The sequence below is a fragment of the Pseudomonas sp. GLN_2 genome (assembly GCF_043106005.1).
Taxonomy (GTDB): domain Bacteria; phylum Pseudomonadota; class Gammaproteobacteria; order Pseudomonadales; family Pseudomonadaceae; genus Aquipseudomonas; species Aquipseudomonas alloputida.
Window position 1 is genome coordinate 168,430 of record NZ_JBICMC010000077.1, and the last position, 57,671, is coordinate 226,100.

Below are 57,671 nucleotides of genomic sequence, written 5' to 3' on the forward strand. Positions count from 1 at the left end.
TTCATCAGCTGGTCGAGCATGGCTTCACCGGGCTCCCTGAGCTGGCAGAGGAAGCGGAAATGCCGCGATTCGGGCGACAGCCGTTCGATGAAGGCTTTTTCGCGTCCTCGGTCCTGGGCTTGCAAGGGCCTGATCAATACGTGAACGCCGTTTTCAAGGGCTTCGATCCAGTATTCACCCGAAGGTTTTGGGAACGAAGGCGTTTTATGCTCACGGGAAGTCTCGGCGGGCGCCATGGCAATGTCCTCTGTGTCGAATGAACAAGGAAGTTCAGTTTCGGCAGCGGGCCCAGCGCTGACTTGACAGTTGTCAATTGCTTCCCACATGACGTGTCAAACCGATAGAAAAAAGCGGGTATAGCCGGGGGTAGCGTCCAACCCTTGGTCGGACAGACCGCTAACGTTTAGTGGAACCGCTAACTTCAATAGATACACGCCTGCAAAAAAGCAGAGGCATCGTCATGTCAGGCCCTGCGCAAATGGGAGCAAAGCTCCAGGTCAAGTGCCTTGCGTGCTCGTTGAGCCGGCTTTGCCTGGCAGCCAGCCTCAGTGCCGACGAAGTGGCCAAGCTGGAGCGAATTGTCCGCCGTAACCGGCCGTTGAAGCGGGGCGAGTACCTGTTCAAGGCCAATGAACCCATGGAGCACGTGTATGCCTTGCGCTCCGGGGCGATCAAGAATTTTCTGCTCGATGCCGAGGGCACCGAGCGGGTCACCGGCTTTCTCCTACCGGGGGAAATGCTCGGGCTGGACGCTATTGGTGCCAGTCATTACCGAAGCTTTGCCGTTGCCCTGGAAATCTCGCTGGTATGCGCCATCAGGCTGGACCAATTGGTGGACCTGTCCGGCCAGATTTCAGGGCTGCGCTATCAGTTGCTGCACATGCTCAGCCTGGGAATCCAGGGCAAGGACGAGCACCTGCGCTGCTGCCATGGGCGTGCCGAACAGCGGTTGGCGATCTTCCTGCTGGGTATGTCCGCGCGTTACCAGGCGCGAGGCTTGCAGGCTGATGTGTTCAACCTGCCCATGTCCCGTGGTGATATCGCCAACTACCTGGACCTGACGCAGGAAACGGTCAGCCGACTGTTCAGCCGCTTCGTCCATGCAGGTTTCATGCTGTGCGCCGGGCGTGAGGTCAGGCTCATCGACATGCAAGGCCTGGTCAACCTGACCCGCCTGGAGGAGCCCACTTGAGCGCGGCAAGCACCCGGTCATAGCGTTGCACAGGCCAACTTTCGGGGGAGTACCCCACCCAGATCGGGCGTGACACATGATCTGTGCGTATCCAGATACGCTGCGCGGCTACGCCAGTTTGCCAGCACAACCGTGCCACTTGGCGCGCCACCTGTGGCGGCGCGCAACAGTACACCGTGTCCGGGCGGAAAGTGGTCAGCAAGTGCCTGGTCTGCCACCAGCCACTGCTGTAGTCACGCGGCAATGGCGACAGTGCCGACAGCCAGGGTCGACACTCGCCTGGCAGCAGTTCGGCCGCAATGCCGTCATGTGACAGCTGCAACTCTACCCCAGGCAGCCAGCAACGAATTTCATCCAGCGCACCCAGCAAGGGCAGCAGGCCTTCGGCGCGACTGATGGCCAGCAACCTTGTACTTTGCAGGGGCAACGGCCAAGCGCTGCCAAGCGGCCCGGAATAGTCGAGCTGCTCCCCCGCACGGCCCAAGGGCTGCGCGCTCTGGGTGCTGACGATAAATTGCCCAGCCCCGCCAGGTAGGGTCACGTAACTGCACGGCCAGCACTCGGTACGACCACTGAGCACGCAGTACTGGCCAGCCATTGCCTCGCCGCCTGGCTGGCTGCAAAGGGCCAGGCGCACGAATTGCTGGATGCCCAGGCCGGGCAATGTCTGGAGCAAGCGAACGCTGGCACCCTCGCGGTCCATGACTGCCTCGCACTGTAAGGATGACTTGCTGTAATCAGCCTAGACCGTGGGCAATCCGGCACTTTGATCAGGATCAAACCAGCGGGCGGCAGGGACTTCACGTTGTTGATAAAGGTCAAATGGGCTGCTGCCCCACGGCGCATGATCGAAGCGTCTCCCTGGGAGGCATTACTCATTCGAGGAGGTCGCCATGTCAGAAGTTGCCAAGAAAGTGCCTGTTACCCCCGCCGCCCCCCAGCCAACCAAAGCTTCGCCGCCCAGCGTCGAACCTTCGGAGCTGTGGCGGCCCTGCCAGCAATTGCGCCATCAGATCGACAGCCTGTTCGAGGATTTCGGCCGGCGGCCGATGCGCATGCCGTTCAGCCACACACCGTTCGATGTCGAACCTTTCTGGCGGCGTGACCTGTTCACCCACGGCCTGCCGGCCATGGACATCAGCGAGCTGGCCGAGGAGTACCGCATCAGCGCCGAGTTGCCTGGCGTGGACGACAAGGATATCGAGATCAAGCTCGTCAATGGCAACCTGTTGATCCGCGGCGAGAAACAGGAAGAAGTGGACGAAAAACGCAAGGCATATCACCTGTCCGAGCGCCATTACGGCAGCTTCGAGCGGGTTTTCCAACTGCCCCGTGAAGTCGACGCCGAGAAGATCAACGCTCAGTTCAACAAGGGCGTGCTGCTGGTGCACCTGCCCAAACGCGCCGAAGCCATCCATCCGGAAAAGGTGATTCCGATCAAGAGCGGTAAATGATCACCCATCCTCACCGCATCGAGGAGCAAGGAGGCTCCGCCTGTGGAGGTAGCACATGATGTCCATTGGCAAATACTGCAACCGGGACGTGGTCATCGCACCACCCGGTATCTCCATCTATGCCGCGGCGCGCCACTGTCCGACGCATTCCGGTCGTCGATGATCTCGGTCTGCTGGTCGGAATCGCCACGGCGGACGACCTGATGGGCCTGCTGTCGGACCACCTGTACGAACTGTGACTGCTGATCCGTCAACAGAGCCGGCGGGAGGTAGATCTTCGCGGCGAAGACCTTTGAGCGCCCCGTGCGCAATGACGAAAGGAGGCTGGCATGAGTGATTTCCCCGGTACTGAAGAGCTCGAAAGCCTGGATGCCTATTGGCGGGCGGCGAACTACCTCACCGTTGGCCAGATCTATCTGCAGGGCAATGCCTTGTTGACCAGGCCCTTGACCTTGGCCGATGTCAAACCTCGGCTGCTGGGCCACTGGGGGACTTCCCCGGGGCTCAACCTCGTCTATACCCATCTGAACCGGTTGATTCGCCAGTACAGCCTCAATGTGCTGTTCGTCACGGGGCCTGGCCACGGCGGTCCTGCCCTGGTCGCTCAGGCATACCTCGACGGTACCTACACCGAGCTCAACCCATCGGTCGAGCGCAACGCACTTGGAATGGCCCGGCTCTTTCGGCAGTTTTCCTGGCCTTATGGCATTGGCAGCCATGTCGGCCCCCATGTGCCTGGCTCCATTCACGAAGGGGGCGAACTGGGCTATTCGCTGGCCCATGCCTATGGTGCCGCCCTGGACAATCCGCAACTGATCGTGGCGTGCGTCATTGGTGATGGTGAGGCCGAAACCGGGCCACTGGCTGCCAGCTGGCACTGCAACAAGTTCCTCAACCCCGCCCGCGACGGCGCGGTGCTGCCCATCTTGCATCTGAACGGTTACAAGATCGCCAACCCCAGCGTGCTGTCGATGATCAGCGAGGAGGAGCTGACCAGCCTCATGTATGGCTATGGTTATGATCCGTATTTTGTCGAGGGTGACGAGCCTATGGAGGTCCATCGCGCGTTGGCCAGGACGCTGGATGTCATCTACGAGAAGATCAGCCAGATCCAGCGCCTCGCGCGGCATGCCGAAGACCCGAAGGTGGTCGACAGGCCATTGTGGCCGGTGCTGATTCTTCGTACCCCCAAAGGGTGGACGGGGCCCAGGTACGTGGATGGGCAACGCGTAGAGGGCACCTGGCGGTCCCATCAGTTGCCGTTGGCGGACCTTGACAAACCGCCGCACCTGATGCAGCTGCAACAATGGCTGGAAAGTTACCGCCCCCATGAGCTTTTTGACGCACAGGGTACGTTGTTGCCTGAGCTGGCCGCGCTGACCCCAACTGGCCGGCGACGCATGAGCGCGAACCCCCATGCCAACGGCGGTCTCTTATTGCGGGCCCTGGATTTGCCGCACTACGCCGATTACTGCGTGCCGATGCCGGGCCCTGGTCAGGTGCGGGCCGAGGCGACCAGAGTGCTGGGTGGTTATGTACGCGATGTCATGAAGAACAGCCTTGCGTCGCAGAGTTTCCGCCTGTTCGGCCCTGACGAAACGGCGTCCAACCGTCTGGATGCGGTATTTGAGGTGACCGACAAGGTGTGGCTGGATGCTCGGGCCAGCGATGATAGACACCTTTCAGCACAGGGGCGGGTCATGGACATCCTCAGTGAGCACATCTGCGAGGGCTGGCTTGAGGGGTACCTGCTGACGGGCCGCCATGGCCTGTTTTCCTGTTACGAAGCTTTCATCCATATCGTCGATTCGATGATCAACCAACATGCCAAATGGCTCAAGACAGCTGCCGAGGTGCCTTGGCGCAAGCCGATCGCCTCATTGAATATCCTCCTGACTTCGCATGTCTGGCGGCAGGACCATAATGGTTTCTCGCACCAGGACCCGGGCTTGCTCGACCTGCTGGCAAACAAGAAGGCCAACCTTGCGCGGATCTATCTGCCACCTGACGCCAACTGCCTGTTGTCGGTGGCTGAGCATTGCCTGCGCAGCCGTGGGTACATCAATGTGATCGTTGCCGGTAAGCAGATGGAGTGGCAATGGCTCGATTGCGAAGCGGCCGCCGTGCACTGCCAATCAGGTATCGGGCGCTGGGGCTGGGCCTGCCATGATGACGAGATGCCCGAGGTGGTGCTTGCCTGCGCGGGCGATGTGCCGACACTGGAGGTACTGGCGGCGGTTACACTGCTGCAAGAGCAGGCTCCAGACGTGCGTGTGAGGGTGGTGAATGTCGTTGACCTCATGGCGCTGCAACTGTCGCAACAGCACCCTCACGGGCTGTCCGACAGCGATTTCAACGGGCTGTTTACCGAAGATCGACCGGTCATCTTTGCCTTCCACGGCTATCCGGCGCTCATCCACCGCCTCATCTACAAACGCGCCAATCCGCAACGGTTTCATGTCCGGGGATTTCGCGAAGAGGGCGCAACGACCACGCCGTTCGACATGGCAGTCATCAACAATCTGGACCGCTACCAGCTGCTGCTCGATGTGTTCGAGCGCGTGCCACGTTTGCAGCCCCAGCTCGAACAGGCCCGCGCCCGCTATTGGGCCACGATGGAGAAGCACAAGCTCTACCTCATCGAACATGGCGAAGACATGCCTGAAGTTGCGCAATGGCGCTGGACTTCAGCGTCGCGAGCCTGAGCCCGCCTTACTTGGCCTTCCAGTACTTCTGCATTTCCAGGAACAGGAACGAGGCGGTCCAGGTGATCAGCACCAGGCCCGTCAGCGCCTGCAGGCCGGTGAGGTACTTGAGGTGGCCAGTGGGGGCGATATCGCCGAAGCCTATGGTGGTGTAGGTGGTGAAGGAAAAATACACGCAGTCCAGGAAACTGCCGTCGAAATTGCCGCTGAGCGTGCCCCAGCCTGGGGCATGAGCCATCAGGTAATAGGCCAAGGCAAAGCACCACACCTCCAGGGCATGGGCCAGCAGTGCGCCGAACACGCCTGCGACGATGCGAAAGCGGCTCCAGAGCTTGAGCCGAGGTAGCCAGTCATTCAGGCGCAGCAGGCATTCGTAATGAATGATCACTACCAGGATCACCACCAGCATATTGATCAGCGTGACAAAGAGCATCGCAGGTACCCTGGCCAGGATCGGCGGTTCATTTCGTGGCATCGACCAACACATAGGTGGCGGGCTCATTGGCTTGCGGTTGCAACGCCGGGAATTCCTCGGGGGTGATGGTCTCCTTGGCCAGCAACAGACGCGCGCCTGCATCCAGGTCGTTGCGGCGCTGCTTCAGCAAAGCCCGGGCGCGGCCATAGGCTTCTTCGAGCAAGCCGCGGACAGCGAGGTCGATCTCGCGCGCAGTTTGCTCCGAGTAGTCCTTGCGCTCCTGACGCAACAGCGAGTCACCCAGATAGCCGGCTTGCTGGCGCTCAAGGACCGCCTGGCCCAGCACCGGGCTCATGCCGAAGCGGGTGACCAGCTGGCGGGCGATATCGGTGGCGCGCCCGAGGTCGTCGGCGGCACCCGTGGAGACCTGGCCGAACACAAGGTGCTCGGCGGCGCGCCCGGCCATCAGCACGACAAGGCGGTCACGCAGCATCTGCGTGCTGATCAGGTAGCGGTCATCGGTCGGCCGTTGCAGGGTGTAGCCCAGTGAACCCGCGGCGCGGGGAATGATCGACACCTTGTGCACCGGGTCCATCGCCGGCAGGCTACTGGCGGCCAGGGCATGGCCCATTTCGTGGTACGCCACCACTTGGCGCTCGTCGCTGCGCAATACGCTGCCTTTGCGCTCGATGCCCGCCACCAGTCGCTCGACCGCAGCGGTGAAGTCCTGCAACTCGACCCACTGGCTGGACCGCCGGGTGGCAACGATGGCAGCCTCGTTGACCAGGTTGGCCAGGTCGGCGCCCGTCAGGCCCGGGGTGATCTCGGCAATCCGCTCGCAGTCCAGGTCGTCCTTGTAGATAATCTTGTGCAGGTGGACTTTCAGGATCGCCAGGCGGCCCTTGCGGTCGGGCCGGTCGATGAGAATCTGCCGGTCGAAGCGCCCGGCACGCAGCAGCGCCGGGTCCAGCACTTCAGGGCGATTGGTCGCCGCCAACAGCACCACGCCTTCCCGTGGGTCGAAGCCGTCAAGCTCGGCGAGCAACTGATTGAGGGTTTGCTCTTTCTCGTCATTGCCACCAAAGCTGCCGACGCCGCGCATCTTGCCCAGGGCATCCAGCTCATCGATGAAGATGATGCAAGGCGCCGCTTGGCGGGCCTGGTCGAACAGGTCACGCACCCGGGCGGCACCCACGCCCACGAACATCTCCACGAACTCCGAGCCGGAGATCGAGAAAAATGGCACCGCCGCTTCCCCGGCGATGGCCTTGGCGACCAGGGTCTTGCCGGTGCCGGGTGGGCCTACCAGCAGCGTGCCCTTGGGCACATGGGCGCCAAGGCGCGCATACCACGCCTTGTTTTTCAGGAAGGACACGATCTCTGTCAGCTCGCCCTTGACGTCGTCGATACCGGCCACGTCGGCGAAAGTCACCTGGGTGTCGTGTTCGACGTAGACCCGCGCACGCGACTTGCCCACCCCCATCAACCCGCCCAACCCCTGTTTCTGCCCCAGGCCATGAAACAGGACGTACCACAGCACCAGCATCATCAACAGCGGCATCAACGCGCCCATCACGGTCGCTACCGTGTTGTCCTCGACGACGCCAGAGAACGCGACTCCAGAGCGTCCCAGCTGCTCGCTCAGAGCCGGGTCGACGCGAACGGTGGAGAATACCGAGTGGCCATCGATCGGCTCCTGCAGCCTGCCGAGGATCCGCTCGTGCTCGATATGCAGGTCGCTGACCTTCTGCTGATCGAGTAATTGCAGGAAGGGCTGGCTGAACAGGCCGAACTGCACGGCAGCGAGCACTGCCAGGCCAACTGCCAGGAGGTAGAGCGTCCAGGGCTTATCCTTGTTCATGGCCATCGGTCCTCGGCGCGGCGGCGCTAGGCGATCAACAGATAATCTTCGACCTTACTGACGCCCGGCACCGACCAGGCCGCACGCTCGACCACTTCTCGCTCGCGCAGCAAGTGCACCTTGCCTTCCAGCTTGACCACGCCACCGTCGACCGTGACGCGGATGCCTCCGGCCTCGATTTCGGCGCTGCGCTTGAGTGCGTCCTCGATGTGGCGCTTGATATCGACCACGTCGGCCCGGGCTTTGAGGGTGATGCGGTTGTGTACGCCAACCACACCCGACAAGCGCCAGATTGCCTGTTCGATCACTTCCTTCTGGTATTGCCAATCGAGCTGGCCTTCCAGGGTCACCGTCCCTTTTTGCACGGTGACCTGGATGCCCTCCACGTTGGCGTCCGAGCTCCAGGCGATGATGTTCAGGGCACGGCTGGCAATCGTGTCGTCAGCGGTACCTTCGAGCTTGTTCAGGCGTACCTCTATCTCCTCGGCCAGGCCGCGCACGCCTTTCATGGCCTTGACCGTGCGCTCGGCACTGACTTTCTGGGCGTAGCTGTTGACGTGCCCGGAGAGGGTCACCACGCCGTTCTGCACCGTCACACCGATGCTGGCTGCATTGATATCGGGTTTGAATTCCAGCTCTTCGAGCACAAGGTCTCGCAGGTCAAGGTCGTTCATGATCGGCTCCGGTAGCAGATAGGGTAGGGGTGCGGTGCCCTGAGTCTTTGTTTCTACCCTTGTGCCCACCAGCGCGATTGATAAAGGTCAAACCGGGTGAACAGGCCGCTCGCGGTTGACAAATGTCAGGCGTGCGGCGCACGCCGCCATCGATACTTAGCGTGTCCTGGCCATGCACGAGGGTACCGACATGCGACGTTATGTGCTTTGCGGGTGGGCAAGCCTGTTGCTGGTTACCGCGTCCGGCTGCACGGCGTGGCGCGCCGAGGAATACGATGCGCGCCTGGAATCAGCAGAGAACAACGCCGCCACCGCAAGGTTGCGCGCCGATCAAGTGTGTTACCGCATCGATCTGGTCGAGCAGACCGCCAACGAGGCCCTAAGGCGGGCAACCCAGGCTCAGGACGAGGTGCGGCAACTGCGCCAGCAGGCCAGACGCAAGTAGCCCGCCATGCCACGTCGATGGCTCGACCCCGCACTGCTGGTGGTCTGCACGCTGGCCCTGCTGACTGGCGGCGTGGCCTATGCGGCGCAGCGGCCTGCCTGGGCCGGGCTGGTCTGGGCAACTGGCGGCCTGGTCATGGCCGGGGTCCTGGCGGTGGAAATGTTCAGGCGCCTAGCCCGGGGTGAGGCGGGTATCGACCTGATTGCCTTGCTGTCGATCACCGCCGCCCTGGCCCTGGAGAACATGCTGGTGGCTGCGGTGGTCGCGCTGATGCTGGCCACCGGCCGAGCACTTGAAGCGTTCAGCGTGCGTCATGCCGAGCGCGAATTGCGGGCGCTGATCGACCGAGCGCCGCAACGTGCCTGGATCCAGGAGCAAGACGGGCTGCGCGAAGTTGCGGTGGATCAGGTCAGGCCAGGGCAGGCCGTGCTGGTGCGCCTGGGTGAAATCGTACCCGTGGACGGGCGCCTGCAGAGTCCCCAGGCCACCCTGGACGAGGCGGCGCTGACCGGGGAGTCGTTACCCGTCACTCGTCATTGCGGCGAGCCGGTGGCCAGCGGGGTGTGCAACGCCGGCGCGCCGATGGTGCTGGTGGCCACGCAGACTGCGGCACAAAGCACCTATGCCGGCATCGTGCGCCTGGCCGAGGCGGCACGCCAGTCACGGGCGCCCTTCGTGCGCCTGGCTGACCGCTACGCGCTGGCGTTCATCCCGCTGACGTTGCTGATCGCCGCGCTCGCCTGGTGGGCCAGTGGCGACCCGCAACGCGTGCTGGCGGTGCTGGTGGTCGCCACACCTTGCCCCCTGATATTAGCGGTGCCGATTGCCGTGCTGTCGGGCATCTCGCGAGCGGCGCGGCGTAGCATTCTGGTGCGCGATGGTGCGGTACTGGAGGCGCTCGCCGGGATCCGCCAGGTTTTTCTCGACAAGACCGGTACCTTGACCAGCGGCCATGCGCGGCTGCAATCGATCGAGCTTAACGGGGAGGGCGCGCCGCTGCAGATCTTGCAGTGGGCCGCGTCATTGGCCCAGGCATCCACCCATCCGATCGCTCGGGCTATTGTCGATGCGGCCCTCGCGCGGGGCCTGAGCCTGGCGGCGCCGCAACAGGTGCAGGAGGCGCCAGGCCAAGGGTTGGCCGGCCAGGTACAAGGCAAAGCCGTGCGCTTGGGGCTGCTGGCTTACGTGCAGCAGGGCAGGGATGCGGGCCCTTGGGCACAGGTGTGCTTGCAACAGCTGGACTATCTGGCCAGCAGTGGCAGTTTCGTAGCCGTGGACGGTGAATTGAAAGCGATGCTACGGCTGGCCGACGATGTGCGTCGGGAAACCCCTCAGACCCTGCGCCGGCTTCGAGCCCGCGGCATCGACCAGATTGTCATGCTGACTGGCGACCGCCCCCAGACGGCGCAAATGATCGCGCTGACAGCGGGTATCGATGCGCTTCACTCTGGCCTCTCACCGCAGGACAAGGTCCGCCTGGTGCAGGAAGGTTGCCGAAAAGGTCCCACGCTGATGGTCGGGGATGGCATCAATGATGCGCCAGCACTGGCTGCCGCCGATGTCGGGGTTGCCATGGGCGCGTCCGGCGTGACTGCTTCGGCACAGTCAGCCGGCGTGGTGTTGCTGGTCGACAGGCTGGATCGTCTGATCGAAGCGCTCGACATCGCCCGACACACCGTGCACATCGCCCGGCAAGGCGTATGGGTGGGCATGAGCCTCTCGCTGCTGGCCATGCTGTTCGCTGCGGCCGGCTACCTGCCTGCGGTGATGGGGGCGGTACTGCAGGAAGGCATCGACCTGTTGATCATCCTCAACGCCCTTCGCGCCCTCGGCCCGGTTGCGGGCGATGGCCACAACGGGTTGCCGACCGAGAGCCTGCAGCGCATGCAGGACGAGCATCGACAACTGGACGGGGTGTTGACCGACCTGAGCCAGATGGCACGGGACTTTGCCAGCCGTCCTGCGGAGCAGGCGCGGGCCGACCTCGGGCGCCTGGTCGCCGCCCTGCATGGCTCGCTGGAGCGTCATGAGCGGGACGACGAGCAGCAGCTGTACCCCCTGTTGAGCCGCTACATGGGAGGCGAGGATCCGCTCTCGCCGCTCAGCCATACCCACCGGGAAATGTTCAGGCTGATCCATTTGCTGACGCGCATGAACGAGGATTTCGCCCAAGCCGCCGCCAACCCGAGCGCCGACGAAATCCAGCACGAGCTCATACGCCTGGATACCTTGGCAAAACTGCATTTCGACCAGGAGGAGGCCTTGTACCGTTACCTTGACCAACATTGAACACCGCTGCAGGCATTTGCACGCTTGATAAAAATCAAGCGCCAAGGGCGGCGTTGACCGGATGCTGGCAGCAGCGGTCAATCACTGCCGGCCGAAAAGCCCCGTCTCGATGCAACCCGAGCGACCTGAGTGATCAGGCCGGCCCACCGTTGGAGGCCATCATGAGTCACTATCAACGGCTGTTGCTGATCATGCGTCCAATGCTGCACCAGGCGGTCGCCCTGGAGCAGGCTGTTGCACTGGCCAGATCGGCATCGGCCAGCCTGCACATCGTCGCCTTGCTCGAGTCATTGGACAAACTCTGGCTGCTGGAGTCCGGTAAGCATCAAGCGGAGCGGGAGGCTTATCGGCTTGCTCAGCATGAACAGCTGGAAGCCCAGGCAAACGCACTGCGCGCCTCCGGCGTGCAGGTGACGACCGAGGTGGCCTGGAGTAACGACCTTGCAGGGTGACATTCTGCAGCACGTGCTGGAGATGCAACCGGACCTGCTGCTCAAGCAGGTCGAGCATGAGCCTGCGCTCAAGCGCGCCTTCTTCACGCCGCTTGACTGGCAACTGTTGCGCCACTGCCCGGTCCCGGTCTACTTGCTCGGTGCCAGCCAGCCGGCGTTGCCGCGCCAGATCGTGGCGGCGGTGGACGTGGCCGACACCTCGCCAGAGGGGCAAGCCCGAAATGACAGCATCGTCCAGCAGGCCGGTGCTTTGGCCTTGCAGACAGGGGCGCAACTGGACCTGCTGCACGCCTGCGATCTGTCGATGGCCTACATGGGCGATATGGGGTATGCCGCCTGGGCCATCGGTGACATTGCCGAGCCCATGCGCCAAGCGCTGGAGGATGATTTCAGGAAACTGGCCGAACGCTTCGGCGCACCACCGCAACGTTGCCATTTCGTGCTGGGGCGCCCGGTCGCGGTGCTCAGCGCATACGTCGAATCACAGCCGGTGGAGGTACTGGTCCTGGGGCGGCCCATCGCACGGGGACTGGACCGTCTGTTCGGCAGTACCACCGAACATGTGTTGTACCAGGTACCTTGCAACATCCTGGTGGTGTAGGAACGTGCGGATGACTACGCCATGGGCGTGAGGCGCTCGGCGACCAGGGCGCTGGTGCCGACGATGCCCAGCCGGGCCTGGCAAGGGGCGGGCAAGGGGCGGGCAGGCGAAAGGGCTTGATGCTGTCAGCGACCAGGATGCGTTCGAACATCCCGTTTTGGAACAGCGCCCCGCGCTGCTGAAGCTGCGGCGGCGTAGGCTATCCTGCAGCCGCACCGGGAGGTGCCCGATGAGCCCGTATCGCCGGATTTTGCTGATCATGACCAAGGCTCAAGCCAATGCCGCGCTGGACCGGGCCATGGCCCTGGCTGCGGCGTCTGGTGCTTCCCTGCACGTGCTGGGTATTCATGAACCCGGCGAACTGCGCCTGCGCCACGAGTTGCTGACAACCCCGCGGCCTTGCGTTTCATTCGTGCATTTCAGCACAGCGCTCAAGGCGCTGCTCGATGAGCTGCCGGCAAGGGGGGCACGCCCAGGTTTCGAAGCCGTGGAAACCTCCGATTCCCGAGACCTGGTGCCGGCCTGCATTGCCCGCTCTGCGCCTGACCTGGTGATCAAGGACTGCTCAGGCTGTTCCCTGATCGATCAGAGGGCCCGGACTTCACTTGACCAGGTACTGTTGCATGGGAGCGAGGTGCCGTTGATGTTCGTACCGGCGAATGCCCCAGCCATGCCAGCTAGCGTGCTGGTCGCGGTGGATGTATCTCACGCCTCGCCGCTCAATGACGCACTGGTGATGGCCGGTCAGCAACTGGCAACGCAATGTCAGGGCCAGCTGAACCTGCTGTCGGCTTACGACCTGCCAATCGCCATGCTGGCAAATCCTGACCTCGCCGGCCCTTGGGCGGATGAGCTGCGCGAATCGCTGCAGTTGCCGTTCGATGCGTTGGCCGATGCCCACGGCATCGCCCACAACCATCGATTCTTCAGCGAAGGTGCGCCTTTGCGTGTCATCAAGTCCCATGTCGCTGCGCTGGGAGCCGATGTGGTGGTGGTCGGCGCCGTGCAGGCCAGGCGTTGGGCCAAGCTGATCGGCGATACCACCGAGCGGCTTGTCAGCCATGCGCCGTGCAGCATCCTGACGATCAGGCCTGCACCTGGCAGTTGAATCAGGCGGTATCGCCTGTTCGGCCATGGCGCACCGCCTCCACGCAGAATTGACCTTCGTAGGGGGGCACATGGCATTCGACGATATCCTGCGCCGCGACCTGCAGATGAATGCCGACGATATCGGCATGCACCGGTTGGCGGCAGACGTGGCGGTCGACGAGCACCGCGCTGATGATGTGGCGCGCACCCAGTTCGGCGAGGTAGGCGCAGGTGCGTAGCAGGGAGTGCCCTTCGTAGAGCACGTCATCGACCACCAGCAAGGTGGTTGCGGCAAGGTCGAGCTTGGCGAGTTCAGGGTTTTCGGTGAGTTGAGTATGGGCATGCAGGAGGCTCAGGTCGTCTGCATAGCGCTTGACCTTGATCGGGTAGAGCGGCAAGGGCGCAGCACCGGTGAGTGCCTGCAGGTGCAGTTGCAAGCGCTGCGCCAGCGGCTCACCACGCCGCTGAATGCCTACCAGTGCCACTTCGGACACAGGCAGGCAGGCCATGGCCTGGCGGGCCATCGAGCGCAGCACGCTGTCCAGATCGTCTTCGTCATACAGGCGGACCCTCGATGGAGCGGGGCGATTCATGGTGTTTCTCCTTTATTGGATATCACTGGGCGGGAGCCTACCCGGGCACCTTGAGATGGGCTTGATAAAAGCCAAGTGATAGCCAGCCGAGTCCGGGCCAGGAACCTGAGTTTAAGTGCATCGCGGATTACTGCATCTACCAGACGGGCGCAGGCACCCATATCCTGCTGATGACACTGATGGGCCATGGCCGGCACGCGAGATCTTTATTACCCGCATAGTTGACCTAAGATAACTTCTGCCGCCTTTCAGATCGTCGCGTTGCGCGGGCAGTGATAGCGTTGCTACATACGCTTTTGATCCCGAGGCGTGGCCATGTATCAGAACCTGGCTGTTCTGGCCGCCTTGCTGGTGCTGTACGCCAGCCTGGCCGGTGCGCTTGAGTCCAAACCTGTCAATGGGCCGCTGTTGTTTCTGCTGGCAGGCCTGGTGGCAGGCCCCTCTGGGCTCGGGTTGTTGAACCTTTTACTGGACCGCAACGATCTTCGCTTGCTGGCCGAGCTTACCCTCTCAATCGTCCTGTTCAATGATGCCGCCAAAGCCAACCTGGCCCAATTGCGGCAATCCCGTAGCCTGCCCTTGCGCTTGCTGACCCTGGGCCTGCCGCTGACACTGATTGCGGGCTGGTTTGCCGCCTGGCTGATGTTCCCACGGATGCCCTGGCTGGAGATGGCGCTGTTGTCGACCATACTGGCCCCGACCGACGCCGCCGTCGGCAAGGCCGTCGTAAGCAACCCCGACGTTCCGGCCGATGTGCGCGAGAGCCTGAATGTCGAAAGCGGCTTGAATGACGGCATTTGCGTGCCGGTACTACTCTTGCTGTTGGCATTGTTGACGGAGGCTCACTCGACGATGCCTTTTGCCTTGGCGGGCTACTTCTTCCTGGAGGAGTTGGGTATCGGAGTTCTCACGGGGGCGGCGCTTGCGCTGTTGGTAGGCGGGTTGTTACGTCTGTCGCAACGCCATTGCCTGCAGATCGAGGCCTGGCAGCAACTGGTGATGCCCGCGCTGGCATTACTGAGCTTCGCCAGCGCTCAGGCACTGGGGGGCAGCGGTTTTATCGCCGCGTTCTGCGCAGGGCTGCTGACAGGTTACCTGTTCAAACGGGAAACCCAGCCGTTGATCGTCACCGGCGAGTCGTGCGGTGAAGCGCTGTCGCTGCTGACCTGGGTGGTGTTTGGCGCCTATGTGGCGCCCAAGGCTTCGCAGATCATGGCGCCCTCCGTCTGGTTCTACGCACTTTCGAGCCTGTCGCTAGTGCGAATGCTGCCTGTCTGGCTCAGCCTGGCGGGGAGCACACTCAGCGCCGAGAGCCGCTTGTTCATTGGCTGGTTCGGCCCCCGTGGGCTCGCGTCCATCGTGTTCGCGATACTGATACTGGATGCGCCGTTGCAAGAGGCTGGCACGATCATCGCGTGCACCATCGCTTGCGTTCTGCTCAGCGTGGTATTGCACGGCATGAGTGCACTGCCGGGGGCGCGGCGGCTGGGGCGCAGCGCACGAGAATGAGGGTGTGACAGGGGACCGACCGGTATCATCGAGGCATGTACGCGCAGAAGCGCAGAAGTCATCCAGCAAAGAAAATGGGCTTGGTGGCTGACAGGGGCGGTCATACTGATCTTGTTTACCACATTGGCCAATCTTGGCGGCTCCTACATTATCGGCTGGCTGGGAGCCATCAGTGTATGGGGCGTGATTGAACCCGTTGCCGGTCTGAGCCTGATCGGTTGGTACTGGGTCAGCCCCACGCGCTTTCAAGAGGCCTGGAACCCAATGCATATACCCGTCGCACAGGCTGTTACCAGCAGCATCCCTCTGACGCTATCGGTGGCTGGCCATGGGCCCGAAGGGCCGTCGCGATGGGGTGGATTCCAGCGGTGCAGGCTCAGCGTTAAGATGGAACCGATTCATTTCTGCAGTTGGATAGGGAGCACTGAAATAGTGGTTGATATGGCTGCCTTCACACCGTGGTCGGCTCTGGCAGGCGGAGCACTAATAGGCCTGGCCGCCGGGCTGTTCGTGGTGGCGAACGGGCGCATTGCCGGTATCAGCGGTTTGCTCGGCTCGCTATTGCAGCGCACCGGAGAAGGGCGAGGCGAGAAACTGTCGTTTCTGCTGGGCATCATCGCGGCGCCACTTTTGTGGCGAGCGTTCTCGGCGATGCCCACGGTACATTTCAGTACGGCCCCCTGGTTGCTCATGGTCGCAGGGCTTCTGGTGGGCGTGGGTACCCGCTATGGCAGTGGCTGTACCAGTGGCCATGGTGTGTGTGGCCTTTCTCGCCTGTCCCCTCGCTCGGCGGTGGCCACGTTGTGCTTCATGGCAGCCGGCTTTGCCACCGTCTTCGTGGTTCGCCACCTTTACCCAGGAGCATGAAATGACCCGGATCAGCGCATTCATCGCGGGGTTGCTGTTCGGCATGGGGTTGTTGCTATCGGGCATGGCAAGCCCCACCAAGGTACTGGGGTTTCTCGACCTCGCGGGGCAGTGGGACCCGTCACTGGCACTCGTCATGGCGGGCGCGATCGGTGTTGCACTGCTGCCGATGGCGTGGGCGCGTCGGCACGCTGTGTCCTTGCTCGGCGGCGCGATGCAGTTGCCTGCCCGACGCGACATTGACCGACGGCTAGTGGGTGGCAGCCTGATCTTCGGCATTGGCTGGGGGCTAGCCGGGGTGTGCCCAGGGCCGGCCCTGGTGCTGCTGGCCGGCGGGTTTTGGCAAGGCTGGCTGTTTGTGGCAGCGATGCTGGCCGGCATGGCGCTGTTCAATGGGCTGGAAGTGCTTAGTAAACGCCGCCAGGCGTAAAGCAAGCTGCGGCCGTGCCGCGTAGACAACAGCGGGTGAGTTTCATTGGGTGAGGGCAGAGGAGACAACCCCATAGTCGTCTGAAACCCTCGGCCGCGTTCAGGGGGCGGGGAAGAAGGCTAGGTAGGCTCGCACCGTCGGCTGTTTTCGATCAGCTGCTGGAAATTCAGCATCAGGAAGCACCGGTAACTTTCGAAGACAGGGTGGTCACGGTGAAATGGGACAACCTGAATAAAGAATGGCGCTGAGCAATACACAATATCCCGGCCTGAGAATTATCGGATATTGAGGGAAGCGTGAAGGGCACTTTCCAGACAGGCTATGCGTATAACTCAACTAAATATTCATTTAGTCGAGTTGGGTCGCGCGCTTACATAAAAGAAGGGTAGTTTGGTATTTATTGCTCGGCAATGCAACCGACTGGCTTTATCTCAGGTTCTCTGGGTTATCGGGCTGCTGGCGCACGCTGATATCGGACAGCTTCGTGGCGAACTGAAGCGCTCAGGTAGCCTGGAGTTGGGCTTTGAGGATACAGAATGGCTGGCCTGCACCCGGGCGCCAGGCAAATTAAACGGGTGTACTGACTGAGACAGAGCTGTACAGGGCGATTATTTTGACCGATTTTATCGTTTATTGAGTGAGTAAACCGCTTTAGGCTGAGGGGTTGCCAAGGTTAGGCGAGAGCATGTATGGGGATTGATCTGGGCATCTAGGCTACTGAAAGTTCGTGGCGTCTGTGCAAATCAGAGCCAAATGCGATTGGACAAACCCGGTTCTACAAATATCTCATGCTTTATTTTCACTTGGATAATGATGAGCTACCTGAAACAGATCTCACCGATATTGCGTGTTCGGAACCGTACAGGATTGTCAGCGCAACCGCAGTCACTCGAGGCCATCGCGCCTAAATTCATTTTTGATGCTGTAAGTCCAAAGTTTCTTCTGATTTCACAGGTGAGACCTCTGGTCAGAAAAAGGAGTTCGCCCCGGTGCTTGTGTTTTCATCGATGAGTAAGCATACGCGGCCTTCGCAAGTCTTCAGAAATAGCAAAGGCGCTGGCGCGTTTGCTTAACGCAGTCTACGTGGCTGCAGTAACACATAGACGTCAATCGACACCTTCATGACGAGGCTCGTCGCGCCAGGAAGCGGCTTGTATCCATGGCATCGGTGGACAGAAGCGTTGAATGGGTCTGCAGCTGTGAGAGCGATCCGAGCAGCAAGATGGATCGGAATGAGGCAAAAAATCGGCCTAGGTCGATTTACTTTCGAGATTAGGGTCAGAGGCTTCCGTGTACTGTCACAGCTGGAAAGGCGCCTGAGCGGTCATGTGCCTTTTAAATCTGCCCACCCAGCAGTACCGGTGACTAATACGATGTTATGCATAATGCATATTATGTTAAATCGTATGCTATGTCAGATCGATGCGCGGCCCCTGTCTGTTTCCGCTAACCTACACATCGGAGTTTTTGTTCATACTGGTACTGTTCTCTCTTGCCAAAACAGGCGTGGCGCCGCAAGCCCTGTGATCACCGTACCCGCTAACTGATGTGACAGTCATTATCCATAACCCGCCAAGGTCATATCAAAGGCGCTGCCTGTTGGACGAAGTGAAATAGGCAAGGATCATTGATCTTTATCAATTGTTAACGGTTAATCGAGTTCACGCTGATAACGACGCAACGCCGCACCGTCACGGCGTACCCGCCGTAAGCAATCCATCGTCGATTACCTGTTGGCGATAGCACTGTTCGATGGCCCTTTCCCGGGCTTTGAACCTGCCAACCTGCTGTCAAGATCAAGCGAGACTGCCAGGTGCGCCCACCCTGCAGAATTTACGTAGTCAAGCATTGTGCATTAGCCCCCTATTCGGCCACGCGTTGCACGTTGCCGGACCGAGGTTCAAAACATTGAACGCGGCAAGGAGTTTGCGATGGCTGATTCAAGCAAAAAAATGAGCCTGGTCGGGCTCACGACGTTGGTGACAGTCAACATGATGGGTTCGGGGATCATCATGTTGCCTACCAACATGGCTCAACTGGGCGCTGTCTCGCTGTTGTCGTGGCTTTTCACGGCAATCGGCTCGATGGCCATCGCTTATTGTTTTGCCCAGTGCGGCGTCTTCTGCTCACGCTCTGGCGGGTTGTCCGCCTACACCGAAGAGGCTCACGCGAAGTCGGGTTTTTTCCTCTGCTCATACCTGTACTTCCTGTCTCTGGCCATCGCCAACGTAGCCGTGGCCATCTCTGCGGTGGGCTACATGACCGCTTTCTTGCCCTGGCTGGGTAGTGGTGCCATCCCGTTGTGCATAGGCACCATCGGGCTAATCTGGCTGACCACCTTCGCCAACTTCGGCGGCCCCGGCATCACCGGCAAGATCGGTGCTTTCACGGTCTGGGGCGTGATCATTCCGGTAGCGGGCCTTTGCATCATCGGCTGGTTCTGGTTCAAGCCCGATGTACTGGTCGCCGCCTGGAACCCTAACAATCTGCCGATTTCCGAGTCCATCGCCAAAGCCATTCCTCTGACCCTGTGGGCGTTCCTGGGCATGGAGTCGGCGGCCCAAGCCACCGATGCCGTGGAAAACCCCAAGCGCAACGTGCCACTGGCCTGCCTGTTCGGCACCTTGGGGGCTGCCGGTGTCTACATACTGTCGACCACCGTCATCCAGGGCATCATTCCCAATGCCGATCTGGCCAAGTCCACGGCGCCCTTCGCGCTGGTCTACGCCACGATGTTCAATCCGTTGGTAGGCCATATCGTCATGGCCCTGGCGGTCATGGCGTGTGTCGGCTCGCTGCTGGGGTGGCAATTTACCTTGGCACAAACTGCCAAGATGACCGCCGACCAGAACCTGTTCCTCAAGTTCTTCAGCAAGGTCAATGCCATGAACGCCCCTGTCGTCGGCATGATCGTCTGTGGCGTGCTGCAAACCTTGATGGCCTTGTCGACCATTTCACCGGATGCCGCCGCCCAGTTCAGCAAGCTGGTCAACCTGGCGGCGGTGACTAACCTCATCCCATATTTAACCGCGCTGACTGGTCTGCTGGTCATCATGTACAAGGCCGGTGTCTCAACGACGATCTACGCGCGCAACCTGGTAGTGCTGCTGGTTGCGGTGACGTACTCCTTGTATGCCCTGTATGCCTGCGGCAAGGATGCGATCATGGGCGGCACCCTGGTACTGGCCTTCGGTTACCTGCTCTACGGTTTCCTCGCCAAGCGTTTCACCGACACGCTGCCAGCCGAACAGGCCGGGGCCGGCAATCCTTAGGCGCGGCAGCCAGGACTGCACAGACATCTGCATACGGGGAAACCGGACATGAACGTACCATTCATCAAAACCACCCGTTTTTTGCTCGCTCTGGCGTTTTTGACGCTGCCTTTGATGGCCAGTGCCTCCACACTTGAACGCGTGCGCAGCAGCCACAGCTTCACCATGGGCTACCTGCCAGACCTGGCCCCCTTCAGCACGCAGGAAGGCGACAAAGCCAGCGGCTATGCCATCGAGCAATGCCTTAAAGTTGCAGACAAGCTCAAGCGCGAACTTGGCCTGCCGGACCTGCAAGTGCGCTACCAGCCGGTTACGGTTTACGACCAGGTCAGTGCGGTTAGCCAGGGGAAAGTCGATATTCTCTGCACGCCGACTCCGCCCACTCTGGAACGGCGCAAGACGATCAGTTACGCCATACCGATCTACACCGCCGGTCTCTCTGTCGTGGTGCGCAAGGATGCCCCCGAATCGCTGCTTAATGTACTCAATGGCAAAGTCGCCAATAGCGGACCGACCTGGCGAGCAAGCATCAACAGTGGTCTGGCCAACCACACATACGCCACCATTGAGGGCGGTATAACCGAAGACTGGATTCGCGAAAGGATGCGCCTACTTGGTGTAATCGCTTCACTGGTTACAGTGGCCAACAACGATGAGGGCATCAAGCTGGTCGCCGACGGCAAGGCGGACGCGTTCTTTGCCGAGCGCATGTTGCTGAAAAACCAAATAGCCAAGGAAGGGGCTCCCAAAAACCTGATGCTCCTGGACCGCATATTCGAGTACTCGCCGGTGGCGATGATGGTGGAGCGCAATGACGAAGACTTCCGCCTGCTGGTCGATACGGCCTTGAGCGAAGCCTATCGTTCGGGCTCCATTGAAAAGGACTACGACAAATACTTGGGAGGGACCAACGATATCGTGAAAAAATTGTTCAGGGTGTATGCGTTGCCCGAGTGACATCCATCGCTACAGGCCGTCTGCGAGCAGCCTTCCAGGCACTGCATGAAAAGCCGTCTCAAGGCTTTTCATACAGACGCTAACCTTGGCCGCAGGTCAGTAGCAGATACGCCATTTCCTGAGCGCGGCAAGTGTCGAGGAAACCATGGGGGATTCAGCCTGCTCATCCACAGGCAAAAGAAACGGCCTTTGAGGTCGTTTCTTTTTTTGCGTCTTTGATCGAACTTAGGAAACCCAAGACTCGACCACATCAGATCCATATTGAGCCTTCCACTCCTTCAGCAGTTTGTGGTTGCCACCTTTGGTCTCGATGATCTCGCCGTTGTGCGGGTTCTTGTACTGCTTAACCTGACGAGCGCGACGAGGTGCTTTCTCTGCGGCAGCAGGTGCGGCACGGCGACTGGCCTGTGGATCCAGAAGGTTGATGATGTCACGAAGGCTATAGCCATATTTGCCCAGCAGATCGCGGAGTTTGGTCTCAAACTCGATTTCTTTCTGAAGCTCACGGCTGCCTTTCATGGCCTCCAGTTCGGCCAACTGGGCGGCCAATTTTTGCTCAAGTTGTCTAAATTCTGCCAGACGCGACATGGGGATACTCCGAAGTTGGACAGGTGACCTTTAGTGCATCCTAACGCAGTTTAAATTCAAACCGAAATGAAAATCAGGGCCACCTGCCCCACTTGCCTGCTGCAGAGCAAGCGCCACACCGCCAATTTCTCATTTAGAGATGCCTGAATTTGAAACCCTCCAGCCTGACCTTGGCGAGTAGAAAGTTATCTACGCTGACACGCGCCAGCGCTGCATGGTCCACTCAGCCGACATTACGACTACCGCAACTGACAGAGCCTAGAACTCCACCCTCCCCCGACCCGCCTTGACAGCGCTGCGCCTGGCTTTTCCTTCGAGGCGGCGGGTCTTGGAGCCCAGGGTCGGCTTGGTGGGGCGACGTTTCTTATCGGTCCTGCCAGCGGTGATGATCAACTCGGCAAGACGCGCCAAAGCGTCCGCACGGTTCTGCTCCTGTGTGCGGTACTGCTGGCCCTTGATGATCAATACGCCGGCGCCGGTGATTCGACTGTCATGCAGCGCCAGCAGCCGCGCCTTGTAAAACTCGGGCAACGATGAAGACGGGATGTCGAAGCGCAGGTGCACGGCGCTGGACACCTTGTTGACGTTCTGCCCGCCCGCGCCTTGCGCGCGGATGTAGGTGAGTTCGATTTCGGCATCCGACAGATGCACGTTGTTGGAGATGGTCAACATGATAGGGCCCTTTTCATTCCCCATTATCACAGACTGCGCCGCTGTCCCATAGGACAACACATAATGCTCTGTTCGTTCAGGGTCATCGTGAGCGCCACAACGCAGAAAGCTGCACCTGAGCGCTAGGCCAGCGCGTACAAACTGAACCTGCGGGGACAACTGACCGAGTGTGAAGGCCCAAGAGGCGGTCGTTACTGGATTGCCTCGACCACTGACATCACCCTCTCGGACGAGTCCCCATGGCGTTCGTAATCGGACGCGCAGGCCACGATGCCATGCTTGCGGAGCGTGTCCTTGCCCAGCCGTTCAGCGAACGTAATTATTCAATGAGCGTTAGCGGACGCTCGGGTTTTCCAAAGCGAAAGCAACACGCCGCCAATCAGAAGGCCGATGGTAACGCTCAACGATATTTCGGCGGGTACTTTACCCACCACGTCATGAAGGAAGATTTTAGCGCCGATAAAGACAAGCACCAGAGCCAGCGCGTACTTAAGGTAAACAAAGCGACTGATCATCGCAGCCAATGCAAAATAGAGCGCTCGCAAGCCGAGAATAGCAAAGATGTTCGACGTATAAACGATGAACGGGTCCTGTGTGATTGCAAATATTGCAGGCACGCTGTCAACAGCAAACACTAAATCTGCACCTTCAATCAGGACAAGTGCAAGGAATAGTGGCGTCACCCATAGAGTTCTTTTTCCTGACATGTCAGGCAAGCGGACCACAAAGCGTTGACCGTGCAATTCTTTGGTAATGCGTAGGTGTGTGCGCAGGTATCTGACGAAACGGTTGTTTTCCAAGTCAGGCGCATGATCGACGCGAGCGAATAGCATCTTTACCCCGGTGAAGACCAGGAACGCGCCGAAGCAGTAAAGTATCCAACTAAACTGGGCGATGAGCGCAGCCCCGAGGCCGATCATGATAGCCCTCAAGACGATGACCCCCATGATCCCCCAAAACAATACTCGGTGCTGGAACTCCCGAGGAATGGCCAGAAAACTGAAGATCAGCGCAATAACGAAAACGTTATCCATTGACAGGGATTTTTCAATCAAGAAACCTGTCACATAGTCCATGCTGGCGTCGCTGCCTTTCTGGAAATACACCCAGACCGCGAACAGAAGGCCCATACTGATGTAGCCCGCAGACAGCAACAAGCTCTCTTTGACTCCAATTTCCCGATTGCCGCGATGGAGCACACCCAAGTCAAGCGCCAACAGTGTTAGCACAACAGCGAAAAAGGAAAGCCAAAGCCAGAGGTCAGTACCAAGAACGTCTTGATTGAGATACGCATTAAGGGCAGACATGAGCCCCTCCTGTATAGTCGTAGTTCAACAACTATGACTCCGACATGGCGGTATAACCGTCAGAGGGGCCCGGCGTCACGAAGAAAGAATTTATCGGGCGCGAGTAGGCTGCAAGTAGAAAACATTTACAAATCATGTCCATGACAAGCTAAAACGCATGTAGTGGAAAACTCATTTCGGACACCTGATAGCACCAGGCTCAATGATGCCCCGCACGTTATCAGCGCTTCATTGGAGCAAAGCGGCGTTTGCTCGCGATCAAGCGCCACTTCACGGTCAACCCGATGCAGCGCCTTCCGTCGCTCAGCGGGCACCCGCTACGCACGCCAGTGCCGAACATTGGGTGAACAATCCAAAAAGGCATTTCACCATGACACCAGCAAAACCTTTTACGTTACTGCTTGCACTCTGCCTGGGCTGCGCTTCACCACTTGCTTCGGCCGCCACAGACCTGAACCATCAGCGCGCCCCTGGCATGCAATCGAACGACAGTGGACAAATGAACGACCAAGGCGGAGCGACTGGCTCGGGAGCACCCGCCGATGGAATGGGTACGGGTGATGGCGGCACTGACGACAATGGGACGAACAATACCGGAGGTGACGGTACCGACAGCGATTCGGGAACCGGCAGTCATGGCGCTGGTAGTAACGGCACAGACGCGGGGGTTGGTGGCAGTGGCTCAAACGGAAGTGGATCACGCGCAGGTTCCGGCACTTAGCTGATAGGGCCGATCGCCAGAGATCACCCGTCCATCACCCGGAGCGTCAGTTCTACCCTGGTTTTCAACCGTTCATGCAACCCATGCAGGAGTAAATACCATGCCACGCGGGGACAAAGACAAGTACACGGACAAGCAGAAACGCAAGGCCGAGCACATCGAGCAATCTTACGAAGACAAGGGCGTGGGCAAGGATGTAGCCGAAGCACGCGCCTGGGCCACCGTCAACAAGCAATCCGGAGGCGGTGAAAAACACACAGGCTCGGGAAGCAGGACACCGTCACACGCGAAGAAGACCGCACGCTCGGATTCGGCCAAGCGCGCCGCTGAATCTCGCCAGGGGCATTCGCGGACGTCGCACGCGTCGCTGGAATCGCAAAGCAAGGAAAGCCTTATGAAAGAGGCACGCAGCAAAGACATCAAGGGGCGCTCGACCATGACCAAGGCACAGCTGATTGAAGCCCTGCAAAAACACGGGTGACTGCAGAGAATCGTCATAGCGCAAGGCCCGCGAGCCGCGCACTCATCGCCAATGCGTCATTAACGCGCCCCTGATGCCGCTGACCGGGTCTTGCTCGGGGAGCGGAACCTTGGCGATGCGCGCCAACGCGCGATTGTGCGCGGCACTGTCGGGCCGCTGAATGTCATAGTCCTCCTGCCCATGAGGATAGGCGCCAACCACCAGGAAGTCATCGCTGCATTCGATGCGGCGATGACCAGTGCCTGCCGGCAGTACCAGCACGTCCCCACGTTTCACGCTCACGCTCTGCCCGCACTCTCCGCCCAGCGTCAACCGGGCCCACCCGCAAGCAATGCCCAGTGCCTCATGGGCGTTAGGGTGAAAGTGGTGATAATCGAAGATCCCGTCGCGCCAGAGCGGGGTCCATTCGTGCGCTGCAAACAGGACCTCGAAGGCACATGCCCCCGAGGGAACAAGCGGCAGCCGGTAGAACAGTACGGGAAAACGGCTATTGGGCGTCGCGCCGTCGTCTTCGAAATACAAGGCCTGCAGGCTGACATCCGCTGTATCCATGAGCGTCATAGTGCGCACCCTGATCATGTCATCGGTTCACTTTCGAACCCGTCGCCTGTCGTCGGGTTCCAACTGGCAGATCGGTGCACATACCGTTGAAACTTTCGCCGCACGTGCCAAGTCCAGACGCCTATCAACAACTGAACGGGAGCAGGTAATGACCGGCACGGTAGGCGACTTTTTGGTGGAGCGTCTGTATCAATGGGGAGTGCGGCGCATCTTCGGTTACCCCGGCGATGGCATCAATGGGATGTTTGGCGCGCTGGGTCGGGCCAATGGCAAGATTGAGTTCATCCAGGCCCGCCATGAGGAAATGGCCGCTTTCATGGCCAGCGCCCATGCCAAGTTCACCGGCGAGCTTGGCGTTTGCATCGCCACCTCTGGCCCAGGCGCCTCGCACCTGCTTACCGGCCTGTACGATGCGCGCATGGACCATCAGCCGGTGCTGGCCATCGTCGGCCAACAGGCCCGTGCCGCACTGGGTGGGCACTACCAGCAGGAGCTGGACCTGCTGTCGATGTTCAAAGATGTAGCCGGCGCGTTCGTCCAGCAGGCCTCTACACCGGAGCAGGTGCGCCACCTGCTAGATCGCGCTGTTCGTACGGCCATCGGCGAACGCCGCGTCACTGCCGTCATCCTGCCGAACGACCTGCAGGACCTCCCCTACAACGAGCCACCGAGGGCTCACGGTACCGTGCATTCGGGCATCGGCTACAGCAAGCCCAGGGTGTTGCCGTTCGACGAAGACCTGCAGCGCGCCGCCGATATACTCAACACCGGGCACAAGGTGGCGATACTGGTGGGTGCCGGTGCGCTGCAGGCGACAGAGCAGGTAATTGCGATCGCCGAAAAGCTCGGCGCAGGGGTGGCCAAAGCATTGCTGGGCAAGGCTGTGCTGCCGGACGATCTCCCTTGGGTCACCGGGTCTATCGGCCTGCTCGGTACCGAACCCAGTTATCAGCTGATGACCCAATGCGACACATTGCTGATGATCGGCTCCGGCTTCCCCTATTCCGAGTTTTTGCCCAAGGAAGGCCAGGCGCGTGGCGTGCAGATCGACCTGCAACCAGACATGCTCAGCTTGCGCTACCCGATGGAGGTCAACCTGGTCGGCGACGCCAGCGAGACACTGCGTGCCCTGTTGCCCTTGCTCGAGCACAAGACCGAACGGCGCTGGCGCGAAAAGGTCGAGACCTGGCGCGCGCAGTGGGACAAGACCGTGACCAAACGCGCACTGGTCAAGGCTGACCCGATCAATCCGCAACGCGTGGTCCATGAGCTGTCCCCTCGCCTGCCCGACCGCGCCATCATCACCAGCGATTCCGGTTCCTGTGCCAACTGGTTTGCCCGCGACCTGCAGATTCGCCAGGGTATGCAGTGCTCGCTGTCCGGTGGCCTGGCCTGCATGGGCGCAGCCGTGCCCTATGCGATTGCGGCCAAGTTCGCCCACCCGCAGAGCGCCGTGCTTGCCCTGGTGGGCGATGGGGCGATGCAGATGAACAACCTGGCCGAACTGATCACCGTGGCCAAGTACTGGCAACAGTGGGAGAACCCGCAATGGATCTGTGCAGTGTTCAATAATGAAGACCTCAACCAGGTGACCTGGGAGCAACGGGTCATGGAGGGCGACCCCAAGTTCGACGCTTCGCAGTCGATTCCTGACGTGCCCTATCATTTGTTCGCCATTTCCATTGGCCTGCAAGGTATCTATGTCGATCGCGAAGAGGACGTTGCCGCCGGGTGGGAGCGCGCGCTAGCTGCTGATCGGCCAGTACTGATCGAGTTCAAGACCGACCCGAACGTGCCGCCCCTGCCACCCCACATCAACCTGGGCCAAGCGAAGAAGTTTGCCAGTACCTTGCTCAAGGGTGATCCCGACCAGGCGGGCATTATCGTGCAGACAGCCAAGCAGGTGCTCGGCTCGGTGCTGCCGGGCAAGAAATGATCGGCACATCGGCGAGCCGGCTGAACGTTTACTCAGCCGGCCCGGTCGCACAACAGAGACGCAGCCGACTGCGCAAACCCTGACCGTGAGGACCTACCATGAGCGCGATCTCTCCCAATGGGGTTGAAGAACACCCCATCGGCCTGACCCTGAATGGTCAGCGACTGACACTGCAGGTGAATCCCTGGACCACACTCCTCGACCTTCTGCGCGAGCAGTTGGACCTGGTCGGCACCAAGAAGGGTTGCGACCATGGCCAGTGCGGGGCCTGCACGGTGCTGCGCGATGGCAAGCGCATCAATGCCTGCCTGACCTTGGCCATCATGTGCGACGGGGCCGAACTGGTGACCATCGAAGGGCTGGTCAGCGGCGACGTTCTGCACCCCATGCAGCGTGCATTCATCACCCACGATGCTTTCCAGTGCGGTTACTGCACCCCGGGGCAGATCTGCTCCGCAGTCGGGCTTGCCCGCGAAGGGCGCGCCTACACCCGCGAGGCCATTCGCGAACAGATGAGCGGCAATCTTTGCAGGTGCGGTGCATACGGCAACATCGTCGCGGCGGTGGAAGAAGCCCTCCCGATGATGACGGATCTGGCCCAGCCACCACGAGGGCCGAATCCATGACGCCTTTCAGCTACCACAAGCCCGCATCCATCAGCGAAGCCGTGAGCCTGGCTGACGCTAGCTCGCACTTCATTGCCGGGGGCACCAACCTCGTCGACCTGATGAAAGAAAACGTGGTTCGCCCCCAGCGCCTGATCGACATTTCCGGGCTTGGGCTGAACCGCATCCAACCCACGCCAAACGGAGGCTTGTTGATCGGCGCATTGGTGAGCAACGCCGACCTGGCCTGGCACCCGATGATCGAGCAGCACTATCCATTGCTGTCGGACGCGATCCTGGCAGGGGCATCACCGCAATTGAGGAACATGGCCAGCACCGGTGGCAACTTGCTGCAACGTACTCGTTGCTACTACTTCTACGACACCGGCACCCCCTGCAACAAACGTGAGCCCGGCAGCGGATGCCCGGCGCGTACCGGCTTGAACCGTATCCACGCGATTCTCGGTGCCAGTGATGCCTGTGTCGCGACCCACCCCTCGGATATGTGCGTGGCATTGGCAGCGCTCGAAGCCGTGGTGCATGTGCAGGGGCCGCGCGCAGAGCGCCAAATACCTTTTGCGGCGTTTCATCGCCTCCCCGAGGACACCCCGGAGCGAGACAATCAGCTGGCAGTCGATGAACTCGTGGTCGCCATCGAGCTGCCGCCTCCGGTGTTCGAACAACATTACCGTTATCTGAAAATTCGCGACCGCGCCTCCTACGCGTTCGCGCTGGTGTCGGTCGCCGCAGCCTTGAGCTTCGATGGCCAGGTGATCCGGCAAGCTCGCCTGGCGCTGGGCGGCGTTGCCCACAAGCCGTGGCGAGACGCGGTTGTGGAGCGCATGCTGGCCGGCCAGGCGCCTAGCGAAGCGCTTTTCATCCGGGCCGCAAAAACGTTGCTGCAAGGTGCAAAACCTCTGAGCCACAACGGTTTCAAGGTCACGCTCGCCCAACGCGCCATTGTGCGGGCACTGGATGACGCGGCGCGCGGCGCCGCTAACGGGGGGGCACGACCATGATCAAACCTACACCGGTATCCGGCACGTCCCTGGACCGCGTAGACGGCGTGGCGAAGGTCACCGGGCAGGCGCGTTACGCGGGCGAATACCCCGAAGTGGACCTGCTCCATGGCAGCGTTGTGTCCAGTACCATCGCCCGAGGTCGGGTACTCAACATCGACAGTGCGCAGGCACTGCGCGTGCCCGGCGTGGTCGCCGTGCTGGACCATGACCAACGTCCGCATATTTCCAGTTATGACGACGACTACAGCGACGCCGATTCCGCGAAGGGGGCGCCGTTTCGGCCCTTGTTCAATGATCGAGTGCTCTACAACGGGCAACCGCTGGCGCTGGTGGTCGCCCAGACCCTCGAGCTGGCCCGGTATGCAGGTTCGCTGATCAGGATCGAGTACGCCGAGGAGCCCCACCAGACAGACCTGGGCGCATGCCAGCAGTCACATGCGGCACCCGCCGAAACACCGGCGCCGCGTGGCGACTTTGCCGCGCAGTTTGCCAGGGCCCCGGTGCAGGTGGATGCCACCTACCTGACTGCCAACGAGTACCACAACCCCATGGAGCCGCATGCATCGACCGTGCTCTACAAGGCCGACGGCACACTGGAAATTCACGACAAGACCCAAGGCACGCAGAACTGCCAGGACTACCTGCACAAGGTGTTCGGCCTGCCCAAGGCAAGCATCCGCGTGCGCGCGGCGTTCGTCGGCGGTGCCTTCGGCTCGGGCTTGCGTCCGCAGTACCAGTTGCCGCTGGCAGTGATGGCGGCATTGCACCTGCAGCGCTCGGTGCGCGTCACGCTGACTCGCCAGCAAATGTTCACCTTTGGCTACCGGCCGCGCACCGAGCAACGCCTGCGCTTGGGCGCGGACGTAAACGGGCAGTTGCTGGCGATCGCCCACGATGCACTTGGCCAAACCTCCCGCTTCGAGGACTTCACCGAGCACGTGGTGGAATGGAGTGGCATGCTCTACCAGTGCGACAACGTTGCCCTCAGCTATCGCCTGGCCTCGCTCGACGTGTACACCCCGCTGGACATGCGTGCGCCTGGTGCCGCGTCGGGGATGATTGCCCTGGAGTGCGCCATGGATGAACTCGCCTGTGCAGCGCAGATAGACCCGCTTGAACTGCGCCGGCGCAATTTCACCGCCAACAATGCCAACGAGGGCAAACCCTACTCCAGCAAGGAACTGCTGGCGTGCTACCGGCAAGGTGCCGAACGTTTTGGCTGGCAAAACCGTAATCCGCAACCGCGCAGCATGCGCCATGGCAACCAACTGGTCGGCTGGGGGATGGCCGGTGGTGTCTGGGAAGCCATGCAGATGAAGGCCAGCGCCAAAGCACGCTTCGATGCCCAAGGCCACCTCACCGTCTGCAGTGCCACCACCGATATCGGGACCGGCACCTATACCGTCATGACGCAGATCGCAGCCGACGCGGCTGGCGCCAGGGTGCAGGATGTCACCTTCGTGCTGGGAGACTCTTCACTGCCCACTGCACCCCTTCAGGGCGGATCGTTTACGGTGTCGTCGGTCGGTTCGGCCGTGCGCCAGGCCTGCCAGGTACTGCGCACCAAAGTGCTGGAACATGCGCGCAGGATGTACCCCCAAGTGGCCAGCACGGCCCGGGAGCAGATCATTTTCGCCGATGGCTACCTGCATGCAGGCAGCCATCGCCTGGCCTTGGCGGACATCATCGCCAGCGCCCCCGAAGGTGAGTTCGAGGTGCAAATCGACGCCGAGCCCGGCGCCAGGCGCCAGCCGTTCTCCACCGCCACGCATTCGGCGGTATTCGTGGAAGTCCACGTCGACGAGGACCTTGGCACAATCAAGGTAGTACGGGTAGTCAGCGCCGTGGCAGCGGGACGGGTTATCAACCCGAAAACCGCACGCAGCCAGATCTTGGGAGGCGTGGTATGGGGGGTGGGTATGGCCCTGCACGAAGCCGCGTTGACCGATCATCGGTTGGGCCGCATCGTCAACCACAACCTGGCGGAGTACCACATCCCGGTCAACGCAGACAGCGGGGATATCGAGGTGATCTTCGTTGAAGAGCACGACGATATCGTCAACGAGCTGGGGTCCAAGGGTGTGGGCGAAATCGGCGTCGTTGGGGTGGCAGCCGCCGTGGCCAATGCGGTCTACCATGCCACGGGCAAGCGTGTGAGGGAGTTTCCGATCACGCTCGACAAGGTGCTGTGATCCGGCGGGGCCAAGGCCCCGCTCGCTGCCTGCGTCGAGACGGGCTCTTTAGGCTGATCGCATACCGACTGCTTTTCGCCAACTCCAGGTCCTTGGCGGGCAGGCCCAGGGTTGAACGGGCGGTTCTGGTTCAGGCCCAGCCAGACCAGGCCCACGCGGTCGACCATCTAACAAGGGCTCAGGCGCTCCTGATGGCCTGTATATGATCCTGGGTGCTGCCAGGTTGAGCGGTCGAGCTTTGATTGGTGTTGTCCATCGTTATGCCCTCGAGCCTGATGGGTCAGCGAATGCCCTATTGGTTGGGCATTCATTCGGGGGACGCAGGGTGAAGGCGGAAGCTCAGCCCTTATGATCTATAACATTTACCCGGACTACCAAAGGAAACAGCGCGATAAACGTTCAACGTTTAAACCGGTGCAACGGCTTTAAACGTAACGGTAATCCGCACCAGGCAGCCCTTCAGAGATTCACCGCTGGCGACGATCCTGATCACGTGCCGCTTTTTGCGCGGTGGAATCATGCGATGTTCCCGTGGATCCATCCGGGCGATGCGCATCGTTGTCCCGTTCTTCCTCGCCGTGAGATTTCTGTGAACCTGACTTTTTTGAAAGGACTTCTTTGGTCATGATGTTCCTACTCTTCGCTGTGATCAGGAGAGCTCGGCCCAGTGCGCCAACACATTAGCGCTGCTGCCCCTCTCCATGAAGGAGGGCTGGGAACTGAACAAAGTTCAGACAGGTTTCAGGGAAGGGACAGGCGGACAAGCCATGCGCTGAACCAAATGTCCCAGGATTGCGTCCACCGCAAAAGAACACGCGAGTCGATACCCTTATGGCGACCGAACCTGTATTAGCTGCGCTCGGCTACCTCAAAGAGAACCGGTTGATCCTTTCCACCGCCGAATCATGCACCGCAGGTTGCATGGTCGCCTTGTTGGCGGCGGTGCCCGGCACTGGAGAAGTGCTGGAAAGTGGCTATGTCGTTTATTCGCCCTGTGCGAAAAAACGCTTGCTGGGGGTCAGCGCCGAGACAATCGAGCGATACGGTCTCACCAGCGAAGCCGTGGCCTGGGAGATGGCTTTGGGCGCGTTGAGAGACAGCAGTGCGAACGTGGTGATTGCAACGACAGGTGTTGCAGGGCCCAACCCTGAATCCGGGGTGCCCCCGGGGACGATGTGCTTTGCCTGGGCCTTCGCCGGCGAGCCTGTAGCCGTATTTACACGTACCCAACGTTTCTTTGGGGAAAGGTCGGACGTGATGCGGCAGGGTGCGCTATTCGGGCTGACGCGCCTGGCCCATTACCACCAACGCTGGCTTCGCGGCGAACGCGCCTGAGGGCAAGTGAAAAGCGGACGACGAGCTGATTTCCAGACGTTATCCCATCCGGGAAGACATACCCATGCAAAAGCGAGTTTAGCGCTTCGAGCGTGTAGCTTGGTATGTGCGGGTGATCATTGTCCTGCTGGCTTTGGCCGGGCTGTCGGTAATGACCCGTTGAGCGACGCCCAATCGATAAGCCAGGATGGTCGACTAAAGACAGCGCGCAGCCTGGACGCTCCATAATTCCGGCGGCCGCGAGTCTCGGCCAAGCGTTCTGAACCAGGTTATGTGCTCGCCAGTCCTACTTCCAAACGCAATCAATTGGGTACGCGTGATGAATGACTGGATCGACTTTCTCGAATGGCCTGCCATGGTCCTGACCGTGCTCGCTGCCTGGTGCATCGGCTCAGGGCGCCCAGGCCGGCGCAAACTGGGTTTCTGCTGCTTCATTGCCAGCAATGTGCTGTGGGCAATCTGGGGATGGCAGGCGCAGGCCTGGGCCCTGATCATCCTGCAGGTTTTCCTGTGCGCCATGAACCTGCGGGGCTGGAAGAAAAACGCCGCGATGCAACCGGGCTGATCGCTTGAACTTTTCCCTCTCTCTTGGCTTCCCCTGCATACCCATCACGGAAATACACGGCTGCAGGAGCAAATTCCATGAGAGCATTGACCTACCACGGCGCAAACGATGTCAGGGTCGATACCGTCCCAGACCCCATCATTCAAGATCCGGACGATATCATCCTTCGGGTAACCGCAACCGCCATTTGCGGCTCGGATCTACACCTTTATCGGGGCAAGATCCCGCAGACCGAGGCGGGTGATATTTTTGGCCATGAGTTCATGGGGGTCGTCGAGGATACCGGCAGGGCCGTTACCAACCTGCAGATCGGCGACCGCGTGGTGGTTCCTTTCGTCATTGCCTGCGGCAGTTGCTTTTTCTGCCAACACGACCTGTTCGCCGCCTGCGAAACCACCAACACCGGTCGCGGGTCACTCATCAACAAAAAAGGCATCCCGCCCGGAGCCGCACTCTTCGGATATAGCCATCTGTATGGAGGCATCCCCGGAGGACAAGCTGACTACGTTCGAGTGCCGAAAGCCAATGTTGGCCCGTTCAAGGTGCCAACCGCGCTGGCTGATGACAAGGTGCTGTTTCTCTCCGATATCCTGCCAACCGCCTGGCAGGCAGTCCTCAACGCCGAGATCGGCCAGGGCTCTTCATTAGCCATTTATGGCGCGGGGCCGGTGGGTCTGCTGACTGCCGCCTGCGCGCGAATGCTCGGTGCCCAGACCATCTTCATGGTCGATGACAACGACTACCGTCTGACCTATGCCCAGGACGCTTACGGTGTCACCGCTATCAACTTCGAGCAGGATGACGACCCTGCCGACAGCATCATCCGCCAGACACCAGGCATGCGCGGTGTCGACGCGGTCATCGATGCCGTTGGCTTCGAGGCCAAGGGCAGCACCGCCGAAACAGTCATGACGGCATTGAAGATCGAAGGCAGCAGTGGCAAGGCCTTGCGCCAGAGCATTGCAGCTGTGCGCCGCGGAGGCATTGTCAGTGTCCCCGGCGTGTATGCCGGCTTCATCCACGCCTTCATGTTCGGCGACGCATTCGACAAAGGCCTCACGTTCAAGATGGGCCAGACACATGTGCAGAAATACCTGCCAGAGCTGCTTGAGCACATCGAGGCCGGTCGTCTGCAACCCGAGCGCATCGTCACCCACCGCCTCGCCCTGGAGGAAGCGACCATGGGCTACAGGATGTTCGACCAGAAACAGGACAACTGCCGCAAGGTCATTCTGGTTCCCGGCGCGGCATCCGGCACCTTGGGCCCCGAATACGTGTAAGCCACAGGAGACAAGCCTATGAACGACCTTGCCATGTATTTCTGGATTGCAGTGGCGGCCATTCTGTTGCTCATCGACTTATGGGCCATCGTGAGTGTGTTCAGAAGCGACCAGTCCGACGCCTGCAAAGTGCTATGGGCCTTGGTGATCGTCGTGCTTCCGATCGTGGGCCTGGCCATCTGGGGCGTTGCCGGGCCGCGCGGTATCAAGCGCGGAACCGGGCCGACATCCGACGAACACAGCAAAGGTTGAACGTTTTGCAACGCACATCGAAAGGGGTCATTATTATGATCGATCAAGCGACAGGCATGAAACCAGGCGAACGTTACCGCGTCGAGAACGTCGAGCGCGCCCATCAATTCCCCGGCTTTTTTCTGGACGGTAGATATTACCTTGGCCCCGAACTGCTGACGGCTGTCGGCTGGCTTGAAGGCACGAAGTTCATTTATGACAGCCTGGATGCGGAGGGTGAGCCGGTATTCCCCGATCGGGTGGCCGGCACCATCGAGGGGCTGAAATTGGTGCTGGTCGACGGCACCGCCCTGGAGCTCTCGAGGATAGAAGCCCGTGCTTTCCTCGAATCTGCGACTGACGCGTTCGAGCAAGATTCACCGCCGGCCGAGCCTTCATGCTCAGCACAGGTAAAAGGCCCGTTGCGCGGCAAGGTCGTGGTCATCACCGGCGCTTCAAGTGGCATAGGGAGGGCCACCGCGCATGCGTTTGCCTGCAAAGGTGCTCGCCTGGTCCTGGCCGCACGGGATGAAGAAGCGTTGTTCGAGGTGCTGGACGAGTGCACCGATTGTGGGACGGACGCCGTGGCAATCACCACCGACGTTACCAGCAGCGATCAAATGCAAGCGCTGGCCGCACAGGCTGCCGAATTTGGCCATGGCCGGATCGATATCTGGGTCAACAACGCCGGCGTTGGTGTGGTCGGCAGCTTCGAGAAAACGCCGCTGGAAGCCCATGAACAGGTCATTCAAACCGACCTGGTCGGTTACCTGCGCGGCGCTCATGTGGCCCTGCCCTACTTCAAGGCGCAGCGCAGCGGCATCCTGATCAACACGCTGTCACTGGGCAGCTGGGTTGCCCAGCCCTATGCAGCGGCCTACTCGGCAAGCAAATTCGGCCTGCGTGGCCTGACCGATGCGCTGCGGGGAGAGTTGACGGAATTTGCCGATATCCATGTCTGCGATATCTATCCAGCGGTCATGGACACGCCAGGGTTCAGGGATGGCGGTAACTACACCGGCCATGCCCTCACCCCGCCTGGGCCGATCTACGATCCAGAACTGGTGGCAAAGGCCATGGTCGCATGCGCCATTTCCCCTCGTGCACACACCACGGTCGGCACCGCCGCCCGCCTTGCCCACCTGGCCAGCTTCCTCGTTCCAGGTCTACCGCAGGTTTCGGGATGGCTGACACGCTGGGGCATACACCGCAGTCCCCGTGCAACCATTTCCTCGGGCAATCTGTTCGAACCGCCGAGTGGCCGACGCCGCGTGGACGGTGGCTGGCGAAGCCGCAAAAACAACACACCGTTGTGGGTGAGTGCAGCTGTCCTGGGCATTATTGCCGGGCTAGTCATTACTCGCACGCAACGCAGGCGCCGCTGATGAGCGCGAGCACAAGTCATGCACGAGGGCGACCTCTACAGACTGACCCGACCGGTCCATTATCTGCGTGGGGGGCGCACCTGAGGGATACGTCTACGGCGCTAACCAACGGAGCGACATCAAGTTTTCTTTCTCGTGTCGCTGCCATTGAAGAGGGGGGACCACCCTCCTCCCAATGCGCGATACGTAGCGATTGCAGCACGGGCCGCCTCTGTTTGCGCGACCGCTCGTGAATCTGAAGCCCTAAGCAGTTGTTGATCAGCGTTCAGGACGTTCAATAGACTTGCAGCGCCCTTCTGGTAGGCCGCAAATGACGATTGTCGCGCTTGCGCAAGGGATGCCTCCCCCTCGCCCAGGGACTGTGCCTGCTGCTGGCGGTTGACCAATGCAGATAATGCGGTCTCGACGTCTTGCGAAGCTCCCAGCACGGCCTGTCGATAATAGGCCAAAGCTTCAGCCTCACGCCCTTTCGCCTGCTGGATTTCTTCATTGATCCGGCCAAAATCAAAAAGTCTCCATCGCAAGCCAAGAAACGCAGCCGCCTGGCTTGCCCCACCAGTGAAAAACTGACCGCCAGAGGTCGAAGCAGTGCCAACGAGTGCTCCCAGCGAAAACGTTGGATAATACTCACTGATTGCACTGCCAATAAGCGCGTTTGCAGACATGACTCTTCGCTCGGCAGCGATCAGATCAGGCCTGCGGCGCAGCAATTGGGCCGGCTCGCCGATGGCAGATAACTGAGGGGCCTTCGGAATGTGCGAGGGTGCTGCCATTTGAGTTCGATGGGTGCCTGGACTGCTGCCAAGCACAACGTCCAAGGCATTGAGTGCAGCATCAAGGTTTGCTCGCAAGCCCGGGATTGTTGCGTCAACTTGCGAGAGCTCGCCTTCGGTTTGGCGAACCTCATAGTCTGCCGCCAGCCCCTTTTGATTGAGCAGTTTGACTTTGCCCAAAAGCTCCCTCTGTGTTCTTGCCTGAGCTTGAGCAATGGCGAGACGAGCCTGAAGACCTCGAACGGTGATATAGATGTCGGCAGTCTGGGCTGCAATGGCAAGACGCGTCGCGACCGCACCGGCCTCGTACGCTTGGTACTGCGCCATAGCTGCCTCACGATTGCGTCGCAGCCCTCCAAACAGATCGATTTCCCAGCTTGCATCGAGATTCAGCTCGTAACTGCTCCCGTAGCGGTCGTAGCCCGGTGTTGAATTCAAGACCTGACCTAACGGTGTCTCGATCGATTGACGTGAACGAGCTGCTTGGCCATTCACGCTCGCCGAAGGCACGAGTGCTGCGGTAGCGGAACCGAGGGTGGCCCGAGCTTGCACAACGCGGGCCTGGGCTTGGGCAAGCTCAAGATTTTGCCCTATCGCTTCAGTCACGAGTGTGCTCAGCAGCGGATCTCCAAACCCATCCCACCAATTATCGAGTTTGTCGGCCCTCGCGCCTGGCGTGGCAGCCAGCCCGGCATTACTGATGTAATGATGGGCCAGCGGTGCGTTTGGCTGTTTATAATCCGGGCCAACCATGCACCCTGCAGAGAGGCTGGAACTCAGCAGCAGAGCAATAGTTCGGTAGGGAAGCATGATGATTCTCGTAGACCAAGAGCGGCAGTGACCATATCATGGTTTGGTCACAGCCTGTCAACCCGTTCCAGGACGCTTCCAATGACTAAACCTTCTCCACCCTCGCCGGCGCGAGGGCCTGCTGACCACGATGTGAGGGATCAGATCATCCAGGCTGCGATGGAGCACTTCGCCCACTATGGGTATGACAAAACCACTGTCTCGGATCTGGCAAAATCAATCGGCTTCTCAAAGGCCTACATCTACAAATTTTTTGAATCCAAGCAAGCGATCGGCGAGGTGATCTGCTCCAGTCGGCTGGCGCTCATCATGCAACGCGTCGAGGCGGCCACTGGCAATGCCCCCAGCGCCTCGGAGAAGCTAAGGCGTCTATTCCGTAATATCGCAGAGGCTGGGGCTGACCTTTTCTTCCAGGAGCGAAAACTCTACGACATAGCCGCAGTGGCATCGCGTGACCAGTGGTCGTCGGTCAAATCCCATGAAGCCAATATCAGCAGGTTAATTCAAGAGATCCTGATACAGGGCCGCAGCGCGGGAGAATTCGAACGCAAGACACCAGTGGATGAGGCGACGCTGGCCATCTTTCTGATCATGAGGCCCTACGTAAATGCCGCGCTCCTTCAGCATAACCTGGACACGCTTGAGGATGCGGTCATCCAACTGCCGGCCTTGATACTCAGAAGCCTCGCCCCCTAGCAAATTGTGACCATTGACAATATTGGTCACCAGTAGAAAAATGGGATTCCTACATCGCCTTTTGAGAAAGGGATCCCATGCGCCTGCGTCCTGCCGCCTTAGTCGGTTGCTTACTCCCACTCGCCCTCGTCGCTTGCGGGGACTCTTCACCTGGAAAAGACCCGAGAGATAAACCGCCAGTCGTGAAAGCGGTCTCAGTACAGGACGCGTCAGAACTTGCACGTTCGTTTTCCGGGGTTGTGGTAGCTCGCACGCAGAGTGACCTCGGCTTCCGAGTATCCGGAAAGATCTTGCAGCGCCTGGTCGATACCGGACAAACAGTCGAACGCGGTCAGCCCTTGATGCGCCTGGATCCGGTGGATCTGAATCTGCAGGCGCGCGCGCAGCAAGAGGCAGTAACTGCTGCTCGGGCACGGGCCAAGCAGACCAGTGACGACGAAGCTCGCTATCGAGGGCTGGTGGCCGAGGGCGCGGTCTCGGCCTCGTCTTACGACCAGATCAAAGCTGCGGCTGATGCCGCCAAGGCGCAACTCAGTGCCGCGCAAGCTCAGGCTGACGTTGCCAGGAACGCCACTGAATATGCGGTCTTGCTAGCCGACGCCGATGGTGTAGTGATGGACACGCTGGCCGAACCGGGCCAGGTCGTCAGTGCTGGCCAAGCAGTTGTAAAGCTGGCCAGGGCTGGGCAACGAGAAGCTGTCGTCTACTTGCCAGAAACGCTTCGACCGGCGCCTGGCTCGACTGCACTCGCCACGCTATTTGGCAAGCCTGCACAGGCCGTACCTGCTCATCTGCGCTTACTTTCAGATGCTGCAGACCCGATTACGCGCACATTCGAGGCCAGGTACGTGCTCACTGGGCCTTTGGCGAGCGCGCCATTAGGTGCAACCATTACGCTTGATATTCCAAATACTGATACGCATTTTGACGCAAAGCAGATACCCCTCGGCGCACTCTTTGACCCGGGTAACGGAGCCGGGGTCTGGGTGATAGCTGGCCAGCCGGCCAAGGTGTCGTGGCGCGCGGTGGAAGTGCTAAGTGTCAGTGACGAAAAAGCTGTCGTGAAGAGTGATCTGAACGCTGGCGATCGGATCGTGGCACTGGGTGCGCATCTGCTGCGCGATGGTGTTGAGGTCATGGAACAGGCTCAAACAGCTCAGGTCACGGAGCACCAGCCATGAGCCAGCTTCGTTTCAACCTGTCCGCGCTCGCAGTACGCGAGCGATCAATCACCCTCTTCCTGATTGTGCTGATCGCCTTCGCCGGAACGCTGGCCTTCTTCAAACTGGGCCGTGCAGAAGATCCGCCCTTCACCGTCAAGCAGATGACGATTATCACTGCCTGGCCCGGCGCCACTGCACAAGAGATGCAAGATCTGGTGGCCGAACCGTTGGAAAAACGCATGCAGGAGCTGCGTTGGTATGACCGTACCGAAACCTACACCCGGCCCGGGTTGGCATTCACGATGGTTTCGCTGCAAGACAAGACCCCGCCTTCGGCGGTTCAGGAGGAGTTCTACCAGGCCCGCAAGAAAGCGGGTGATCAGGCCAAGCTCATGCCAGCGGGCGTGATTGGCCCAATGCTCAATGATGAATTCTCGGACGTGACATTTGCGGTCTACGCGCTCAAAGCCAAAGGCGAACCGCAGCGCCAGCTGGTACGCGACGCCGAAACACTGCGCCAGCAGCTGCTGCACGTGCCGGGCGTCAAGAAGGTCAACATCATCGGGGAACAGGCTGAACGGATATTCGTGTCCTTTTCTCATGACCGCCTGGCCACACTCGGCATCACGCCACAGGACATTTTCTCGGCCCTGGACAACCAGAATGCCCTGTCACCGGCGGGTTCGGTGGAAACGCAGGGGCCACACGTGGTGGTCAGGGTTGACGGCGCCTTCGATCAACTGACAAAGATTCGCGAAACCCCTGTGGTCGCCCAAGGCCGCGCCCTGAAACTGTCGGATGTGGCCGACGTTGAACGCGGCTATGAAGATCCCGCGACGTTCCTGGTACGCAACGATGGCGAACCAGCCTTGCTGCTTGGCATTGTCATGCGCGAAGGCTGGAACGGCCTCGACCTAGGCAAAGCCCTGGAGGCCGAAACAGCCAGAATCAACGAAAGCATGCCCTTGGGCATGACGCTGAGCAAGGTCACCGATCAGGCGGTGAACATTACGTCCTCCGTCGACGAGTTCATGGTTAAGTTCTTCGTTGCCCTGCTGGTCGTGATGCTCGTCTGTTTCCTCAGCATGGGCTGGCGTGTCGGCGTTGTCGTCGCAGCCGCGGTGCCACTGACACTGGCGATCGTATTTGTGGTGATGGCCGCAACAGGCAAGAATTTCGACCGGATTACGCTGGGTTCGCTCATCCTGGCCTTAGGGTTGCTGGTTGACGACGCGATCATCGCCATCGAAATGATGGTCGTTAAGATGGAAGAAGGTTACGACCGCATCAAAGCTTCGGCATATGCCTGGAGTCACACGGCAGCCCCCATGCTGTCCGGCACACTGGTTACCGCCATCGGATTCATGCCTAACGGTTTCGCCCAGTCCACTGCCGGCGAATACACCAGCAACATGTTCTGGATTGTCGGCATCGCCCTGATCGCATCCTGGGTGGTGGCGGTAGCGTTCACCCCCTACCTAGGCGTGAAGCTGTTGCCTCAGATCAAGGCGATTGAAGGTGGTCATGCCGCTATTTACAACACCCGTCATTACAACCGATTCCGCACTTTGTTGGGCTGGGTGATCGCACATAAATGGCTCGTGGCAGGCACCGTGGTTTCGACATTTGTGGCCGCCGTGCTTGGCATGGGATTGGTAAAGAAGCAGTTCTTCCCGACCTCCGACCGCCCCGAAGTGCTTGTGGAGCTGCAGATGCCTTATGGCACCTCCATCGAACAGACAAACGCCACTGCAATCAGGGTTGAGTCCTGGCTACGTCAGCAAGAGGAGGCAAAGATTGTCACCACTTACATCGGCCAAGGCCCGCCCCGCTTCTTCCTGGCAATGGCCCCTGAGTTGCCCGACCCGTCCTTTGCCAAGATTGTGGTCCTGACCGAAAACCAGGGCGCTCGTGAGGCCCTCAAGCATCGTCTTCGGGTGGCGGCCTCCGAAGGTCTGGCACCCGGCGCTCAAGTGCGGGTAACACAACTGGTATTCGGGCCCTACTCCCCCTACCCGGTCGCCTATCGGGTGATGGGCCCGGATGCCTCGCAACTGCGCCAGATTGCAGCACGCGTCCAAAGCGTGCTGCAGGCGAGCTCCATGATGAAGACCGTCAATACCGACTGGGGTCCGCTTGTTCCCACGCTTCACTTCTCCCTGAATCAAGATCGCCTGCAGGCGGTTGGCCTGACGTCCGCCTCGGTGTCGCAGCAGCTTCAATTCCTGCTGACCGGTGTGCCGATCACGTCGGTCAGGGAAGATATCCGCTCTGTGCAGGTTGTAGGGCGTGCCGCTGGCCAGATCAGACTCGATCCTGCCCAGATCGAGAATTTCACCCTGGTAGGCTCGAACGGTCAGCGCGTTCCTGTTTCGCAGATCGGTGAAGTGAGTATTCGTATGGAGGATCCCATCCTCCGTCGCCGCGACCGAACACCCACCATGACAGTGCGGGGTGACATCGCCGAAGGGCTGCAGCCGCCTGATGTATCCACGGCGATCTGGAAAGACCTCCAGCCCATCGTCACGCAGCTGCCTGCGGGCTACAAAATCGAAATGGCAGGCTCTATCGAAGAGTCGGCCAAGGCCAGCCAGGCTATCGTCCCTCTCCTGCCGATCATGATTGCCCTGACGTTGTTGATCATCATACTGCAGGTGCGCTCTATCTCGGCGATGGTCATGGTGTTTCTGACTTCTCCGCTGGGGTTGATCGGCGTAGTACCTGTCTTGCTGCTGTTCGGCCAACCGTTCGGCATCAACGCGTTAGTCGGCTTGATCGCGCTCTCCGGGATTCTGATGCGCAACACCCTCATCCTGATCGGGCAGATTGACCACAACCAGCTTGAAGGACTTGCCCCCTTCGACGCTGTGGTCGAGGCCACAGTGCAACGCGCACGCCCGGTCTTGCTTACGGCATTGGCAGCCATCCTGGCCTTCATCCCCCTCACCCACTCGGTGTTCTGGGGCACCTTGGCCTACACCCTGATCGGAGGCACGTTCGTGGGCACGATCATGACCTTGGTGTTCCTGCCGGCGATGTATTCCATCTGGTTCAAGATCCACCCAGATAGCCGCATTGCCAAGCCAGCAGCTGCACGCCGCGCCTGATTGAACATTGCCTGCAACCCGTGCGCGCCCGATGTCATTCGTGGCGCGCTCATGATTCAACGAGAGGTCGAAATGACTCACAACATTATTCAAAAGCGCATCGTGGTAACCGGCACCGGCGTTGTCAGCCCGCTGGGCTGCGGCGTAACGGAAGTATGGCGTCGATTGCTGGCTGGCCAGTCCGGGATTCGCGCGCTTGCTGCCGATATCGTCGAAGGCACTGGCGTGTCGGTGGGCGGCAGCGTGCCCACATTGGCCGAGGATGCCGTGGCAGGCTATCAACCCGAGCAGGTCATCCACGCCAAGGAACGCAAGAAAATGGATCGATTCATCGAGTTTGCGCTGGTAGCAGCGGATGAAGCATTGCAGCAAGCCAGCTGGCATCCCGAGCGTCAGGCGGAACGCGCGCGAACCGCCACCGTCATCGCTTCCGGAGTCGGTGGCTTCGGCGCCATCGCAGAGGCGGTGCGCACCACTGACACACGTGGCCCTCGCAAGTTGTCGCCCTTCACGGCGCCATCGTTCCTGGCCAATATGGCAGCGGGTCATGTCTCCATACGCTACGGTTTCGAAGGCCCACTTGGGGCACCCGTCACAGCGTGCGCTGCGGGGGTGCAGGCCATCGGCGATGCCGCTCGGCTCATCAGAAGCGGCGAAGCGGATATCGCGATCTGCGGTGGCGCCGAAGCGGCAATCGATCGCGTGACGCTAGGCTGCTTTGCGGCTGCACGAGCGCTCAGCACGGGCTTTTCGGATAGCCCTGAGCAAGCCTCCCGTCCTTTCGATAGCCAACGGGACGGGTTTGTCATGGCTGAAGGGGCTGGCTTGCTGGTGATCGAGTCGCTGGAACATGCGCTGGCCCGTGGCGCCAAGCCCCTGGCCGAGCTGGTCGGCTACGGAACGAGCGCTGATGCCTACCACCTGACCGCTGGTCCCGAAGACGGAAGCGGTGCCAGGCGTGCCATGCAACTCGCGCTGCAACAGGCGTCGGTAGCGCCTGGGGACGTGGACCATATCAATGCGCATGCGACTTCTACCCAGGTTGGCGACAAGGGTGAACTTTCAGCGATTCGCGCCGTATTCGGTAGCGGCAGCGGCGTGGCCATTACATCGACCAAATCGGCCACCGGCCACCTCTTGGGGGCGGCAGGCGGTATCGAAGCCATTTTCACGGTGTTGGCGCTGCAAGACCAGGTCGTTCCCCCCACGCTCAACCTGACTCAGGTCGATGATGCTGCGCTTGGCCTTGACCTGGTTGCACGAATAGCCCGTGAAATGCCCATCGAATATGCCTTGTCCAATGGTTTCGGATTCGGTGGTGTGAACGCCAGCGTACTGTTCCGCCGCTGGGAGGCCAACGTATGAACAGCCGACTCGAAACACACGCCAACGAAGCTGAAGGTGATGCTCAGAGGGCCAACGTCCTGACGGCCAAGGTCATCCTGTTACTGGCAGCACTCGCTGCCATCAGCAACTTGTCCACCAATATCATCCTGCCCGCTTTTCCTGAAATGGCTCGACAGTTCAACGTCTCATCCCAGAAACTCGGGTTGACGCTTTCCAGCTTTTTCATCACCTTCGCCTTCGCCCAATTATTGGTAGGGCCGCTTGCCGATCGCTATGGCCGCAAGCGGCTGGTAGTGGGTGGGCTGATGATTTTCGTGGTGGGTACGTTTTGGGCGGCTAACGCCGCCACATTCGACATGCTGATTCACGGACGAGTAATCCAGGCTATTGGCGTGTGTGCCGCCGCGGTTCTGGCCAGAGCCATCGCTCGCGATCTTTATGAGGGTGAGAACCTGGCACGCGCGTTATCGCTGACGATGATCGCTGCCGCCACAGCACCAGGCTTCTCACCTTTGATCGGCAGTATGCTGAACACCACTTTGGGTTGGCGTGCACTTTTTGTAGTCGTCGGCATGTCGGCAATCCTTATCGCGCTGTTCTACGTCAGAGGGATAGGTGAAACCCTTCCTGGCCATCGTCGGGTGACTCAATCAGTACCTGCGGTCCTGATCGCATACGGCAAACTGGCGTCCAACCGTCTCTTCATTTTGCCCGCACTGGCGACCAGCCTGCTGATGAGCGGCTTATTCGCCTCGTTCGCCGCTGCGCCGTCCATCTTGATGGACGGTATGGGGCTTAACTCGCTCCAAGTGGGCCTTTATTTCGCGGCAACTGTCTTCGTAGTCTTTGCCGCTGGCTTGGCTGCTCCTCGCTTGGCTCACCGTTGGGGTAGCCGAGCCATCACCTTATCAGGCCTAGCGACTGCGTGTTTGGCGGGTGCATTGCTGCTGGTAGGCCCGAGCAATCCAAGCTTGGGCTGGTACTCATTGTCGATGGTGCTTTTCCTAGGGGGTATGGGTATTGCCAATCCGCTGGGAACGGCCTTGACCATGACACCGTTCGGGAAAGAAGCAGGACTGGCCTCAGCCCTTTTGGGATTCCTCACCATGGCAATCGGAGCAGTGTCGACCTGGATGGTTTCAACGCCGAAGTTTCCCACTGTTGCCATACTGGGAACGACCCAAACTGCAGTGTGCTTGCTAGCAATCATGCTGTTCGCGTGGTATGCCAAACGAAAGGTACCACCCAGCACTCAGCGCACATGAGCTAACTAAACTCGACAAATCTCTCCAGTAGGTCCCTCAGCCCCACCGGCACTGGTCGCCGATTATGGCGGTCAACGAAAACGTGCACAAAATGCCCGCTCGCGACCGCCTGCTTCTGGCCTTCGACCCCAGCGACTACGTTTCAGCTCGCCCCAGGCAGCGCATTCTAGGTCAGCGTTGATCTTGTCCAGCAGTTTTCCCCCACTTCAGCAGCCACACGCGAAGCGGCTTCCTGCCTCTACCTGCTCAAGAACACGGACATGATTTGCAATCTAACCTAAATGTTATGTTATAACTAAATACATTAAACGTTACCTCTGGCTCGACTGCAAACCGTCCATGGCCGGCAACCGGTCCCAGGCCGGGCCCGTCGCGCGCTGCTGACCGATGAGGAAAGGGCCCAGGGAACGGAAGGCTGGATGAAGCTGACCAACCCCTTCCCCGCCTGGAACTGATTCATACCCCTTGCTGCTACGTGCAAGGCTCCCACCACTGGATAGACATGATGAGCTCAGCATTACCCGACGTTTCCGTCACCGACCTGGCCCACAGCCTAAGCCCGTTGCAATGGGTCGGCATGCAGGGTATCGACCTGCCGGTAAGGATCGAAGAACCGACCTACCAGCGTGAACTGCACGCCCGGGCGGATGTCCAGGTCGACCTGCCGGCACCACACGTCAAAGGCATTCACATGTCCAGGCTGTATTGCCTGCTGGACGCTTGGGGGCAGGCTGCGGCGGTGTCGCCGGCAAGCCTCTTTGCGCTGTTGCAGGAGATGATCGACAGCCATCAGGATTGCGAAAGCCGCAATGCCAGGTTGCGCCTGGATTTCGATTTGCTGGTTCGCCGCCCTGCGCTGGTGACCGAGGGCCTCTCTGGCTGGAAGTCGTACCCGGTTCACGTGCTCGCCACGAAGGTCGGCGGGGCACTGAACCTGAGTATCGAGGTCAGGATCGGCTATTCCTCGACCTGCCCGTGCTCGGCCGCTCTCTCCCGACAATTGATTGAGGACGGCTTCCTGCGAACCTTCAAGGACCAGCCGCTGCTCGAAGCCAGCGCCGTCGCGCAGTGGCTGCGCAGCAACGCGTCGCTGGCGACGCCACATAGCCAGCGCAGCGAAGCTCGAGTGCGCGTCACGGTACCTTCCGATGCCCCGGATCTCGGGTTGCTGGCCCTGATCGACCAAGTCGAAGGCGCTTTGCGCACGCCGGTTCAGACCGCCGTAAAACGGGCTGACGAACAGGCTTTCGCAGCGCGCAACGGGCAGAACCTGATGTTCGTCGAAGACGCTGCGCGGCGTATTCAGGCAAGCCTGCGCGGTTACCGCGATAGCCAAGTGCACGTTCGCCACCTGGAAAGCCTGCACCCGCACGATGCCTCGGCCTGGTCCGCCCCGCAGGCATCTGCGCCTGACCAACAAGAATCATTTGCAACCGGTAATGAGCGCTAACCACTGGTGTTACGTTATTACATTTAATAACATGCGTATCCCAACACATGAACATTTCCTCATCAGGATTCATTTGTCAGGCCTGACGCAAGGCGGCCCCTCTACTCGTAAGGGTTTCTAGTCATCTTTGATGCAGCACCGCCCCAAGAAGCGCGCGGCATCGATGTTGGCATCGAGTGCAGCCTGATGGTGTATCCGTTGTGATCCCCTTCGAGCTCGTGGACAGTGCCCAAGTCAGGACGCACCAAAAAATGCAACGTTATAGCGTGAAAAACGGAGACTTTACGTGAACCCTCGTGCCCCCCTTCTGGCCGGCCTGACGCTGGGCTTGTTCGGCCAGCCGATTTCAGCGGCACAACCCTTGCTGCTGAACGAAACCTCCATCACCGACGCCTACCTCGAAGAGCGCGCCGACGGGCCGGTGCAAGGCTATCGTGCCAACCGCTCTGCCACCGCCACCCGCACCGATACCGACCTGCGCGACACGCCGCAGAGCATCGACGTGGTGCCCGCGCAGGTGATCAAGGACCTCAACACCACCCGCATCGACCGCGCCCTGGACTTTGCGGGTGGCGTGTCGCGGCAGAACAACTTCGGCGGCCTGACTTTCCTCAACTACAGTGTGCGCGGCTTCACCACGGGCGAGCTGTACAAGAACGGTTTCGCCATCAACCGCGGCAGCTACAGCGCGCCGGACACGTCCAACATCGAACGCATCGAAGTGCTCAAAGGCCCGGCGGCCAGCCTGTACGGCCGTGGCGACCCTGGCGGACTGGTCAACATCGTCACCAAGCGCCCCCAGGCCGAAGCCTTCAGTACCCTCACCCTCAGCGCAGGCAGTTGGGACCGCTACCGCACCGCCCTGGACGCCAACTCGCCGCTGGACAGCGAGGGGAATCTGCTGGGCCGGATCAACCTCGCCGTCGAAGACAACGACAGCTTCCGCGATCATGTCGGCAGCGAGCGCCGTATCGTCAGCCCCTCCCTGAGCTGGCAACTGTCACCCGACACCCGACTGATGATCGACACCGAGTTCTCCCGCACCGAGTCGGTGTTCGACCGCGGCATTCCGGCGGTCAACGGCGAAATGGGGTCGGTCAAGCGCTCGACCTTCCTTGGCGAGCCGAATGACGGCGAGATCCGCAACGACAACCAGACCCTCGACCTGGCGCTGGAACACGTGCTCAACGACAACTGGACGCTGCGCCTGGCCAACCACTACACCCAGGGTACGCTCAAGGGCAACAGCTCCGAACCCCAGGCCCTGGTGGGCACCACCATCACGCGCTTCTATCGCGAACGCGACTTCGAATGGAACGACAACATCACCCAGGCCGAGCTGCACGGGCAGTTCGAGCTGGGTGGCTGGCAGCATCAGACCCTGGTCGGGCTGGAGTACGAAAACTACCGCAACAGCCAGAAGTACCCGCAAAGCGCCACCTCCGCAGCGTATGGGCTGGATATCTACAACCCGGTATACGGCAAGCCGAAGCCGGCCATCACCCGTGCCAACGACTTCTTCGAGCACACTGAAAGCTATGCGATCAACCTGCAAGACCAGATCGCCTTCACCGAGCGCTTGCGCGGGTTGCTGGGCGTACGCCTGGAGCGCTTCGAGCAGACCTCGCAGAACCGCACCACGGGTCTGAGCAACAGCCAGGAAAAGGACGTTGCCACACCGCGCATCGGGGTGTTGTACCAACTGACCCCGCAAGTCGGCGTGTTCGCCAACGCATCCACTTCGTTCAAACCCAACACCATCGGCACCCAGGGCCAGGTGTACAAGCCTGAAAAGGGCTTGGGTTACGAGACCGGGGTCAAGCTCGACCTTCTCGACAGCCGCCTGGGCGCGACCATCGCCCTGTTCCATATCGACAAGGAGAACGTCATCACCACCGACGCCCTTGGCGAGAGCGTGGCGGCGGGCGAAGCGCGCAGCCAAGGCCTGGACCTGCAGTTCAGCGGCCAGCTGACCGACGCGTTGCGAGTGATCGGCGCCTACGCCTACATCGACGCCGAGGTCACCAAAGGCGACGCAGCCCTGCCCAAAGGCAGCGACTTGCTCGGTATCGCCCGTAACAGCGGCAGCCTGATGGGCGTGTACGAATTCCAGGACGGTGCCCTGCGCGGCTCGGATGTGGGCGCGGCGGTGAACTACGTCGGCGAACGCTCCGGCCAGGCCGGCAGCGACTTCACCCTGGACGCCTACAGCACGGTCGACCTGTTGGCGCACTACAAAGCCAGCGAACAGGTCACCGTCGGCCTTAACCTCAACAACCTGTTCGACCGCAAGTACTACGAACGCTCGTACAACAGCGCTTGGGTGCTGCCCGGGGAGCCACGCAACTTCAGTGTAAGCCTGACCCTGAGCCTTTGAACCGAGGAACCATCATGCATCCATCGTTGAAAGTCGCTTCCCTGCTGACCCTGATGGTCAGCGTCAACGCAGGCGCCCACGGCCTGTGGACCGAGGAGCGACGTGGCAATATCGAGGCCGTGTACGGCCACGGCGCCGAGGATAACGCCTACAAGGCGGAAAAGATCAAGCGCGCCTGGGCGTTCGACGCGGCGGGGAACATGGTCCCGGTCACGGTCAAGCGCCTGGCGGATCATGCCGTGCTGCAACCACTTACCCCGCCTGCGGCACTTGCCTTGCTGCTGGACAACGGGCCTTGGTCGCAGCGCCCGGACAGGCAATGGGTCAATCAGGATCGCACCCACGTCAAGGATGCGATCGCCTCCACCCACAGCTTGAAGTACAGCCTGGCAATCTACCAGCGCGGTGCTCGCCTGCCGAAACTGGACATGCTGCGTTTGGCGATTATCCCCCTGAGCGACCCTCTGCAAGTCGGGCCAGGCAAGACGCTGGAAGTGCAGATGCTGCTCGATGGCAAGCCGGCTGCGGATATACCGCTGCAGGGTGATTACCGGGGCGCCCCTCACCAGGTCAGCGCCACCACCGACAAGCAAGGCCGGGCACGTATCACCGTACGCAATGAAGGACTCAACATCATCGCGGCCCAGGCTACCCTGCCAATGGCAGACGGCAGCCCCGTGGCCCAGCAGAGCCTGTTCAGTTCACTGTCGTTCCTGGGTGAGCCGCACCACGAGTAGACTAAGCGACCTACCTCGGCCGTGACGGCCGAGGTATGGCAGTTGGAGGCGTTCGGAATGAGTGCCTGCAACCAGCATCCGCACCATGACCATTGGCACAAGCCCGGCTGCGGCCACACGGCAATCGAACACGATGGGCATGTCGAGTACCTGCATGATGGGCACTTGCATCACATGCAGGGCGATCATGCCGATGAACACACTAGGCCGTTTTCGCCGGGTCCTCAGCGCTAATCGAACAGGTCAACACTTGAGGGCACTCCTCGGAAGCTACCGGGGCAGCAGGCATCCGGTATTGGTTCTCCCACTTCGCCACAACCAGAGGCGCCAGTGCGTTGCCCAAGACATTCAGCGCCGTGATCGGCATGTCCATCAAGCGATAGACTCCGGCGATGAACGCAATACCCTCCACCGGCAAACCGGCACTGGTCAGCGTAGCGGTCAAGATGACGAACATGGCACCCGGGACGCCGGCTGCGCCCTTGGAGGTCAGCACCATGATGATGATCAGCATCGCCTGGTCAGCCAAGCTCAGGGGAATCTCATAGAGCTGCGCGATGAACAGCGTGCCGATGCCCACGAACAGCGATGCGCCATCCAGATTGAAGGAATAACCCGTAGGGATAACCAACGTAGCAATCGAACGCGGCGCACCGTAGGCCTCGACCTTTTCAATCAGCTGGGGCATGACAGTCGCCGAGGCGGCGGTACTGAACGCCAGGATCAACTCATCCTTGATCGCCTTGATCAGGTCGAAGATGTTGATCCCTGCAACCTTCGCGATGCCGCCCAGCACGACCACGCCGAACAGAATGACCGCGACATAGGTGACGGCAATCAGTTTTGCCAGAGGCAGCAACGCGGAAAGCCCGAAGTTGGCGACCGTCACGCCGATCAGGCCAAAGATCCCGATGGGTGAGTAGTGCATCACGATATGCGTCACCTTGAACATCGTCGCGGAAATGGCATTGACTACCGCGATCAACGGCATTTTCTTCTCTTTGTCCAGAGCACTTAGCCCAAAGCCGAACATGACCGAGAAGAACAGGACAGGCAGCAGCTTTCCTTGCGCCATTGCACCGACGATATTGTCCGGGATGATGTTGAGGATGACTTGACCAAACCCAGTGTTCTCCGAGGTAGACGGAAGCGAGAGCGTTTGGGTGTTTGCCAGGGTCGTCAAGTTGGCACCTACGCCTGGCTGCGCAAGATTGCCAACCAGCAGGCCACACACAATTGCGATGCTGGTCACGACGAAGAAGTAGAACAGGGCTTTCACCCCGACCCGCCCTATCGCCTTGCTATCACCATTGCCTGCGATCGCGCCGACCATGCACGCGAATACGAGGGGTACGACAATCATCTTCATCATCTTGATGAAAATGTCGCCGACGGGTTGTAAAAGGCTGCTGATTATCCAGGCTTTATACTCGGGAAAGAAATTGAGAAGTGCCCCCACTACAACCCCGAGCACAAGACCTGCAATAATTCTAGTCACCAGACTAGTCTTTGCCATACGTCCTCCAGTTATTATAATTTGGACTGTACATTGGCCGGCAAAAGTGCCAAACACATCGTTGGAGCCTGTTATTTTTATTGAGTGGCCACTCACCGATACACGCCTCTTATCTCACGCAGACAAAGCGGGAGGCGCGTCCCGAAGGTTTATGCCAATCAGGTGGCAAATACACCTTCAAAGTCCTTGAACCCTTTGATCTCGATCGGGTTGCCACTGGGGTCCAGGAAAAACATCGTTCGCTGCTCCCCAGGTTGGCCCGGGAATCGTACAACCGGCGGTATATCGAACTGCACGCCATGAAGCGCCAGGCGGTCTGCCATCGCGAACCAGTCATCCAGATGCAGCACCAAGCCGATATGCGGCATCAACACTTCATGGTCGCCGACTTTGCCGGTGCGGGTAGTTGGAAAAGGAACACCTTTGTGAAGCGAAATCTGGTGACCGAAGAAATCGTAATCCACATAAGTTTCACTCGTGCGGCCTTCTTTGCAGCCGAGAATGTTACCGTAGAAGTTACGAGATGCTTCGAGGTCTGTAACATGGTATGAAACATGAAATAACGATTTCATAACTATCCTCTTTGGTTTCCGATAGAACTTTTGGGGAGGTTAGCGTAGCCTCGCGCACGTGCTAAAGCGCATTTTTCCATCTCTCAGCGAAAGGAAATGTTTTGGACACTCGATTTCTCGAAAGCCTGATTGCGGTAATAGAAACTGGCTCGATTGCCGCGGCTGCTCGACGGGAAAACCTGACCGCACCTGCAGTCAGCCAACGTATACAAGCACTCGAGAAGTCACTGGCCTGCGGACTCCTGATCCGAAGCGCACACGCTGTCGAACCGACCGAGAAATGCCTGTCATTGCTGCCGAAGATTCGAGATCTGATCCAGGGGGCAGCAGAGCTGAAAGAGGATCTGGACACCAGTAGCCTGTCGGGGTATCTCGAGATCGGTGCGATCTCTACAGCGTTGACAGGCATATTGCCAGAGGCCATGAATCAGCTATCAAGCATTGCCCCGCAACTGAGGCTACGCATCACGCCAGGGGACTCGCGCAGACTTTACGAACAAGTAGCCTGCGGAGAGCTCGATGCGGGAATCATGGTATGTCCACCCTTCACCGTCCCCAAAACCATTCGTGTACAGGTGCTTCGAGAAGAACCCCTGATGCTTTTGACCAAAGACCCGATTGACAAGCGCGACATCCGCTCGACGATTCTTGGTCGAAACCTGATTCGATATGACTCAAATGCCTGGGGTGGGCAGATTGCACAGCAGTACTTGAATGACAATAACCTGCAACCCAATGTCCTCTGCAATCTGGATGCGCTAGATGCAATCTACATCATGGTCGCAAAAGGTATGGGGGCCTCCGTCGTCCCGCTATGGGCGGGATTGAAAACGGACGACGTACAGGCAACACCCGTGTCGGACGCTGACCGCTACATGCGCCAGGTAGTCCTGCTTTACAAGTCCAACCCCAGAAGGCCTAAAGCGGTGGAGGTTTTGAAGGAACAGCTTATGAATAACTGCAGCTTCCCATCGATCACACACGCGCTGCGTTGACTGCCTCAGCCATCATGCTTGAACTGACTCGGGGCCGGATCTCACCACGCCCATGCTGGCAACAACAGGAGTGGCGGCCTATCTCTCCGAGGGTGTCGCCCATCTCGTTACCCCTGCGCATTTTAACCCGGCTGCAGCCGGCATGCCGCGCGATTGTTTGCACACGCGGGCAGTGGACTTGTGCTTTACGAACTCCGCGCTCTTGCTGCCGAACTCATCGGTGAGCACTGAGTCTCGATGCGCCCGTACATGAAGCCGACCTTGCTGCGATAGCCCTCCCCCGACAGTACCCGATTGACTATTCGTGCTTGAAAAATCCCCCCTGTTCAGATGCACCAGAAGATGTAGAATCGCTCGCCAACCTCTAAACCTGATCATTCAGTTGTCACGCCGAGTCCTGCAATGAAGCTGGCCCACCACACACGATCACAGGTCGCCTGGGTGCTGTATTTCAGCATCCTGTTCGGCTCGTTGCTGTGCGCCATGGGCCATGGGCAAATGGCCGGGTTGCGCCTGGCTGGCATGGATGATGCCGCCTGGTGCACGGCCGACAGCAGCGGCATGGTCCAAGGTGAGCAAGACTTCAGCGATCCGAGCCTGCCTGCCGGCGGTGACTGCGTGATCGCCAGCCTGTTCAGCGCCACACTGCTGGCCGTATTTTTCGGCCTACTGATCCTGCTCGCCGGCGAGCCGGGCAGCCCTTTACCCAACCAACCTCCGCCACGCCTGCCCAAGCAGCGCTGGCCACTGGTCAATCCCCGCGCCTCTCCCGCTTCGCTTCTCGCGTTCTGACTTCGCCACGTCCCCGTGCCGCCTGATCGGCAGCGGGCGTGTGCTCACCGATTTCAGCCAGGAAGCCTTGCATGTTCCGCATGACCACTTTGGCGCTGCTCGTTGGCAGCGCAACCTGTGCCTGGGCGCAGGATGACACCCTGACCCTCCCGGCCAGCACTGTCACGGCCACAGCCAATCAACCCAAGGAGGCAACCCGCCTTGACCTTGATCGCCCCATCGAAAGCGGCTCGCGGCTGAACCTGAGCGCCAGGGAGAACCCCGCTTCCGTCAGCGTTGCCGACCGCAAGACCATGGAGCGCATTGGCGCACGTAACTTCCAGGACGCCGCCAATGCACTGCCCGGGGTTAACGCCTCGGCTCCGCCCGGCTGGGGCGGATATGTGGCGTACCGAGGGTTCAACGGTGCCCAGATCAGCCAGTTGTTCAATGGCATCAATTTGCAGTATGGCGGCGCGGCCCGCCCGGTAGGCGCCTGGATCTACGACCGCGTCGAATTGCTCGGCGGGCCCTCCTCCTTCCTCAACGGCAGCGGCGCTGTCGGTGGCAGCCTCAATTTCATCACCCGGCTGGCAAGCCGTGACGAAGACACCTTCGAAGGGCGCGTCAGTTATGCACGCTACGACACCATGGAAACGTCGGTTGCCTTCAACAAGGCGCTGAACACGGGCGACGGCCCACGCCACTATGCGCGCCTCGACTACAGCCGCACCAGCACCAACGGCTATATCGATCGCCAGGAGAATGGGGCCGGCAACCTAGCCTTCTCGCTGCTTAGCGACATCAACGACCAGCTCTCGCACACGCTGGCCATCGAGTACCTGGAAGAGCAAGAGGACAGCCCCTACTGGGGCTCACCCGTATTGCAGCCACTGGTCGGTACCTTGCACATCGACAAGCACAACCGTTTCAACAACTACAACGTCGAAGACGGTCGCTACGAGCAGCGCACCCGGTGGCTGCGCTCGATCACCGACTACCACTTCGACGACAACACCCAACTGCGTAATACCTTCTACCACTACAACGGCCAGCGCGATTACCGCAATCTCGAGGTGTATCGCTACAACGCCGACAACAGCGCCATCGCTCGCTCGGGCGGCTATCGCCAGCGGCACGACCAGGAGGTCAACGGCGACAAGCTCGAGCTGACCCACCAGGGCCAGTTGTTCGGCCTGGCAAGCGACTGGGCGTTCGGCATGGACTACAGCACCAACCAGCAAACCAACTACCCGCTGTCCAAGGGGGCGTTCGACACGGTTGACCCGAATAGCTTCGAACCCGGGCACTTCCTCGATATCCCCGGCATGGATGCGCCCATGACCAAGGGCAGAACCACCACCACCGACACCACCTCGGCCTTCGTCGAGAACCGTACCCGCCTGACCGATCAACTGTCATTGATCACCGCGCTGCGCTACGACCATATCGACTTCGACGTGGTCGACCATGTGGCGCGAGCCAGGCTCGACCGACGCTGGGACGCCATCACCGGTCGCCTGGGCCTGGTCTATGACCTGACCTCCAACGTCAGCCTGTACACCCAATACAGCACCTCGGCTGAACCACCAGGCGGTACCCTGACCAGCGCCTCGATCAGCCAGGTCGGCAACTTCGACCTGAGCACCGGCCGTCAGGTCGAGGTAGGCAGCAAGTTCGACTTCCTCGACGGCCGCGGCTCGGCGACGGCAGCGGCGTATCGCATCGTGCGCAAGGATATCTCCGTGCCCTCCTCGACCGTGCCCAATACCACCGAGCAGGCGGGCCAGCAGACCTCCACCGGCATCGAGCTGGCAGCCTCGTTCAAGGTCACGCCCAAGCTGCTGGCGGCGGGCAACTTCAGTTGGGTGAATGCCGAATACGATGAATTCAACGAAACCATCGGCGGCGTGGTGTACTCGCGCAAGGGCAAGCACCCGGTCAACATCCCCGACCGCGTGGCCAACCTCTGGTTGACCTACGACCTGGCGCCCGGCTGGCAGGTCGGGGCCGATGCCCGCTATGTCTCATCGGTGTACGCCAACACCGCCAACACCGCATGGGTACCGTCGTACACCGTCTACGGGCTGTCCATGATCCACGACCTGGACAAGCACGTGCAAGTCAGCGCGCGGCTGCGCAACCTCACCGACGAGGTGTATGCCCGCTTCATCCACCAGACCAACACCCAGTACTACCTGGGTGAACCGCGCAGCCTGGAAGTCGCTGTGCAGTGGCGCTACTGATGAGCGTGGAGCCAGCTGTACCTGTGGCACCGCTGGCTGGGCATCGTCGCCTGCCTGTGCATGGCGCGGTGGTTCGTCTCTGGGGTTGCCATGCTGTATGTCGGCTACCCCAAGCTGACACCGACCGAGCGCCTTGCCCACCAGCCGGCTTTGCCGGCGGGGTGCTGCGCCGAGTTGCCCGAACATTGGGCGCAACAGCCGCTGAAGGCGCTACGCCTGTTCGCCTGGCTGATGCGGGTGTTCAGGGTGGCCGCCAGCATGCGCAGTCATTGAGCCCTCAGCGTGGTGCACCTGCGACAAAATGGCCTGCCACGGAACGTATACAGCCCGCAACGGATGCGGCTCAATTCGCTCCACGTTCGTTCGGGCCGTCATGCCTTGCCGCTGCCACGGGACCAGTGGCCTCGGCTGAACCCCGCGCCTCGCCCCTGGCCTGAACCGTCGCTGCTGTCTTGTGGTCATGGCGCGCGCTGCACGACGCCTGACCTTGCCCGACCGTTTTTGCCAGGAAACCACACATGCCTGCGTCCCGTTGCACCGCACGCGCCGTATTGCCCGTGCTCGCCTTGTTCGGCCTCAACCCACTGTCACTTGCCATCGCTGAAACACTGCCTGCCGAAAACTCGGTACTCACCCTCGGCGCGGTCAATGTGACCGGCACCGACAGCGGCCCCCTGGCCACAACCAGCGTGCTCAGTTCGGTGGATATTCTGGGCGGTGACATCCTCGAGAAGATGCCAGTTGCCTACAGCTGGGAACTGTTCCGCCGGGCACCGGGGGTGATGCTCACCGAGTTCAACCAAGGCACCACCTCCGGCAAGCTCTCGTTCCGCGGTTTCAATGGCGAAGGCGAAATCAACGCCGTGAAACTGTTGATCGACGGCATTCCCAGCAACACCAATGACGGCAACATGCCCTTCATCGACTCGGTGTTCCCCATGGACATCGACAGCATCGAGGTGGTGCGTGGCACCAGCGATCCGCGCTATGGCCTGAACAACATTGCGGGCAACGTCAACATCAATACCCGTACCGGCGGCAACTACAACAAAGCGCGCATGCGTTATGGCAGCTTCAACACCCGCGAGGTGCAACTGGCCAAGGGCATCGAGACCAGTAACTGGACGCAGAACTACTTCTTCGCCCGCCAGCAGGTCGACGGCTACCGCGACCATGCCGACACCGAACGCTACAGCTTCGGCGGTAAATGGTTCTACACCCCGGACGATGGCAACTACCGCGTGGGCCTGATCGCCCGCCATTACGAGTCCGAAGCGCAGGAGGCCGGCTACCTGACCGAGGACAACGCCCGGCACCACCCGCGCATGAGCAACGACTACAACGCCACGGACAAGGGCACGCGGCGGATGAACCAGGTCAGCCTGCATTTCGATACCGAACTGGCGCAGACCCTGTCCTGGTCCGCCAGGACCTACGTCAACACCTTTGACGACCGGCGCTGGACCCAGTACTGGAGCAGCAGTTCGCAGCAGGAACGCGACACGTACGAAACCCAGTACGGCGCCATTACCTCGCTCACCTGGCGCCCGCAGGTCGACTGGCTGCATGCCTTCGCCCTGGAAGGTGGCAGCGATATCCAGAAGCAGGAAAACCGCAGCGAACGTTACCGCACGCTCAACCGCGTACGGCAGGCGCAAACCCGCGACCAGCGTTACGACTTCAATACCGTGGGGGCCTATGTGCAGGCGGAGATCGAACCGGTCGAATCGCTGAAGATTGTCCCGGCGTACCGTGTAGACAGGATCAGCGGTGACTTCACCAACGAGATGACCGGCCAGGATTACGACATCAACGACTACGGCCTGATCAAACAGCCCAAGCTCAGCGTGGTCTATTCACCCTGGAAGGTCGCCAGCGTCTATGCCAATTGGGGCAGAACGTTCCAGGTGGGTACGGGCGCGGCCGCCTACAAAGTACCACCGCGCAACGAAGACCTTTCTCCGTCAATCAACGAAGGCTGGGAAACCGGTGTCAAGTTCACGCCAGCCGGTTGGGTCGATGGCCGCTTCGCCTATTGGCGCCAGGACGCCACGGGCGAGGTCAGCCGCCGTCTGAACGACCCCAGCGGCGAGTCGGACAACGTCGGCGAGACACGCCGCTGGGGCTATGACCTGCAGGTTAACCTGCACCCGGACGCAC

General features: G+C 60.3%; 47 protein-coding genes and 2 pseudogenes (2 of these 49 only partly in view). 35 read left to right on the forward strand and 14 right to left on the reverse strand.

Annotated elements, in window-relative coordinates; all coding sequences use genetic code 11:
- Positions 1–236 carry the 5' portion of a GNAT family N-acetyltransferase gene (locus tag ACF8Q6_RS17745; protein WP_392491866.1) on the reverse strand. Its footprint begins 334 nt before the window's first position, so 236 of the gene's 570 nt are visible here — the first part of the coding sequence; its start codon is at positions 234–236; its stop codon lies beyond the left edge, outside the window.
- 224 nt (positions 237–460) lie between these two features.
- Between ACF8Q6_RS17745 and ACF8Q6_RS17750 the strand changes: the two genes are divergently transcribed.
- A complete protein-coding gene (locus tag ACF8Q6_RS17750; RefSeq protein ID WP_392491867.1) occupies positions 461–1,192 on the forward strand; it encodes a cyclic nucleotide-binding domain-containing protein in 732 nt (243 codons plus the stop codon).
- Here the strand turns inward: ACF8Q6_RS17750 and ACF8Q6_RS17755 are convergent.
- Positions 1,161–1,895: a hypothetical protein gene (locus ACF8Q6_RS17755; RefSeq protein WP_392491868.1), complete on the reverse strand. Its 735-nt coding sequence runs from the start codon at positions 1,893–1,895 to the stop codon at positions 1,161–1,163. The genes ACF8Q6_RS17750 and ACF8Q6_RS17755 overlap by 32 nt on opposite strands.
- A 190-nt stretch (positions 1,896–2,085) precedes the next feature.
- On the opposite strand from ACF8Q6_RS17755, the gene ACF8Q6_RS17760 reads away from it, so the two are divergent.
- Positions 2,086–2,646 (forward strand): Hsp20/alpha crystallin family protein, encoded by a 561-nt coding sequence (locus tag ACF8Q6_RS17760; protein ID WP_392491870.1) that lies wholly within the window; start codon positions 2,086–2,088, stop codon positions 2,644–2,646.
- Positions 2,647–2,975: 329 nt separating this feature from the next.
- Positions 2,976–5,351 carry a phosphoketolase gene (locus tag ACF8Q6_RS17765; RefSeq protein ID WP_392491872.1) on the forward strand — a complete coding sequence of 792 codons (2,376 nt, stop codon included), beginning with the start codon at positions 2,976–2,978 and terminating at the stop codon, positions 5,349–5,351.
- A 7-nt stretch (positions 5,352–5,358) separates the two neighbouring features.
- On the opposite strand, the gene ACF8Q6_RS17770 is transcribed toward ACF8Q6_RS17765, so the two are convergent.
- From ACF8Q6_RS17770 to ACF8Q6_RS17780, 3 genes are read right to left on the reverse strand one after another with little or no spacing between them, the layout of a single operon-like run.
- The gene (locus tag ACF8Q6_RS17770) at positions 5,359–5,784 is read right to left on the reverse strand and encodes a potassium channel family protein (RefSeq protein WP_088513168.1); all 426 of its coding nucleotides are present in this window, start codon (positions 5,782–5,784) and stop codon (positions 5,359–5,361) included.
- Positions 5,785–5,812: 28 nt separating this feature from the next.
- A complete protein-coding gene (gene ftsH / locus ACF8Q6_RS17775; protein ID WP_392491873.1) occupies positions 5,813–7,627 on the reverse strand; it encodes an ATP-dependent zinc metalloprotease FtsH in 1,815 nt (604 codons plus the stop codon).
- 26 nt (positions 7,628–7,653) lie between these two features.
- A complete protein-coding gene (locus ACF8Q6_RS17780; protein ID WP_019751519.1) occupies positions 7,654–8,301 on the reverse strand; it encodes a BON domain-containing protein in 648 nt (215 codons plus the stop codon).
- A 190-nt stretch (positions 8,302–8,491) separates the two neighbouring features.
- Between ACF8Q6_RS17780 and ACF8Q6_RS17785 the strand changes: the two genes are divergently transcribed.
- The 4 genes and pseudogenes from ACF8Q6_RS17785 to ACF8Q6_RS17800 all read left to right on the forward strand — a co-directional run bounded on the left by ACF8Q6_RS17785 (position 8,492) and on the right by ACF8Q6_RS17800 (position 13,196).
- Complete coding sequence (locus ACF8Q6_RS17785) at positions 8,492–8,746, forward strand: outer membrane lipoprotein OprI (protein WP_108078689.1); 255 nt, start codon at positions 8,492–8,494, stop codon at positions 8,744–8,746.
- A gap of 6 nt (positions 8,747–8,752) precedes the next feature.
- Complete coding sequence (locus tag ACF8Q6_RS17790; RefSeq protein WP_392491874.1) at positions 8,753–11,035, forward strand: heavy metal translocating P-type ATPase; 2,283 nt, start codon at positions 8,753–8,755, stop codon at positions 11,033–11,035.
- 161 nt (positions 11,036–11,196) lie between these two features.
- Positions 11,197–12,088: pseudogene (locus ACF8Q6_RS17795) on the forward strand (universal stress protein).
- A 229-nt stretch (positions 12,089–12,317) separates the two neighbouring features.
- Complete coding sequence (locus tag ACF8Q6_RS17800; RefSeq protein ID WP_392491875.1) at positions 12,318–13,196, forward strand: universal stress protein; 879 nt, start codon at positions 12,318–12,320, stop codon at positions 13,194–13,196.
- 1 nt (position 13,197) lies between these two features.
- Here the strand turns inward: ACF8Q6_RS17800 and ACF8Q6_RS17805 are convergent, their stop codons facing one another.
- On the reverse strand, positions 13,198–13,770 hold the full coding sequence (locus tag ACF8Q6_RS17805; RefSeq protein WP_392491876.1) for a bifunctional pyr operon transcriptional regulator/uracil phosphoribosyltransferase: 573 nt from the start codon (positions 13,768–13,770) through the stop codon (positions 13,198–13,200).
- A gap of 315 nt (positions 13,771–14,085) precedes the next feature.
- Between ACF8Q6_RS17805 and ACF8Q6_RS17810 the strand changes: the two genes are divergently transcribed.
- From ACF8Q6_RS17810 to ACF8Q6_RS17830, 5 genes are all read left to right on the forward strand, one after another.
- Entirely contained in the window at positions 14,086–15,279 is a 1,194-nt protein-coding gene (locus ACF8Q6_RS17810; protein WP_392491878.1) for a cation:proton antiporter, read from the forward strand.
- A gap of 429 nt (positions 15,280–15,708) precedes the next feature.
- Positions 15,709–16,146, forward strand: coding sequence for a YeeE/YedE family protein (locus ACF8Q6_RS17815; protein WP_017148341.1), 438 nt, complete (start codon positions 15,709–15,711; stop codon positions 16,144–16,146).
- A gap of 1 nt (position 16,147) precedes the next feature.
- Positions 16,148–16,576, forward strand: a complete 429-nt coding sequence (locus tag ACF8Q6_RS17820) for a DUF6691 family protein (RefSeq protein ID WP_392491879.1) — start codon at positions 16,148–16,150, stop codon at positions 16,574–16,576.
- Between the two features lie 1,931 nt (positions 16,577–18,507).
- Positions 18,508–19,848, forward strand: a complete 1,341-nt coding sequence (potE, locus tag ACF8Q6_RS17825; protein ID WP_392491881.1) for a putrescine-ornithine antiporter — start codon at positions 18,508–18,510, stop codon at positions 19,846–19,848.
- A 48-nt stretch (positions 19,849–19,896) separates the two neighbouring features.
- Complete coding sequence (locus tag ACF8Q6_RS17830; protein ID WP_088513160.1) at positions 19,897–20,805, forward strand: amino acid ABC transporter substrate-binding protein; 909 nt, start codon at positions 19,897–19,899, stop codon at positions 20,803–20,805.
- A 225-nt stretch (positions 20,806–21,030) separates the two neighbouring features.
- On the opposite strand, the gene ACF8Q6_RS17835 is transcribed toward ACF8Q6_RS17830, so the two are convergent.
- The 3 genes from ACF8Q6_RS17835 to ACF8Q6_RS17845 all read right to left on the reverse strand — a co-directional run bounded on the left by ACF8Q6_RS17835 (position 21,031) and on the right by ACF8Q6_RS17845 (position 23,372).
- A complete protein-coding gene (locus tag ACF8Q6_RS17835) occupies positions 21,031–21,393 on the reverse strand; it encodes a histone-like nucleoid-structuring protein, MvaT/MvaU family (RefSeq protein ID WP_014756834.1) in 363 nt (120 codons plus the stop codon).
- 258 nt (positions 21,394–21,651) lie between these two features.
- The gene (gene arfB, locus ACF8Q6_RS17840) at positions 21,652–22,065 is read right to left on the reverse strand and encodes an alternative ribosome rescue aminoacyl-tRNA hydrolase ArfB (RefSeq protein WP_392491882.1); all 414 of its coding nucleotides are present in this window, start codon (positions 22,063–22,065) and stop codon (positions 21,652–21,654) included.
- A gap of 323 nt (positions 22,066–22,388) precedes the next feature.
- Complete coding sequence (locus ACF8Q6_RS17845) at positions 22,389–23,372, reverse strand: TerC family protein (RefSeq protein ID WP_392491884.1); 984 nt, start codon at positions 23,370–23,372, stop codon at positions 22,389–22,391.
- Positions 23,373–24,193: 821 nt separating this feature from the next.
- Here ACF8Q6_RS17845 and ACF8Q6_RS17850 point away from each other — a divergent pair.
- On the forward strand, positions 24,194–24,574 hold the full coding sequence (locus ACF8Q6_RS17850) for a hypothetical protein (protein WP_014861890.1): 381 nt from the start codon (positions 24,194–24,196) through the stop codon (positions 24,572–24,574).
- Between the two features lie 42 nt (positions 24,575–24,616).
- Here the strand turns inward: ACF8Q6_RS17850 and ACF8Q6_RS17855 are convergent, their stop codons facing one another.
- Positions 24,617–25,135 (reverse strand): cupin, encoded by a 519-nt coding sequence (locus ACF8Q6_RS17855; protein WP_392491885.1) that lies wholly within the window; start codon positions 25,133–25,135, stop codon positions 24,617–24,619.
- A gap of 148 nt (positions 25,136–25,283) precedes the next feature.
- On the opposite strand from ACF8Q6_RS17855, the gene ACF8Q6_RS17860 reads away from it, so the two are divergent.
- The 4 genes from ACF8Q6_RS17860 to ACF8Q6_RS17875 all read left to right on the forward strand — a co-directional run bounded on the left by ACF8Q6_RS17860 (position 25,284) and on the right by ACF8Q6_RS17875 (position 30,890).
- Complete coding sequence (locus tag ACF8Q6_RS17860; protein ID WP_012052265.1) at positions 25,284–27,071, forward strand: thiamine pyrophosphate-requiring protein; 1,788 nt, start codon at positions 25,284–25,286, stop codon at positions 27,069–27,071.
- A gap of 98 nt (positions 27,072–27,169) precedes the next feature.
- On the forward strand, positions 27,170–27,697 hold the full coding sequence (locus ACF8Q6_RS17865; RefSeq protein ID WP_012052264.1) for a (2Fe-2S)-binding protein: 528 nt from the start codon (positions 27,170–27,172) through the stop codon (positions 27,695–27,697).
- Complete coding sequence (locus ACF8Q6_RS17870; RefSeq protein ID WP_392491886.1) at positions 27,694–28,695, forward strand: FAD binding domain-containing protein; 1,002 nt, start codon at positions 27,694–27,696, stop codon at positions 28,693–28,695. The genes ACF8Q6_RS17865 and ACF8Q6_RS17870 overlap by 4 nt, the downstream gene beginning before the upstream one ends.
- The gene (locus ACF8Q6_RS17875) at positions 28,692–30,890 is read left to right on the forward strand and encodes a xanthine dehydrogenase family protein molybdopterin-binding subunit (RefSeq protein ID WP_392491887.1); all 2,199 of its coding nucleotides are present in this window, start codon (positions 28,692–28,694) and stop codon (positions 30,888–30,890) included. Before ACF8Q6_RS17870 ends, ACF8Q6_RS17875 begins: the two co-directional genes overlap by 4 nt.
- Positions 30,891–31,357: 467 nt before the next feature.
- Here ACF8Q6_RS17875 and ACF8Q6_RS17880 read toward each other — a convergent pair whose 3' ends face one another.
- Positions 31,358–31,516 (reverse strand): hypothetical protein, encoded by a 159-nt coding sequence (locus ACF8Q6_RS17880; RefSeq protein ID WP_012052261.1) that lies wholly within the window; start codon positions 31,514–31,516, stop codon positions 31,358–31,360.
- Positions 31,517–31,721: 205 nt separating this feature from the next.
- On the opposite strand from ACF8Q6_RS17880, the gene ACF8Q6_RS17885 reads away from it, so the two are divergent.
- From ACF8Q6_RS17885 to ACF8Q6_RS17905, 5 genes are all read left to right on the forward strand, one after another.
- Positions 31,722–32,225 carry a CinA family protein gene (locus ACF8Q6_RS17885; RefSeq protein WP_012052260.1) on the forward strand — a complete coding sequence of 168 codons (504 nt, stop codon included), beginning with the start codon at positions 31,722–31,724 and terminating at the stop codon, positions 32,223–32,225.
- Positions 32,226–32,544: 319 nt separating this feature from the next.
- The gene (locus tag ACF8Q6_RS17890) at positions 32,545–32,790 is read left to right on the forward strand and encodes a hypothetical protein (protein WP_041168594.1); all 246 of its coding nucleotides are present in this window, start codon (positions 32,545–32,547) and stop codon (positions 32,788–32,790) included.
- A 77-nt stretch (positions 32,791–32,867) separates the two neighbouring features.
- A complete protein-coding gene (locus ACF8Q6_RS17895) occupies positions 32,868–34,070 on the forward strand; it encodes a zinc-dependent alcohol dehydrogenase (protein WP_161774916.1) in 1,203 nt (400 codons plus the stop codon).
- Between the two features lie 18 nt (positions 34,071–34,088).
- Entirely contained in the window at positions 34,089–34,322 is a 234-nt protein-coding gene (locus ACF8Q6_RS17900; RefSeq protein WP_012052257.1) for a PLD nuclease N-terminal domain-containing protein, read from the forward strand.
- Positions 34,323–34,357: 35 nt separating this feature from the next.
- Entirely contained in the window at positions 34,358–35,686 is a 1,329-nt protein-coding gene (locus tag ACF8Q6_RS17905) for an SDR family oxidoreductase (RefSeq protein ID WP_392491888.1), read from the forward strand.
- Between the two features lie 119 nt (positions 35,687–35,805).
- Here the strand turns inward: ACF8Q6_RS17905 and ACF8Q6_RS17910 are convergent, their stop codons facing one another.
- On the reverse strand, positions 35,806–37,269 hold the full coding sequence (locus tag ACF8Q6_RS17910) for an efflux transporter outer membrane subunit (protein WP_392491889.1): 1,464 nt from the start codon (positions 37,267–37,269) through the stop codon (positions 35,806–35,808).
- Positions 37,270–37,350: 81 nt separating this feature from the next.
- On the opposite strand from ACF8Q6_RS17910, the gene ACF8Q6_RS17915 reads away from it, so the two are divergent.
- The 8 genes from ACF8Q6_RS17915 (at position 37,351) to ACF8Q6_RS17950 (ending at position 49,411) form a co-directional block, all read left to right on the forward strand.
- Positions 37,351–37,965: a TetR/AcrR family transcriptional regulator gene (locus ACF8Q6_RS17915; protein WP_012052254.1), complete on the forward strand. Its 615-nt coding sequence runs from the start codon at positions 37,351–37,353 to the stop codon at positions 37,963–37,965.
- 77 nt (positions 37,966–38,042) lie between these two features.
- A complete protein-coding gene (locus ACF8Q6_RS17920; protein ID WP_392491891.1) occupies positions 38,043–39,146 on the forward strand; it encodes an efflux RND transporter periplasmic adaptor subunit in 1,104 nt (367 codons plus the stop codon).
- Complete coding sequence (locus ACF8Q6_RS17925; protein WP_392491892.1) at positions 39,143–42,235, forward strand: efflux RND transporter permease subunit; 3,093 nt, start codon at positions 39,143–39,145, stop codon at positions 42,233–42,235. Before ACF8Q6_RS17920 ends, ACF8Q6_RS17925 begins: the two co-directional genes overlap by 4 nt.
- Positions 42,236–42,307: 72 nt before the next feature.
- A complete protein-coding gene (fabF, locus tag ACF8Q6_RS17930; protein WP_392491925.1) occupies positions 42,308–43,600 on the forward strand; it encodes a beta-ketoacyl-ACP synthase II in 1,293 nt (430 codons plus the stop codon).
- Entirely contained in the window at positions 43,597–44,847 is a 1,251-nt protein-coding gene (locus ACF8Q6_RS17935) for a multidrug effflux MFS transporter (RefSeq protein WP_392491893.1), read from the forward strand. The genes fabF and ACF8Q6_RS17935 overlap by 4 nt, the downstream gene beginning before the upstream one ends.
- Before the next feature lie 505 nt (positions 44,848–45,352).
- Positions 45,353–46,297 carry a GTP cyclohydrolase FolE2 gene (gene folE2 / locus ACF8Q6_RS17940; RefSeq protein ID WP_392491894.1) on the forward strand — a complete coding sequence of 315 codons (945 nt, stop codon included), beginning with the start codon at positions 45,353–45,355 and terminating at the stop codon, positions 46,295–46,297.
- A 286-nt stretch (positions 46,298–46,583) separates the two neighbouring features.
- A complete protein-coding gene (locus tag ACF8Q6_RS17945) occupies positions 46,584–48,674 on the forward strand; it encodes a TonB-dependent siderophore receptor (protein WP_392491896.1) in 2,091 nt (696 codons plus the stop codon).
- 14 nt (positions 48,675–48,688) lie between these two features.
- Complete coding sequence (locus tag ACF8Q6_RS17950) at positions 48,689–49,411, forward strand: DUF4198 domain-containing protein (protein ID WP_392491898.1); 723 nt, start codon at positions 48,689–48,691, stop codon at positions 49,409–49,411.
- 202 nt (positions 49,412–49,613) lie between these two features.
- Here the strand turns inward: ACF8Q6_RS17950 and ACF8Q6_RS17955 are convergent, their stop codons facing one another.
- Together ACF8Q6_RS17955 and ACF8Q6_RS17960 are read right to left on the reverse strand one after the other, a co-directional pair.
- A complete protein-coding gene (locus ACF8Q6_RS17955; RefSeq protein ID WP_392491899.1) occupies positions 49,614–50,927 on the reverse strand; it encodes a cation:dicarboxylate symporter family transporter in 1,314 nt (437 codons plus the stop codon).
- A 158-nt stretch (positions 50,928–51,085) separates the two neighbouring features.
- The gene (locus ACF8Q6_RS17960; RefSeq protein ID WP_010954206.1) at positions 51,086–51,499 is read right to left on the reverse strand and encodes a VOC family protein; all 414 of its coding nucleotides are present in this window, start codon (positions 51,497–51,499) and stop codon (positions 51,086–51,088) included.
- Positions 51,500–51,600: 101 nt separating this feature from the next.
- Between ACF8Q6_RS17960 and ACF8Q6_RS17965 the strand changes: the two genes are divergently transcribed.
- The 5 genes and pseudogenes from ACF8Q6_RS17965 to ACF8Q6_RS17985 all read left to right on the forward strand — a co-directional run.
- Positions 51,601–52,494 (forward strand): LysR family transcriptional regulator, encoded by an 894-nt coding sequence (locus tag ACF8Q6_RS17965; protein WP_392491900.1) that lies wholly within the window; start codon positions 51,601–51,603, stop codon positions 52,492–52,494.
- Between the two features lie 402 nt (positions 52,495–52,896).
- The gene (locus tag ACF8Q6_RS17970) at positions 52,897–53,286 is read left to right on the forward strand and encodes a DUF2946 family protein (protein ID WP_392491901.1); all 390 of its coding nucleotides are present in this window, start codon (positions 52,897–52,899) and stop codon (positions 53,284–53,286) included.
- Positions 53,287–53,357: 71 nt separating this feature from the next.
- Positions 53,358–55,511 carry a TonB-dependent receptor gene (locus tag ACF8Q6_RS17975; RefSeq protein WP_392491902.1) on the forward strand — a complete coding sequence of 718 codons (2,154 nt, stop codon included), beginning with the start codon at positions 53,358–53,360 and terminating at the stop codon, positions 55,509–55,511.
- Positions 55,512–55,571: 60 nt separating this feature from the next.
- A pseudogene (locus ACF8Q6_RS17980) lies at positions 55,572–55,750 on the forward strand (PepSY domain-containing protein); the annotation flags it as partial.
- Between the two features lie 279 nt (positions 55,751–56,029).
- Positions 56,030–57,671, forward strand: the 5' portion of a protein-coding gene (locus ACF8Q6_RS17985; RefSeq protein WP_392491904.1) for a TonB-dependent receptor. It continues 410 nt past the right edge of the window; 1,642 of the gene's 2,052 nt are visible here — the first part of the coding sequence; the start codon lies at positions 56,030–56,032; its stop codon lies off the right edge, out of view.

What these genes read in the sequence shown, in the direction of transcription:
- ACF8Q6_RS17750 (WP_392491867.1), top strand. Translation starts at nt 461, where the DNA reads ATGTCAGGCCCTGCGCAAATGGGAGCAAAGCTCCAGGTCAAGTGCCTT.
- ACF8Q6_RS17755 (WP_392491868.1), bottom strand. Translation starts at nt 1,895, where the DNA reads ATGGACCGCGAGGGTGCCAGCGTTCGCTTGCTCCAGACATTGCCCGGC.
- ACF8Q6_RS17760 (WP_392491870.1), top strand. Translation starts at nt 2,086, where the DNA reads ATGTCAGAAGTTGCCAAGAAAGTGCCTGTTACCCCCGCCGCCCCCCAG.
- ACF8Q6_RS17765 (WP_392491872.1), top strand. Translation starts at nt 2,976, where the DNA reads ATGAGTGATTTCCCCGGTACTGAAGAGCTCGAAAGCCTGGATGCCTAT.
- ACF8Q6_RS17770 (WP_088513168.1), bottom strand. Translation starts at nt 5,784, where the DNA reads ATGCTCTTTGTCACGCTGATCAATATGCTGGTGGTGATCCTGGTAGTG.
- ftsH (WP_392491873.1), bottom strand. Translation starts at nt 7,627, where the DNA reads ATGAACAAGGATAAGCCCTGGACGCTCTACCTCCTGGCAGTTGGCCTG.
- ACF8Q6_RS17780 (WP_019751519.1), bottom strand. Translation starts at nt 8,301, where the DNA reads ATGAACGACCTTGACCTGCGAGACCTTGTGCTCGAAGAGCTGGAATTC.
- ACF8Q6_RS17785 (WP_108078689.1), top strand. Translation starts at nt 8,492, where the DNA reads ATGCGACGTTATGTGCTTTGCGGGTGGGCAAGCCTGTTGCTGGTTACC.
- ACF8Q6_RS17790 (WP_392491874.1), top strand. Translation starts at nt 8,753, where the DNA reads ATGCCACGTCGATGGCTCGACCCCGCACTGCTGGTGGTCTGCACGCTG.
- ACF8Q6_RS17800 (WP_392491875.1), top strand. Translation starts at nt 12,318, where the DNA reads ATGAGCCCGTATCGCCGGATTTTGCTGATCATGACCAAGGCTCAAGCC.
- ACF8Q6_RS17805 (WP_392491876.1), bottom strand. Translation starts at nt 13,770, where the DNA reads ATGAATCGCCCCGCTCCATCGAGGGTCCGCCTGTATGACGAAGACGAT.
- ACF8Q6_RS17810 (WP_392491878.1), top strand. Translation starts at nt 14,086, where the DNA reads ATGTATCAGAACCTGGCTGTTCTGGCCGCCTTGCTGGTGCTGTACGCC.
- ACF8Q6_RS17820 (WP_392491879.1), top strand. Translation starts at nt 16,148, where the DNA reads ATGACCCGGATCAGCGCATTCATCGCGGGGTTGCTGTTCGGCATGGGG.
- potE (WP_392491881.1), top strand. Translation starts at nt 18,508, where the DNA reads ATGGCTGATTCAAGCAAAAAAATGAGCCTGGTCGGGCTCACGACGTTG.
- ACF8Q6_RS17830 (WP_088513160.1), top strand. Translation starts at nt 19,897, where the DNA reads ATGAACGTACCATTCATCAAAACCACCCGTTTTTTGCTCGCTCTGGCG.
- ACF8Q6_RS17835 (WP_014756834.1), bottom strand. Translation starts at nt 21,393, where the DNA reads ATGTCGCGTCTGGCAGAATTTAGACAACTTGAGCAAAAATTGGCCGCC.
- arfB (WP_392491882.1), bottom strand. Translation starts at nt 22,065, where the DNA reads ATGTTGACCATCTCCAACAACGTGCATCTGTCGGATGCCGAAATCGAA.
- ACF8Q6_RS17845 (WP_392491884.1), bottom strand. Translation starts at nt 23,372, where the DNA reads ATGTCTGCCCTTAATGCGTATCTCAATCAAGACGTTCTTGGTACTGAC.
- ACF8Q6_RS17850 (WP_014861890.1), top strand. Translation starts at nt 24,194, where the DNA reads ATGCCACGCGGGGACAAAGACAAGTACACGGACAAGCAGAAACGCAAG.
- ACF8Q6_RS17855 (WP_392491885.1), bottom strand. Translation starts at nt 25,135, where the DNA reads ATGACGCTCATGGATACAGCGGATGTCAGCCTGCAGGCCTTGTATTTC.
- ACF8Q6_RS17860 (WP_012052265.1), top strand. Translation starts at nt 25,284, where the DNA reads ATGACCGGCACGGTAGGCGACTTTTTGGTGGAGCGTCTGTATCAATGG.
- ACF8Q6_RS17865 (WP_012052264.1), top strand. Translation starts at nt 27,170, where the DNA reads ATGAGCGCGATCTCTCCCAATGGGGTTGAAGAACACCCCATCGGCCTG.
- ACF8Q6_RS17870 (WP_392491886.1), top strand. Translation starts at nt 27,694, where the DNA reads ATGACGCCTTTCAGCTACCACAAGCCCGCATCCATCAGCGAAGCCGTG.
- ACF8Q6_RS17875 (WP_392491887.1), top strand. Translation starts at nt 28,692, where the DNA reads ATGATCAAACCTACACCGGTATCCGGCACGTCCCTGGACCGCGTAGAC.
- ACF8Q6_RS17880 (WP_012052261.1), bottom strand. Translation starts at nt 31,516, where the DNA reads ATGACCAAAGAAGTCCTTTCAAAAAAGTCAGGTTCACAGAAATCTCAC.
- ACF8Q6_RS17885 (WP_012052260.1), top strand. Translation starts at nt 31,722, where the DNA reads ATGGCGACCGAACCTGTATTAGCTGCGCTCGGCTACCTCAAAGAGAAC.
- ACF8Q6_RS17890 (WP_041168594.1), top strand. Translation starts at nt 32,545, where the DNA reads ATGAATGACTGGATCGACTTTCTCGAATGGCCTGCCATGGTCCTGACC.
- ACF8Q6_RS17895 (WP_161774916.1), top strand. Translation starts at nt 32,868, where the DNA reads ATGAGAGCATTGACCTACCACGGCGCAAACGATGTCAGGGTCGATACC.
- ACF8Q6_RS17900 (WP_012052257.1), top strand. Translation starts at nt 34,089, where the DNA reads ATGAACGACCTTGCCATGTATTTCTGGATTGCAGTGGCGGCCATTCTG.
- ACF8Q6_RS17905 (WP_392491888.1), top strand. Translation starts at nt 34,358, where the DNA reads ATGATCGATCAAGCGACAGGCATGAAACCAGGCGAACGTTACCGCGTC.
- ACF8Q6_RS17910 (WP_392491889.1), bottom strand. Translation starts at nt 37,269, where the DNA reads ATGCTTCCCTACCGAACTATTGCTCTGCTGCTGAGTTCCAGCCTCTCT.
- ACF8Q6_RS17915 (WP_012052254.1), top strand. Translation starts at nt 37,351, where the DNA reads ATGACTAAACCTTCTCCACCCTCGCCGGCGCGAGGGCCTGCTGACCAC.
- ACF8Q6_RS17920 (WP_392491891.1), top strand. Translation starts at nt 38,043, where the DNA reads ATGCGCCTGCGTCCTGCCGCCTTAGTCGGTTGCTTACTCCCACTCGCC.
- ACF8Q6_RS17925 (WP_392491892.1), top strand. Translation starts at nt 39,143, where the DNA reads ATGAGCCAGCTTCGTTTCAACCTGTCCGCGCTCGCAGTACGCGAGCGA.
- fabF (WP_392491925.1), top strand. Translation starts at nt 42,308, where the DNA reads ATGACTCACAACATTATTCAAAAGCGCATCGTGGTAACCGGCACCGGC.
- ACF8Q6_RS17935 (WP_392491893.1), top strand. Translation starts at nt 43,597, where the DNA reads ATGAACAGCCGACTCGAAACACACGCCAACGAAGCTGAAGGTGATGCT.
- folE2 (WP_392491894.1), top strand. Translation starts at nt 45,353, where the DNA reads ATGAGCTCAGCATTACCCGACGTTTCCGTCACCGACCTGGCCCACAGC.
- ACF8Q6_RS17950 (WP_392491898.1), top strand. Translation starts at nt 48,689, where the DNA reads ATGCATCCATCGTTGAAAGTCGCTTCCCTGCTGACCCTGATGGTCAGC.
- ACF8Q6_RS17955 (WP_392491899.1), bottom strand. Translation starts at nt 50,927, where the DNA reads ATGGCAAAGACTAGTCTGGTGACTAGAATTATTGCAGGTCTTGTGCTC.
- ACF8Q6_RS17960 (WP_010954206.1), bottom strand. Translation starts at nt 51,499, where the DNA reads ATGAAATCGTTATTTCATGTTTCATACCATGTTACAGACCTCGAAGCA.
- ACF8Q6_RS17970 (WP_392491901.1), top strand. Translation starts at nt 52,897, where the DNA reads ATGAAGCTGGCCCACCACACACGATCACAGGTCGCCTGGGTGCTGTAT.
- ACF8Q6_RS17975 (WP_392491902.1), top strand. Translation starts at nt 53,358, where the DNA reads ATGTTCCGCATGACCACTTTGGCGCTGCTCGTTGGCAGCGCAACCTGT.